Source organism: Embleya sp. NPDC020630, from assembly GCF_044334985.1.
Classification (GTDB): Bacteria; Actinomycetota; Actinomycetes; order Streptomycetales; family Streptomycetaceae; genus Embleya.
Genome location: NZ_JBIRUB010000013.1, coordinates 112,829 through 170,499, shown reverse-complemented (window position 1 = coordinate 170,499; position 57,671 = coordinate 112,829). Strand labels below are relative to the sequence as shown.

Annotated in this window: 44 protein-coding genes and 1 riboswitch (2 of these 45 running past the window's edge); of the genes, 24 read left to right on the top strand and 20 right to left on the bottom strand. The window is 72.9% G+C overall.

Features of this window, described 5'->3' with window-relative positions:
• The 5 genes from ACH4XV_RS34335 to ACH4XV_RS34315 all read left to right on the top strand — a co-directional run.
• Window positions 1-1,161: the 3' portion of a globin domain-containing protein gene (locus ACH4XV_RS34335; RefSeq protein WP_395796238.1), read on the top strand. 36 nt of this gene lie to the left of the window's left edge; only the last 1,161 of its 1,197 coding nucleotides appear in the window; its start codon lies beyond the left edge, outside the window; the stop codon is at window positions 1,159-1,161.
• A gap of 311 nt (window positions 1,162-1,472) precedes the next feature.
• Window positions 1,473-2,615 (top strand): nitric oxide synthase oxygenase, encoded by a 1,143-nt coding sequence (locus ACH4XV_RS34330; protein ID WP_395796290.1) that lies wholly within the window; start codon window positions 1,473-1,475, stop codon window positions 2,613-2,615.
• Window positions 2,616-2,672: 57 nt separating this feature from the next.
• Window positions 2,673-3,353, top strand: a complete 681-nt coding sequence (locus ACH4XV_RS34325) for a TetR/AcrR family transcriptional regulator (RefSeq protein WP_395796237.1) — start codon at window positions 2,673-2,675, stop codon at window positions 3,351-3,353.
• Complete coding sequence (locus ACH4XV_RS34320) at window positions 3,350-4,123, top strand: SDR family NAD(P)-dependent oxidoreductase (protein ID WP_395796236.1); 774 nt, start codon at window positions 3,350-3,352, stop codon at window positions 4,121-4,123. Before ACH4XV_RS34325 ends, ACH4XV_RS34320 begins: the two co-directional genes overlap by 4 nt.
• Window positions 4,124-4,260: 137 nt before the next feature.
• Window positions 4,261-4,467 carry a cold-shock protein gene (locus ACH4XV_RS34315; RefSeq protein WP_395796235.1) on the top strand — a complete coding sequence of 69 codons (207 nt, stop codon included), beginning with the start codon at window positions 4,261-4,263 and terminating at the stop codon, window positions 4,465-4,467.
• Window positions 4,468-4,568: 101 nt separating this feature from the next.
• Here ACH4XV_RS34315 and ACH4XV_RS34310 read toward each other — a convergent pair whose 3' ends face one another.
• Entirely contained in the window at window positions 4,569-5,063 is a 495-nt protein-coding gene (locus ACH4XV_RS34310; protein ID WP_395796234.1) for a PaaI family thioesterase, read from the bottom strand.
• A gap of 224 nt (window positions 5,064-5,287) precedes the next feature.
• Between ACH4XV_RS34310 and ACH4XV_RS34305 the strand changes: the two genes are divergently transcribed.
• From ACH4XV_RS34305 to ACH4XV_RS34290, 4 genes are all read left to right on the top strand, one after another.
• Window positions 5,288-7,276, top strand: coding sequence for an ABC1 kinase family protein (locus ACH4XV_RS34305; RefSeq protein ID WP_395796233.1), 1,989 nt, complete (start codon window positions 5,288-5,290; stop codon window positions 7,274-7,276).
• Between the two features lie 178 nt (window positions 7,277-7,454).
• Window positions 7,455-8,159, top strand: coding sequence for a hypothetical protein (locus tag ACH4XV_RS34300; protein ID WP_395796232.1), 705 nt, complete (start codon window positions 7,455-7,457; stop codon window positions 8,157-8,159).
• 336 nt (window positions 8,160-8,495) lie between these two features.
• Complete coding sequence (locus ACH4XV_RS34295; RefSeq protein ID WP_395796231.1) at window positions 8,496-9,254, top strand: class I SAM-dependent methyltransferase; 759 nt, start codon at window positions 8,496-8,498, stop codon at window positions 9,252-9,254.
• A gap of 127 nt (window positions 9,255-9,381) precedes the next feature.
• Window positions 9,382-9,588 (top strand): hypothetical protein, encoded by a 207-nt coding sequence (locus ACH4XV_RS34290; protein WP_395796230.1) that lies wholly within the window; start codon window positions 9,382-9,384, stop codon window positions 9,586-9,588.
• 147 nt (window positions 9,589-9,735) lie between these two features.
• Here ACH4XV_RS34290 and ACH4XV_RS34285 read toward each other — a convergent pair whose 3' ends face one another.
• The gene (locus tag ACH4XV_RS34285) at window positions 9,736-10,392 is read right to left on the bottom strand and encodes a hypothetical protein (protein ID WP_395796229.1); all 657 of its coding nucleotides are present in this window, start codon (window positions 10,390-10,392) and stop codon (window positions 9,736-9,738) included.
• Window positions 10,393-10,732: 340 nt separating this feature from the next.
• Here ACH4XV_RS34285 and ACH4XV_RS34280 point away from each other — a divergent pair, with 340 nt between their 5' ends.
• Window positions 10,733-12,775: a prolyl oligopeptidase family serine peptidase gene (locus tag ACH4XV_RS34280; RefSeq protein WP_395796228.1), complete on the top strand. Its 2,043-nt coding sequence runs from the start codon at window positions 10,733-10,735 to the stop codon at window positions 12,773-12,775.
• Between the two features lie 42 nt (window positions 12,776-12,817).
• Here the strand turns inward: ACH4XV_RS34280 and ACH4XV_RS34275 are convergent, their stop codons facing one another.
• The 3 genes from ACH4XV_RS34275 to ACH4XV_RS34265 form a co-directional block, all read right to left on the bottom strand.
• Window positions 12,818-13,627 carry a DUF3152 domain-containing protein gene (locus ACH4XV_RS34275; protein WP_395796227.1) on the bottom strand — a complete coding sequence of 270 codons (810 nt, stop codon included), beginning with the start codon at window positions 13,625-13,627 and terminating at the stop codon, window positions 12,818-12,820.
• 98 nt (window positions 13,628-13,725) lie between these two features.
• Complete coding sequence (locus tag ACH4XV_RS34270; protein WP_395796226.1) at window positions 13,726-14,643, bottom strand: hypothetical protein; 918 nt, start codon at window positions 14,641-14,643, stop codon at window positions 13,726-13,728.
• A gap of 101 nt (window positions 14,644-14,744) precedes the next feature.
• The gene (locus ACH4XV_RS34265) at window positions 14,745-15,257 is read right to left on the bottom strand and encodes a SigE family RNA polymerase sigma factor (RefSeq protein WP_395796225.1); all 513 of its coding nucleotides are present in this window, start codon (window positions 15,255-15,257) and stop codon (window positions 14,745-14,747) included.
• A 271-nt stretch (window positions 15,258-15,528) separates the two neighbouring features.
• On the opposite strand from ACH4XV_RS34265, the gene ACH4XV_RS34260 reads away from it, so the two are divergent.
• Together ACH4XV_RS34260 and ACH4XV_RS34255 are read left to right on the top strand one after the other, a co-directional pair.
• Window positions 15,529-16,095 (top strand): NADPH-dependent FMN reductase, encoded by a 567-nt coding sequence (locus ACH4XV_RS34260; RefSeq protein ID WP_395796224.1) that lies wholly within the window; start codon window positions 15,529-15,531, stop codon window positions 16,093-16,095.
• A 288-nt stretch (window positions 16,096-16,383) separates the two neighbouring features.
• Window positions 16,384-16,890: a cupin domain-containing protein gene (locus ACH4XV_RS34255; RefSeq protein ID WP_395796223.1), complete on the top strand. Its 507-nt coding sequence runs from the start codon at window positions 16,384-16,386 to the stop codon at window positions 16,888-16,890.
• A 73-nt stretch (window positions 16,891-16,963) separates the two neighbouring features.
• Here the strand turns inward: ACH4XV_RS34255 and ACH4XV_RS34250 are convergent, their stop codons facing one another.
• The gene (locus ACH4XV_RS34250) at window positions 16,964-17,404 is read right to left on the bottom strand and encodes a DUF2000 family protein (RefSeq protein ID WP_395796222.1); all 441 of its coding nucleotides are present in this window, start codon (window positions 17,402-17,404) and stop codon (window positions 16,964-16,966) included.
• A gap of 50 nt (window positions 17,405-17,454) precedes the next feature.
• On the opposite strand from ACH4XV_RS34250, the gene ACH4XV_RS34245 reads away from it, so the two are divergent.
• Both ACH4XV_RS34245 and ACH4XV_RS34240 read left to right on the top strand, forming a co-directional pair.
• A complete protein-coding gene (locus ACH4XV_RS34245; RefSeq protein WP_395796221.1) occupies window positions 17,455-18,357 on the top strand; it encodes an AraC family transcriptional regulator in 903 nt (300 codons plus the stop codon).
• A gap of 125 nt (window positions 18,358-18,482) precedes the next feature.
• The gene (locus ACH4XV_RS34240) at window positions 18,483-22,973 is read left to right on the top strand and encodes a hypothetical protein (protein ID WP_395796220.1); all 4,491 of its coding nucleotides are present in this window, start codon (window positions 18,483-18,485) and stop codon (window positions 22,971-22,973) included.
• Window positions 22,974-23,008: 35 nt separating this feature from the next.
• Here ACH4XV_RS34240 and ACH4XV_RS34235 read toward each other — a convergent pair whose 3' ends face one another.
• Window positions 23,009-24,031 carry an ABC transporter substrate-binding protein gene (locus ACH4XV_RS34235; protein WP_395796219.1) on the bottom strand — a complete coding sequence of 341 codons (1,023 nt, stop codon included), beginning with the start codon at window positions 24,029-24,031 and terminating at the stop codon, window positions 23,009-23,011.
• A 224-nt stretch (window positions 24,032-24,255) separates the two neighbouring features.
• Here ACH4XV_RS34235 and ACH4XV_RS34230 point away from each other — a divergent pair, with 224 nt between their 5' ends.
• Window positions 24,256-25,656, top strand: coding sequence for an aminotransferase class V-fold PLP-dependent enzyme (locus ACH4XV_RS34230; RefSeq protein ID WP_395796218.1), 1,401 nt, complete (start codon window positions 24,256-24,258; stop codon window positions 25,654-25,656).
• Window positions 25,657-25,672: 16 nt separating this feature from the next.
• On the opposite strand, the gene ACH4XV_RS34225 is transcribed toward ACH4XV_RS34230, so the two are convergent.
• The 3 genes from ACH4XV_RS34225 to ACH4XV_RS34215 all read right to left on the bottom strand — a co-directional run bounded on the left by ACH4XV_RS34225 (window position 25,673) and on the right by ACH4XV_RS34215 (window position 31,392).
• Complete coding sequence (locus tag ACH4XV_RS34225) at window positions 25,673-27,439, bottom strand: ATP-binding cassette domain-containing protein (protein WP_395796217.1); 1,767 nt, start codon at window positions 27,437-27,439, stop codon at window positions 25,673-25,675.
• A gap of 121 nt (window positions 27,440-27,560) precedes the next feature.
• Window positions 27,561-30,497: an AAA family ATPase gene (locus tag ACH4XV_RS34220; RefSeq protein ID WP_395796289.1), complete on the bottom strand. Its 2,937-nt coding sequence runs from the start codon at window positions 30,495-30,497 to the stop codon at window positions 27,561-27,563.
• Window positions 30,498-30,819: 322 nt separating this feature from the next.
• Window positions 30,820-31,392, bottom strand: a complete 573-nt coding sequence (locus ACH4XV_RS34215; RefSeq protein ID WP_395796216.1) for a GNAT family N-acetyltransferase — start codon at window positions 31,390-31,392, stop codon at window positions 30,820-30,822.
• Window positions 31,393-31,629: 237 nt separating this feature from the next.
• Between ACH4XV_RS34215 and ACH4XV_RS34210 the strand changes: the two genes are divergently transcribed.
• Window positions 31,630-33,363 carry a glycosyl transferase gene (locus ACH4XV_RS34210; protein ID WP_395796215.1) on the top strand — a complete coding sequence of 578 codons (1,734 nt, stop codon included), beginning with the start codon at window positions 31,630-31,632 and terminating at the stop codon, window positions 33,361-33,363.
• 36 nt (window positions 33,364-33,399) lie between these two features.
• On the opposite strand, the gene ACH4XV_RS34205 is transcribed toward ACH4XV_RS34210, so the two are convergent.
• On the bottom strand, window positions 33,400-33,732 hold the full coding sequence (locus ACH4XV_RS34205) for a hypothetical protein (RefSeq protein ID WP_395796214.1): 333 nt from the start codon (window positions 33,730-33,732) through the stop codon (window positions 33,400-33,402).
• Between the two features lie 27 nt (window positions 33,733-33,759).
• Between ACH4XV_RS34205 and ACH4XV_RS34200 the strand changes: the two genes are divergently transcribed.
• Window positions 33,760-34,419, top strand: a complete 660-nt coding sequence (locus ACH4XV_RS34200; RefSeq protein ID WP_395796213.1) for a histone deacetylase — start codon at window positions 33,760-33,762, stop codon at window positions 34,417-34,419.
• Between the two features lie 7 nt (window positions 34,420-34,426).
• On the opposite strand, the gene ACH4XV_RS34195 is transcribed toward ACH4XV_RS34200, so the two are convergent.
• Window positions 34,427-35,152, bottom strand: a complete 726-nt coding sequence (locus tag ACH4XV_RS34195) for a flavodoxin family protein (protein WP_395796212.1) — start codon at window positions 35,150-35,152, stop codon at window positions 34,427-34,429.
• A gap of 340 nt (window positions 35,153-35,492) precedes the next feature.
• Between ACH4XV_RS34195 and ACH4XV_RS34190 the strand changes: the two genes are divergently transcribed.
• Both ACH4XV_RS34190 and ACH4XV_RS34185 read left to right on the top strand, forming a co-directional pair.
• A complete protein-coding gene (locus ACH4XV_RS34190) occupies window positions 35,493-35,900 on the top strand; it encodes a WXG100 family type VII secretion target (protein ID WP_395796211.1) in 408 nt (135 codons plus the stop codon).
• A gap of 1 nt (window position 35,901) precedes the next feature.
• Window positions 35,902-38,022: a hypothetical protein gene (locus ACH4XV_RS34185; protein WP_395796210.1), complete on the top strand. Its 2,121-nt coding sequence runs from the start codon at window positions 35,902-35,904 to the stop codon at window positions 38,020-38,022.
• Between the two features lie 49 nt (window positions 38,023-38,071).
• Here ACH4XV_RS34185 and ACH4XV_RS34180 read toward each other — a convergent pair whose 3' ends face one another.
• The gene (locus tag ACH4XV_RS34180) at window positions 38,072-38,704 is read right to left on the bottom strand and encodes a uridine kinase (RefSeq protein ID WP_395796209.1); all 633 of its coding nucleotides are present in this window, start codon (window positions 38,702-38,704) and stop codon (window positions 38,072-38,074) included.
• 110 nt (window positions 38,705-38,814) lie between these two features.
• Between ACH4XV_RS34180 and ACH4XV_RS34175 the strand changes: the two genes are divergently transcribed.
• From ACH4XV_RS34175 to ACH4XV_RS34165, 3 genes are all read left to right on the top strand, one after another.
• Complete coding sequence (locus ACH4XV_RS34175; RefSeq protein ID WP_380014501.1) at window positions 38,815-39,135, top strand: DMT family transporter; 321 nt, start codon at window positions 38,815-38,817, stop codon at window positions 39,133-39,135.
• 29 nt (window positions 39,136-39,164) lie between these two features.
• Window positions 39,165-39,671, top strand: coding sequence for a TetR/AcrR family transcriptional regulator (locus ACH4XV_RS34170; protein WP_395796208.1), 507 nt, complete (start codon window positions 39,165-39,167; stop codon window positions 39,669-39,671).
• Between the two features lie 288 nt (window positions 39,672-39,959).
• Complete coding sequence (locus ACH4XV_RS34165) at window positions 39,960-40,544, top strand: TMEM165/GDT1 family protein (RefSeq protein WP_126642227.1); 585 nt, start codon at window positions 39,960-39,962, stop codon at window positions 40,542-40,544.
• 33 nt (window positions 40,545-40,577) lie between these two features.
• On the opposite strand, the gene ACH4XV_RS34160 is transcribed toward ACH4XV_RS34165, so the two are convergent.
• Complete coding sequence (locus ACH4XV_RS34160) at window positions 40,578-41,054, bottom strand: DNA-binding protein (RefSeq protein ID WP_395796207.1); 477 nt, start codon at window positions 41,052-41,054, stop codon at window positions 40,578-40,580.
• Between the two features lie 632 nt (window positions 41,055-41,686).
• Window positions 41,687-41,843, top strand: a riboswitch (cyclic di-AMP (ydaO/yuaA leader).
• Between the two features lie 6 nt (window positions 41,844-41,849).
• Here ACH4XV_RS34160 and ACH4XV_RS34155 point away from each other — a divergent pair.
• Window positions 41,850-42,812 carry an NlpC/P60 family protein gene (locus ACH4XV_RS34155; protein ID WP_395796206.1) on the top strand — a complete coding sequence of 321 codons (963 nt, stop codon included), beginning with the start codon at window positions 41,850-41,852 and terminating at the stop codon, window positions 42,810-42,812.
• 134 nt (window positions 42,813-42,946) lie between these two features.
• Here the strand turns inward: ACH4XV_RS34155 and ACH4XV_RS34150 are convergent, their stop codons facing one another.
• The 5 genes from ACH4XV_RS34150 to ACH4XV_RS34130 form a co-directional block, all read right to left on the bottom strand.
• Window positions 42,947-44,731, bottom strand: coding sequence for a methyltransferase (locus ACH4XV_RS34150; protein ID WP_395796205.1), 1,785 nt, complete (start codon window positions 44,729-44,731; stop codon window positions 42,947-42,949).
• Between the two features lie 151 nt (window positions 44,732-44,882).
• Entirely contained in the window at window positions 44,883-46,712 is a 1,830-nt protein-coding gene (locus ACH4XV_RS34145) for an acyl-CoA dehydrogenase (protein WP_395796204.1), read from the bottom strand.
• Between the two features lie 92 nt (window positions 46,713-46,804).
• Window positions 46,805-52,795, bottom strand: a complete 5,991-nt coding sequence (locus tag ACH4XV_RS34140; RefSeq protein WP_395796203.1) for a beta-ketoacyl synthase N-terminal-like domain-containing protein — start codon at window positions 52,793-52,795, stop codon at window positions 46,805-46,807.
• Between the two features lie 507 nt (window positions 52,796-53,302).
• The gene (locus ACH4XV_RS34135) at window positions 53,303-54,466 is read right to left on the bottom strand and encodes an ROK family protein (protein ID WP_395796202.1); all 1,164 of its coding nucleotides are present in this window, start codon (window positions 54,464-54,466) and stop codon (window positions 53,303-53,305) included.
• Window positions 54,463-55,998, bottom strand: coding sequence for an APC family permease (locus tag ACH4XV_RS34130; RefSeq protein WP_395796201.1), 1,536 nt, complete (start codon window positions 55,996-55,998; stop codon window positions 54,463-54,465). Before ACH4XV_RS34130 ends, ACH4XV_RS34135 begins: the two co-directional genes overlap by 4 nt.
• A 227-nt stretch (window positions 55,999-56,225) precedes the next feature.
• Here ACH4XV_RS34130 and ACH4XV_RS34125 point away from each other — a divergent pair, with 227 nt between their 5' ends.
• Entirely contained in the window at window positions 56,226-57,467 is a 1,242-nt protein-coding gene (locus ACH4XV_RS34125; RefSeq protein ID WP_395796200.1) for an ROK family protein, read from the top strand.
• A 13-nt stretch (window positions 57,468-57,480) separates the two neighbouring features.
• Here ACH4XV_RS34125 and ACH4XV_RS34120 read toward each other — a convergent pair whose 3' ends face one another.
• Window positions 57,481-57,671, bottom strand: partial view of a transposase gene (locus ACH4XV_RS34120; protein ID WP_395796288.1) — the 3' portion only. The gene runs 172 nt beyond the window's last position; 191 of the gene's 363 nt are visible here — the last part of the coding sequence; the start codon falls outside the window, past its right edge — the gene reads right to left on this strand; the stop codon is at window positions 57,481-57,483.

Genomic DNA, 57,671 nt, shown 5'->3' with positions numbered 1-57,671 from the left:
GACGCCGACTTCATCCGGTACAACCTCGCGGTCGTCGCTCCTCGGGCCGCCGACGTCACGTCCCACTTCTACGCGCTGCTGTTCCTGCGGCAGCCCGAACTCCGCGACCTTTTCCCCCCGGCGATGGACGTCCAGCGCGATCGCCTGCTGCACGCACTGATCCGCATCGTCGGCGATCTGGACGACGCTCCCGCGCTGCACGGCTACTTAGGCCAACTCGGCCGCGACCATCGCAAGTTCGACGTGATCGCCGAACACTACGACCTGGTCGGGGAATGCCTGGTCGCCGCACTCGCCCGCTACAGCGGCGAAACCTGGAACGACGCGGTACAGGCCGCCTGGGTACGCGCGTACGGCGCGGCGGCCAAAATCATGACCGGCGCCGCCGACGAGGACGCCCGGACCAACCCCCCGCACTGGGCGGCCGAAATCGTCTCGCACCACAAGGCCGCCGACGACATCGCGGTGGTCACCGTCCGCCCCGATATCCCGTTCCCGTACCGCGCCGGCCAGTACACGTTCCTGGAAACCCCGTGGTGGCCACGGGTATGGCGGGCCTACTCGATCGCCAACGCGCCCGACCCCCAGGGCCTGCTCACCTTCCACGTGCGCTCGGTACCGGCCGGTTGGGTCAGCAACGCCCTGGTCCACAAGGCCAAGCCGGGCGACCGGATCAAACTCGGTGCCGCCATGGGCGAGATGGTCGTCGACCACCTGGCACCCAACCCGATGTTGTGCGTCGCGGGCGGTACCGGACTCGCACCGCTGAAGGCGATGGTGGAGGAACTGGCCTACTACGGCACCGATCGGTTCGTCGACCTCTTCTACGGCGCCAGCGCGCACAGCGGCCTGTACGGCTTGGAGGACCTGCTGCGCCTGTCCCAGAAGGTGTCCTGGCTGCGGGTCAGACCCGCGCTCGACGACCTGACCCTGGCCGGGATCAGCGGAGGGATATCGGAGGTGGTCGGCGAGTACGGGCCGCGCTTCGACTGCGACGCGTATCTCAGCGGACCTCCCGCAATGGTGCTCGACAGCGCCCGGGTACTGCGCCGACTGGGCCTGAACAGAAGCCAGATCCACCACGATCCGGTCGTCGGCGCGTACGCCGACGAGGCCGAGGTCGAGATCCCGACCCCCGTCGCCGCGGAGGCACCCGGCTGAACCCTCGGACCACCCTCGCCGTCTCGTACCCCGCCCAGACCCGAAACAGGCTCCCGCGACCCGGTCGTCGCGCCGCCGAGCCGGTTCCCAGGAGAACGTTGACCGAACACGGCAGCACCCGAATCCGCGAGGATCAGCCGTCACCCGTCGGGTCCCATCCCGGAGTTCCGTCACCGCCCGACGAAGTCGCCTGTCCCACGGGCCGATTCCCCGCCCCACCGGGCCACCCTCCCGCGGCGGCGGTCGAAGCGGGCGCGATACCGGCCCAACTCGCCGCACCGGCGGCATCCCTGCCCGCCCCGCCACCGCTGATCCACTCCCCACGCCCCCGCGGTGCCGTCGATCCCGAACTCGCCCGCTCCTTCCTGGAGCGTTTCCTCCGTGAGACCAAGTCGCCCGTGGATCCCGCGAGTCGATGGCGTGAGATCGCCGAGCAGATCCGGGACACCGGCACCTACACCCACACCTCCGCCGAACTCACCTGGGGCGCCCGGGTCGCCTGGCGCAACTCGGCCCGCTGCATCGGCCGGCTGTACTGGAACAGCCTGGCCGTGCGCGACCGCCGACACGTGAGCCGGCCCGACGAAGTCGCCGCGCAGTGCGCCGGGCACCTGCGCGAGACCTGGCGCGGCGGCCGGATCCGCCCGACGCTGACGGTGTTCGCCCCCGACACCCCCACCGGTCCGCAGGTACGGATCTGGAACGAGCAGCTGATCCGCTACGCCGGCTACCGTCGCGCGGACGGCACCCCGGTGGGCGACGGCCGCAATCTCGGCATCACCGATCTCGCACACGAACTCGGCTGGCGCGGCGAGGGCACCGAGTTCGACCCGCTGCCGCTGATCATCGAGGGCCGGGACGGCCGGCTGCGGCCGTACGCACTGCCCCCGGACGCGATCCGCGAGATCGCGCTGACCCACCCCGAGCACCCGGACTTCGCCGACCTGGGGCTGCGCTGGCACGCGGTCCCGGCGATCTCCAACATGCGCCTGGAGATCGGCGGCGTCTCGTACAGCGCGGCGCCGTTCAACGGCTGGTACATGGGCACCGAGATCGGCGCCCGCAACCTGGTCGACGCGGATCGCTACGACGCGCTGCCGGCGATCGCCGAGTTGTTCGCGCTGGACACCTCCAGCGAGCGCACGTTGTGGCGCGATCGGGCCCTGATCGAGCTCAACCGGGCCGTACTGCACTCCTTCGACACGGCCGGCGCGACCATCACCGACCACCACACCGAGTCCACCCGCTTCCTGCGCCACGTCGAGCGCGAGGCCGAGGCGGGTCGCAGGTGTCCGGCGGACTGGAGTTGGATCGTGCCACCCGTCTCGGGCGGGCTGACCCCGGTGTACCACCGCTACTACGACGACCACGACGAACACACCCTGACCCCGGCGTACATCCTCGACGAGGCGGCGACCCGACGGGCGGCGGGCGAGGTCGGAGGGCTGAGGTAGCCCGAGACCCGAGGCGGGTTATGTCCCATCGGGACAATAGGGTGTTACGGTGCTGATATGAGCATCGACGACCCCGAGTCCGACGGCCGTCGGCAACGCACCCGGCGCAGTCGGGAGGCGATGTCCGACGCCGCCGTCGAGCTGCTGCTCGCGCACGGTCTCGACGGAGTCACCGTCGAGGCCGTCGCCGAGCGGGCCGGGGTCACGCGCCGCACGTTCAGTCGGCACTTCGCCGGCAAGGAGGACGCGATCCTCGCCGAGTTCCGGGAGAACACCGCCCGGATCAACGACGCGCTGCGCGCCCGTCCCGAGGCCGAATCGCCGCTGCTCGCCTACCGCGCCGCGGTGGCCGACTGGCTGGCGATCGAGTACACCGCGGCCGACGCCCGGCTCGCCCGACACCTGGAACTGTTCCGCCGGGTCGACGGTGAGCCGGCGCTGTTCGGCGCCTACCAGCGGATCCGGGTCGAGGCCGAGGCCGAATCGGTGCGGGTGATCGCGGCCCGTCTGGGCGTCGACCCCGACCACGATCCGCGCCCCGCGGTGGTCGTCGGGGCCGGCGCCGGCACCCTGGTCGCCGCGTTGCGGGCCTGGGCCCGGACCGGCGATCCGGGGGCGCTGCCGGCGCTCGCCGAGCGGTTCTTCGATGCCCTGGTCGGCATGCTCGCCGACCCGACGGGGGACGTCCATCCCACATCAGGCAACACCCGTTCCACAAAGGTCGTGAACCACCCATGAGCACCACCACCCCCGAGTACGCCGTCGAGTTCGCCGGCAAGGTCGCCCTCGTCACCGGCGCGGCATCCGGCATCGGCCTGGCCATCGCCCACCGACTCGCCGCGGGCGGCGCCGCGGTCGTCCTCGCCGACTTCAACGAGGCCGGCGCCCGGGAGGCCGCCGACGCCCTGTCAGCCACCGGCGCGCGGGCCGCGGCGGTCGCGGTGGACGTGACCGATCCGGACTCGGTCGAGGCCGCCGTACGCTTCACCGTCGAGACCTTCGGCGCGCTGCACCTGGCGGTCAACAACGCGGGCATCGCCGGGCCCAGCGGGCCCACCGGCGAGTACGACGTCGCGGCCTGGGACCGGGTGATCGCCACCGACCTGTCCGGGGTCTTCTACTCGATGCGCCACGAACTGCCCGCGATCCTGGCCGCCGGCGGTGGGGCCGTGGTCAACATGTCGTCGATCCTGGGCACCAACGGCTTCGCCGGTCAGGCCGCCTACGTCGCCGCCAAGCACGGGGTGATCGGCCTGACCAAGACCGCCGCCGTCGAATACGCCGAACACGGCGTGCGGGTCAACGCGGTGGGCCCCGGGTTCATCGAGACCCCGCTGCTGCGGGACAGCGACGAGGAGCAGCACGCGCTCCTGGTGTCGCTGCACCCGCAGGGCCGCCTGGGCACCGCCGAGGAGGTCGCCGAACTGACCGCGTTCCTCCTGTCCGACCGGGCCTCGTTCGTCCAGGGCAGCTACCACCTGGTGGACGGCGGCTACTCGGCCCGCTGAGCCGATCCGGGGCCGCCGCCCGCGTCCACCGCGTGTTTCGCCGCCGGCCGGGCGGGAAATCTCGGGGGCCGCAGTCGCGACGAGGCTCCGGCGGACGCGCCCGTCGCGCGTCGTGGCATCAGATGAAGGAATGAACGATGGCAACAGGCAAGGTGAAGTGGTTCAACGCGGACAAGGGCTTCGGCTTCATCGAGCAGGATGACAAGGGTCCGGACGTCTTCGTCCACTTCTCCGCCATCCAGGGCACCGGCTTCAAGCAGTTGGAGGAGAACGACGAGGTCGAGTACGACGTCACTCAGGGTCCCAAGGGTCCGCAAGCGGAGAACGTCGTCGTCCGCAGGTAGGCCGCGGTCGCACGTTCGACCGCCACCGGGGCATCGCCGGGACCGCGGTCCCGCCGGTGCCCCGGCCGCGTTTCGCCCGAGCGCCGGGACGACCGCTCGGGTCAGGGTGTCGGCAGGTCGAACAGCATGCACGTGCTGGTGGCGTGGGCCAGCAGCCGGTCGTTCGCGTCGTACAGGCCGGCCTCGGCGAGGGCGGTGCGCCGGCCCCGGGTGAGCACGGTGCCGATCGCCCGGACCTTGCCCGTATCCACCGTCATCGGCCGCAGGAACCGGGTGGACAGGTCGAGCGAGGTGTAGCCGACGCCTTTGGCGAGGGTGGTGTGCACGGCGCAGCCGGCCGCCGAGTCGAGCAGGGTGGCGTAGAGCCCGCCGTGCACACTGCCGATCGGGTTGTAGTGCTCCTCGCCCGGGACGACGGCGAACACCGCCCGGCCCTCCTCGACCTCCTCCAGGGTGAAGTCGAGATTGGCCGCGATCGGCGGTCCGGGCAGCCGTCCGGCCACGATCTCGCGCAGGAAGTCCAGCCCCGACATGGTGCCCACGGCGACGGCGGAGAGCTTCGGGTCCTGCCAGGTGAACGTGCGCGACCGAGTCATGTGCCTTCCGACCTTCTTCCCGACGACGAGGGCGAGGGCGGCGACGCCCTACGACGATGATGATCCAAGCCCTCGACGGCGCTTCGCCCGGCCCCGGGTGGGGGGTCGGGCGGTAGGTTCTCCTCCGCACGTGCAAGATCACTCGGGGAAGGTCTCATCAGCATGTCGCATGGATTCTCGGCGCCCGCCGACGGACACGTCATATTCGCGGCCGGCTCCCGGGGGTGCCCGTGCTGAGCGCGGGTGAGGCCGGCGTGGATCGGGGCGTGTTGTGGGTGGCGACCACGCTCACCGCGCTGGCCCTCGTCGTCGGACTGGCCTGGGGCGCCCGGCGGTTGCTGGGGTTGCCGGTGGGGACGAGGCGTACGCTCGCGGCGGGGCTGCTCGGCATGGTCGTGTCGTGGGCCGTCGGCGGCAACATCCAGCGGCACAACCCCGGCGTCTTCATGACGGTGACGCTCGGCGTCGCGCTGCTCGCCTCGATGACGTTCATCGTGGTGATCGAGGCACTCGTGCCGAGCGGGTCGTGGCCCGGCACGGTCGAGTTCGTCCGCGGACTGCGTCGGCGCGCCGCGCGGGGGCGGCGCTACTCGCAGATCAGCCGGATTGCCGCCCGGCACGGACTGGGCCCGTACCTGCGCGGTCGGCGCCGGGCCGACGCGGGCGGCCGGCGCGCGGTCCTGGCCCGCTCGTTGCAACAGGCGCTCCAGGAGGGCGGGGTCACCTTCGTCAAGCTGGGCCAGGTGTTGTCCACCCGCCGCGACCTGCTGCCGGTCGAGTTCGTGGACGCGCTTGCGCTGCTCCAACACCGGGTCGCGCCCGCGCCGTGGGCCGAGGTCGAGGCTCTGCTGACCGCCGAGTTGGGCGCGCCGGTGTCCGACGTCTTCGCCGAATTCGACCCGGAGCCGCTGGCGGCCGCGTCGATCGCCCAGGTGCATGGGGCCCGGTTGCGCTCGGGCGGCGAGGTCGTGGTGAAGATACAGCGCCCCGGGATCGGGCCGATCGTCGAGCGGGACCTGGACATCCTGGCCCGGCTCGCGGCGAGTCTGGATCGGCGCACCGCGTGGGGACACGCGCTCGGTCTGGTCGAGTTGGCCGACGGCTTCGCGGTCGCGTTGCGCGAGGAACTGGACTTCCGGATCGAGGCGCGCAACACCGCCGCCGTGCTGGCCGCCGGGTCCGGGCGGCGGGATCCGCAGCTGATCCTGCCCCGGCCGCACCCCGAGTTGAGCACCGCGCGGGTGCTGGTCCTGGACCGGTTGGACGGGATACCGCTGGGGACCGCCGTGCAGACGCTCGACGAACGCGGGCTCGACCGTGGCGGGTTGGCCCGTACGCTGCTCGGCGAGTTGTTGCGGCAGATCATGTTCGACGGGGTGTTCCACGCCGACCCGCATCCGGGGAACATCATGCTGCTGACCGACGGCCGGTTGGCGCTGCTCGACTTCGGCTCGGTGGGCCGGATCGACGCACAACTGCGGGGCGGATTGCAGGATCTGCTGCTCGCGCTCGGCCGGGCCGATCCCGCCGCGATGTCCGACGCGCTGCTGCGGGTGGTGACCCGCCCGGCGGAGTTGGACGAGCAGCGGCTGCAACGTGCGCTCGGCCGGTTCATGGCCCGCCATCTCAGCGCGGGACTGGCGCCGGACATGGCCATGTTCACCGACCTGTTCCGGCTCGTGTCCGCGTTCGAGCTGACCGTGGCGCCGGAGATCGCGGCGGTGTTCCGGGCACTGGCCACGGTCGAGGGCACGCTCACCGGGATCGAACCGGGCTTCGACATCTTCGCCGAGGCACGCGGCTATGCGACCGCGCACGTCACCGAACAGTTCGAACCGGGCAGCCTGCGCGACGCGGCCACGAGCGAACTGCTGCACCTGCTCCCGGTGTTGCGCCGGCTTCCGCGCCGCTTCGAGCGGCTGACGGGGGCACTGGAGGAGGGACGACTGGGCGTCAACGTACGATTGTTGGCCGACGAGCGCGATCGCCGGGTGGTCACCTCGCTGCTGCATCGGACGCTGCTGACCGTGCTGGGGGCGACCGCCGGGATCATGGCGGTCCTGCTCCTGGGCACCGAGGGCGGGCCGCGTGTGGGCGAAAGTGTGGGGCTGTACCAGGTGTTCGGCTACAACCTGCTCGTGGTCAGCTGCGTACTGGTGTTGCGGGTGTTGTTCACCATCTTCCGTGCGGAGCGGTTCGAGAGGTGGCGTTGACGGACTGCCGTGCTCCGTACCGAAATTGGTGATGCCTCGCACGAGTCGGTGACGCTGTGCACGGTCACGGCAACTCTCCGGTATCTTCTGCTTCATGATCATTTCGATGATCGTGCGCCACACCCGTCCCATCATTCGTCCGTCCCATGACGACCCATGCATCCAGGGGGAATCCCACATGAAGCGTTGGCCTGCCGCCCTTGTCCTCGCGTTCGGCATCACCATCGGCGCCGGCGGCGCCCAGAGCGCGGTCGCCGCGTCCACGCACACCCCCGCCTGCGTGGCCGACGCCTCGCCCGGCCATACGCGCCGGCATCTGCCGGTGGCGGAGATCTTCGTGACCGACAACACCGCCGTGATCAGCGATCCGAACGATCCCCGACTGCGGACGGAACTGAACCGCTTCGCCTGCCAGGTGCGTGCGACGATCCGCGCGCACGGTGCCGACCCCGACAAGTCCTCGTTGCTGGACGGGGTGTTCTGGTCCGGCGAGTCGCAGAGCGTCACCTACGAGCGCTCGCGCGAGTTCGACGTCGACGGCCTGGACGCGGCGGAGCTCAACCACATCGCCGACGTGCTGCGCAAGCGCTACGACCAGGAGTCGGTGCTCACCTTCGAGTACCTGCGCGCCGACTCCCCGCGCGCGGACGCGATCGAGGTCGAGGTGCCGAACGTGGGCGTGCAGCGCCTGCACGACGGGCTCGCCGCCGACCCGGAGGCGCGCGAACGTCTCTTCGGCGGCTCGGTCACGGTGCGCGGTGGCAAGTTGATCCTGGTCGCCGACCGCGCGGACGCGGCCCTGGTCGAGCGCTTCGTCGGCACCCTGGGCGGCGACTGGTCGTCGGCCACGGTCCACTACGGGGACCGGGAGTTCGTCGGCTAGGTCCTGTCCGGCGGATCTTGGTGGATCGGGCCGCGTCGTCCGGTGCCGTGCATCGGCGTGCCGGAGAAGCAGCCGCATAGTGGTTCTCTTCGGCTGTTTCTCCGGTGCGGCGAGGCGAGCGCAGCGAGGAGCCCGAAGGGCGGATGCCAGGCGGCGCGGACCCGCCAAGATCCGCCGGACAGGGCCTGGCACGACGACCGTGCGGGGCGGGATGTGCGGCGACGGTGGCGTGCGTCGCCGCACATCCCGCCCCGGCCGCGCTCGGCCGGTTTCGCGGCGATGGGCCGGGGCGGAAAACGTTTGCCGGATGGGTGGCGGCGCGGTATTGATGCGGATATGTCACGCACCTTTGCAGATCTGACCGCCGAGGCCGAGTCGGTGTCCGTGGCCGGCTGGGACTTCTCCTGGCTGGCCGGACGGGCCACCGAGGCCCGCCCCTCGTGGGGATACCAGCGGCTGATGGGCGAGCGCCTGGCCGGCGTGTCCGCCGCCCTCGACATCCAGACCGGTGGCGGGGAGGTGTTGGCCGGCGTACCGAAGTTGCCGCCCACCATGGTCGCCACCGAGTCGTGGCCGCCGAACGTGGCCAAGGCCACGGAGTTGTTGCACCCGCTCGGCGCGGTGGTGGTCGCCGACCCCGACGAACCGCCGCTGCCGTTCGCCGACGCCGCCTTCGACCTGGTCACCAGCCGCCATCCGGCGACGGTTTGGTGGTCGGAGATCGCCCGCGTGTTGCGGCCCGGCGGCACCTATCTGGCCCAGCATGTCGGCCCGGCCTCGGTGTTCGAGCTGATCGAATACTTCCTGGGCCCGCAGCCCGAGGCGCGCAAGGGTCGACACCCGGACACCGAGAGCGCCGACGCGCGGGCCGCCGGTCTGGAGATCGTCGATCTGCGGACGGAACAGCTGCGGATGGAGTTCTTCGACGTCGGCGCGGTCGTGTACTTCCTGCGCAAGGTGATCTGGCTGGTGCCCGGCTTCACCGTGGACGCCTACCGGGACCGACTCCACGACCTGCACGAACTCATCGAACGGGACGGACCGTTCCTCGCGCACTCGACCCGGGTACTGTTCGAGGCGCGGCGACCCGACTGAGCCGGCCGGGGCGCGCGGGCTCCGCGCCGGTGACGAGCGCCGGGGTACGCCGGGGCGGACCGCCCCCGCGCAGGCCCGGGCGGGTGACATGGCGTAGCCCCCGGCCGATCCCGGCGTTGAGCACGGTATGACCCAGACTCGACGCATCATCGCCGCCGTGGTCCTGGCGACGGGCGCCGCCGCACTCGCCACCCCCGTCGCGAACGCGGGTACCCCGCCCCCGGACATCGCCCTCACCACCCCGGACAGCACGGCCTCGGCCACCGACGGCATCACCCCGCAGCAGGCCCTGGGCACCGCCATGAGCTCCCTCGTCGGCGGCCTCGCCCATTGACCCACCCGAAGCCCGCGGCGGCCCCGTCCGCCGCCGGCCGGACCGACCGCCGCCGCCCCTGCCTCCGGAGCGCGGCGGTTTCCCGTTACCGGGGCCGGAAATAACCGACCTCGCCCGGTTCGGTGCGAAATGCCGACGCTCCGGGGATCACCGGTGGCTTGTGGTCACCGCCGCCACACCGGGAGCGCGAGGCTCGATGCCCGGTTCGGGGAACAACGCGTGCAGGCGGGCGACCAGCGCGGCGTCCGGGAGGACCGCGCGGCGCGCGTCGGCGGCGATCGGGCAGGACGACATCACCCGCACGCCGTGGCGCAGGCCGTCGTCGTACCCGAACATCACGACGTAGTCCGCCTGGCGACCCGCCCCGGAGCAGGCGAGGCCGCCGGCGGGCAACGCGGGTTGGGTCCGCAGCGCCCGGGCGTACTCGGTCGGATCCGGGAGGGCGCGCGTGCCGGCCAGGTCCGTGCGGTGCCGCGCCGGTCGGTCGTCGCGTGGATAGCGGCACACCACGGCGGAGCGCGGCGTGCCCGGGACGAACGGGTCCGCCGGGGCGGCATGGTTCGGCAACCGCCAGTCGGGGGTGGTCGGGTCGACCCACCGGGGGCAGCCCTCCGCGTCCACGGGAGCGGGCGGCGGCGCGGGGTCGGCGGTCGCCGAATACCGCGCGGGCGCCTCCCCGGCGGCATTGAGCAGCGCGGTCCCGCCGAGGCCGACCGCGATCACGGCGACCACCGGCGCGGCCCACCGGCGACGTCGGTGATCGCGCGGCGGACTCGGCTGATCGGCACGCGGCTTCTCGCCCATGACAGCACCCTGACACACGGCCCCGCCCGCGTGCGCGGCGGGCCAACCGGCTTTCGGCCTGGGAAGGTTGCCCCCGACGCCCCGGATACGGCGTGCGCCGAGAGCGCTACGGCCCGACCGGGCCGATGTGGCCGGGGTGGGCGGCGGGCGTGCTCGGCACAACGCCGGCCACGTGCGTCCGAAGGGCCGCAAGCGGTGCGAAGCCGACAGGAAAGCCCGGACGCGCGCCGGTCCGCGCCGCCGCCGGCGCGACGCGCGCCCGTCAACCGGCCGGCCCGGGTTGTTTCGCCGGGTGGCGAAACATTCGGCGGGGCCGGGCCCGGCGGCCAGTCTGTAGCGCATGTCGATGATCGGTTTGCCCCGGCAGTTCGTGCGCACTCGGCGGTTCACCTCGGGTCTGCCCACCGCGTTCACCGTGTCCGGCGACGGTGCGTCGGTGCTGTTCCTGCGCAGTCGTTCCGGGGAGGATCCGGTGGGCTGCCTGTGGTGTCTGGACCTCGACACCGGCGCCGAGCGGCTGCTCCTGGATCCCGCACGCTCGGCGCGGGCGGCCGGCCGGGCCGGGATCGCCGCGTACGCCACCGACGACGCGGCTCGTCTCGCCGCGTTCGTGCTGCCGGACGGGTTGTGGGTGGTCGACGTGCCGACCGGGCGTGCGCGTCGGTTGCCCGTCGAGGGGCCGGTCGCCGACCCCCGCCCCGACCCGGCCGGGCGGCGGATCGCCTATCTGGCCGACGGTGCGCTGCGGGTGGTCGAGGCGGACGGCACCGGGGACCGGGCGGTCGCCGAAGCCGACGGCACCCACGTGCGTTTCGGGGTCGCCGAGTATGTCGCGACCGCGTCGATCGGCCGGGACCGCGGCTACTGGTGGTCCCCGGACGGTACGCGGCTCCTGGTCGCCCGCGTGGACGAGAGCGAGGTGCCGATCCGCTGGCTCGCCGACCCGACGGATCCGGGCGTCGCGCCGCGCGCCCTGCGCTACCCGGCGGCGGGCGACCCCAACGCCGAGGTCACCCTGTGGCTCGTCACCCTCGCCGGTGAACGCGTCGAAGTGCGCTGGGACCGAGCCGGGTTCGAATACCTGACGGCCGCCGGCTGGGACGCCCACGGCCCGTTCGCCGAGGTGCAGAGCCGCGACCAGCGCACCGTCCGCGTATTGGCCGCCGACGAGGGGGACGGCCGTACCCGCCTGCTCGCGGAACGGCAGGACCCGCACTGGGTGCACCTGCTGCGCGGCACCCCGGTACGGACCGCGTCCGGCGCCCTGGTCGGGCACTCCGACGCCGACGGCACCCGCCGACTCACCCTGGACGGAGTACCGGTCACCCCGGCGGGCTTGCACGTGCGCGAAGTGTTCGGGGTGGACGGCGACGACGTGTTGTTCGGCGCCGCCGACGACCCCACCGAGGCCGGGATCTGGACGTACCGACCGGGTGCCGGCGCCGAACGGCTCGACGGGGAGGCGGGCGTACATGCCGGCGTGCGCCGCGCGGGCACGCTCGTACACACGGCCCGGACCCCCGATCGTCCGGGCGCCCGCACGCACGTGCTGCGTGCGGATCGCCCCGCCGTGCCGATCCGCTCGTATCCGGCCGAGCCGGTCCTGCGGCTGCGCGCCACCCGGATCATCACCACCGAACGCGGCCTGCACAGCCAGGTGTTGCTGCCGTCGTGGCATCGCGCGGGCGACCCGCCGCTGCCCGTGCTCGTCGACCCGTACGGAGGTCCGGCCCTCCAGCGGGTCACCGCTCAGCAGGCGCCGATGACCTTCGTTTCCCAGTGGTTCGCCGAACAGGGCTTCGCCGTGCTGATCACCGACGGCAGCGGGACGCCGGGGCGCGGTCCGGCCTGGGAGCGCGAGCCGGCCGGCGACATCCTCGGCCCGGTGCTCGCCGACCAGGTCGCCGCGCTGGCCGAAGTGGTGCGCCAGCGGCCCGAGTTGGACGCCTCGACGGTCGCCGTGCGGGGTTGGTCGTTCGGCGCGACACTGGCCCTGACCGCCATCCTGCGCCGCCCGGACGTCTTCCACGCCGCGATCGCCGGCGGCGCCGTCACCGACCAGCGCCTGTACGACACGCATTGGCGCGAACGTTTCCTCGGCCGTCCCGACGAGCACCCCGAACGTTACGCCGCCTGCTCACCGCTGTCCTCGGCCGCCGAGTTGCGCCGACCCCTGTTGCTGATCCACGGGCTGGCCGACGACAACGTCTGGCCGGCCAACACATTGCGCCTGTCCGGCGAACTGCTCGCCGCCGGAAGGCCGCACGAGGTGCTGCCGCTGGTCCGCACCGGCCACACGCCCACGGACGAGAACCTCTTCGAGAAGTTGCTGGCCCATCAACTCGACTTCCTGCGGCGCCATTTGCGCCTCCCACCACGCTGAGCGGTCCGCCGGGCGGCGGCGGGGCAACGGGCGGGCGGGTCGTCAGCCGCCGGCGCTCGGGTATGGCCAGGGGTTGGCCTCGCACAGTTCCCCGTTGTCCGCCACCCGGGACTTGGTCTGCTGCATCATCACCGGAGCCAGGCCGCCGGCTGCGCATCCGGTGCTGTGTTGGTGGCCCATCCGGTGGCCCACCTCGTGGTTGATCAGCATGCGGCGGTAACCGAGGAGGTCGTCCCCGTACGCGGTCGAACCCTGGGCCCAGCGGCTGCCGTTGATCATCACCCAGGGTGTGCCGGTGGCATTGCACGACACGTTGGACCTGCTGGTGTCGCCCACGATCGGCGAGCAGATCCGATGCAGGGTGCCGGGGCTGGACAAGCGCACCACGAACGACGCGGCGCCGTCGGTGCGGGCGAAGGCGAGCCCGTCCCGGGACCAGCTGCGCGGATCGTTGAGGGTGCGCTGCACCATGTCGGCGAACAGCGCGCCGTCCAGGGGCAGTCCCTGCTCGATCTCCACCCGATAGGCGACTCGCCGCCCCGGACGCGGCGCCGCCGCCTCCCCGGGCACGGTGACGAACGTTCCGCCGAGCCGCAGTTCGGCGTCCAGGGCGAACGGCACGCTCGCCTGCGCCTCGGGGTCCGGCGAGGCGGATGTCCGTACCGGCAGGTCCCGTTGCGCCGACGGCCCGTCCGGGCTCGGGGAGGCCTCGGGCAGCCGTCCGGTCGGTGCCTCGGGCCGGGCGGCGCCGATGTCGGCGGTCGGTGAGCCGCCGCCGGAGCCGTGCGGTATCAGTGCGATCAGGAGCACCACGGCGGTCACCACCCCGGCGACGACCCACGCGCCGGTCACCAGTCGCCGGCGGGCGTGCGAGCGGGCCCTCGCCCTGGCTCACGCGCGGCTCCCGGCCGGGGTGCGTGATCTCGATCGTCGGCCCATGGCGCGCCCGCTCACCCCGTCCCCGGTTCGGCTGCCCGCAACTGCCGGGAGATGTCCGACCAGCGCGCGTCCCGCACGATCGCCCGCGCCTGGTCGTCGGTCAACGGCATCCGTCGTTTCTCGTCCGGGATCTCCACCCGGTCGAGCGGCCCGATGGCCCAGAACAGCCGGAACACGGTCGGCCCCGACGGAATCTGGATGCCCTGCCCCCAGACCAGGCCGGCCTCGGTCCTGCGCACGGACTCCGACGCGAAGCGGTCGGCCTCCCCGAGCGGGCCGACGCACTTGAGGTGGTGTCTGCGCCCGTACTCGTCGATCCGGCTGGGCTCGGTGGCGGCATCCGGGGCGCACGCGGCCAGTTCGCCCGAGCGCAGCGACATCGACACCCCGGCCGGTCCCTGGCCGTTGTCCCACGTCAGCTCGGCCGAGATGCCGTACTCCGGCGAATATCCGGTCCGTACCGCCGACTTCGTGCCCTCCGCCGGCAGCAGGGCGACGAGCAGGTCACCCAGCTGCCGTGCGATCACCTCCCGCGCCTCGGCGATTCGGGCCTCGGCCGCCTCCGACCGAGGTCGCGCCTCGGGTACACCGCTCGACGCGGGTGACATCGCTTGCTGCGACTCGGGCTCGCCCGCGTCCAGGGCGACCGTGGCCGAGAGCACCCCGATCGTCACCACCGCGGCCATCGAGGCCACGACGGCGCCCGCGCGGATCCATACCCGCCGCCGGCCCCGGGCGGCGGCACGGGCCACCACATCGGCCATCGGGCGGGCGTCCTGGCTCCCCAACTCGGCGTGCAGTTGCCGTCTGAAGGCCACTTCGAGGTCGTGGTCGACGTCGATCACGACGTCGAGGTCGGTGTCCGCTCCGCCGGGGGACCCGCGCCCCGGCTCGGTCCCGGATCGTGGGGTCACCCGATCCGCCGCCATTGCCGCCTCCCGTTCCGGTCGACATCGGTCGCCGTATCGGTTTTCGTATCTGCTTCGGTTTCGCCGTCGTGCTCGGTCTCGCTGGTCACTGCTCTCCTCGCTCAGCCGATCAGGGGGTTGACCTCGAGCGTTCCGCGCAACCGGGCCAGTGCGCGGGGGCCGGCGCTCTTGACCGCGGAGGTGGACATGCCGAGCATCTCGGCGACCGCCTCCACGCTGTGGTCCTCCCAATACCGCAGCACCACCACCGCCCGGTCCCTCGGCGCCAACCGCATCAGCGCGTCGATCAGGGTCAGCCGTACGTCCGGGAGATCGGCGTCGGCCGCCGCGTCGGGGCGGCGCTCCAGGCCCGCCGTGTCGATGCCGGGCAGCTCGGTGGAACTGCGTCGGCGCCTGCGGTCGAGGTAGGCGTTCAGGAGCACCCGCTTCGCGTACGCGTGCGGCTGGTCGGTGTGCTCGATGCGGCGCCAGGCCACGTACAGCTTCTCCAGGGCGATCTGGGTCAGGTCCTCGGCGAGATGCCAGTCGCCGCACAGCAGATACGCCGTCCGGCACAGGCGTTGCGCCGAGGACTCGGCGTACTCGGTGAACCCGTCGCGGCCCTGCCGTCCCATCCCGACCTCCCCTCCTGTCGCGTCCGTCCCTGATCCATACGCATCCGGAGGAGGGGCCGGATGCACGTGTCCTGCGTCACAGCGCGGCCGGGGCGGGCGGGGTCACCCGCGCGGGCTCGTACGCGTGTCGCAATCGGTCCCCCAATTGGCATGTCGGGCCGGTCATACCGACATCGAACGGGCCATACGTTGGTTCGGCGCCCGAGAACGCGCGCACCGTCGACCGACTCGGTCGCCGAACCCGGCCACATCCACCCGAAGGAGCCATCGCGTGCGCGACGTCAAGATCCTGGCCGTCTCCGGCAGCCTGCGCGCCGAGTCGCACAACACCCGACTGCTGCACGCCGCACGCAAGTTCGCCCCGGGTGGCGTGGACATCGAGATCTACGAGGGCCTGCGCGACATTCCCCCGTACGACATGGACCAGGACACGCCGGACAATCGGCCCGCCGCGGCCGCGGACCTGCGCCGGCGGATCACCGAGGCGGACGGGCTGCTGATCGCCACGCCCGAGTTCAACTACTCGATCCCGGGCGTCCTGAAGAACGCGATCGACTGGGCGAGCACCGACTGGAGCGGCACGGAGGGGCTGCCGCTGCTGCACAAGCCGACCGCGATCATGGGCGCCGCACCCACCAACTTCGGCTCCGTACGGGCCCAGCTGGCGCTGCGTCAGGTATTCGTCTGGACGCACACCGACGTGGTGGTCAAGCCCGAGGTGATCGCGTTCCGGTCGCACGAGCGCTTCGACGAGGCGGGCAACCTCACCGACGAGACGACCATCGGCCTGCTCCGCGATCTGCTGGTCGCGCTGCGGGACAAGATCGACGCCGAGTAGGCGTCCGGGACTCCTTCGGGGGCGCGGGAGGGGTTTCGCCGTCACGGGGCGGCGAAACCCCTCCCTTGTTTGGGCGGGGTTGACCGAGGGCGGAAAATTGACCCATCATTTCGTCCTCGAAATGCACCATTGCGGGGGTCGAAAGCGGCCGTAGATTGGTGTCAACGAACGGCGGGGCCGGGCGCCGAGGAAGCAGCGAGGCGCCCCCACCGTCCGTACGCATCACCTCGATCGGCACCGGTCGACCGGTTCACCGCTTTCCCGCACGTCCGTACGCAAGGAGCCACCATGTCCGCGAACACCTCGAACACCGCCGCCACCACCGGCGAGGTCCCCGTCCTGGTCCGTACCCGGGACGCCGAGATCATCCAGGACGGTCCGACCAGCCTGATCACGCTGCTGGCCGACACCCCCGGGCTGACCGCGAACCTGGCCACGTTCCGCAAGGGCTCGCCGGGCGCGCCGGCGCACTTCCACACCCGGGCGAGCGAGATGTTCCACGTCACCGAGGGCACCATGCGCATCCTGCTCGGCGAGGAGATCGTGACCCTGGAGACGGGCGACTTCCTCCTCGTGCCGCCGAACACCACGCACGCCTTCGCCCCTGCCCCGGACACCGAGGCCAAGATGCTGGTGGTCTTCACGCCCGGCATGGACCGCTTCGACTACTACCGCCTGCTGGAGCGGGTGCACCGCGGCGAGGCCGACTTCGCCGAACTGCGCGCGACGTCCGAGCGGTTCGACAACCACTACGTCGACAGCCCCGTGTGGCGCGAGGCCATCGCCGGGAAGTGAACCCACGCACCATGACGCAGGGCCCGGACCACCTCACGTGGTCCGGGCCCTGCGTGTTTCACGCGGACACGCCCTACGGGTGCATCGCCGCGCCCTTGCAGACCTTGTCCACCGCGTTGCGCGGCCCGTACACGGCGATGCCGACCAGGTCCAGATCCGCACGCGGCACCGCCCGCACCGCCGCGCGGTTGTCCCGGTCGTTGCCGGTGGCGAACAGGTCCGAGGTGAACACCGCCACCGACAGGTCCCGGCCGAGGGCGCGGGTGTGCGCCGTGGTCAGCAGTTCCTTCCCGGCCTCGAAGATCAGTACCGGCTGGCGGAACATCGGCAGGTACGCGGTGTCGTCGGCGTCCGTGTACGGCTCGCCGATCACCTCCGGTACCCGGGTGCCCAGGCCACTGACCAGGAACGCCGTCACGTTCAGTCGTTGCCAGGCGGCCAGGTCCTCGCGCAGCAGGACGGCGATCTTGGTGTCGAAACGGATGGGCGCGTTCTCGGCGTGCTCGGATTCCATGCCCGGAAGTCTTCCGGGGCCCGCATCGGCCCGTCTTGTACGATCCTGACATGGTTGCCGGTGCGGAACTCGTGGCGTGGCGGCCACCGGTGGCCGGCGTCACCGAGGTGCTGCACGCACACATGACCGACCACGCCTACCCGATGCACACACACGCCGCGTGGACGTTGCTGATCGTCGACGACGGCATGATCCGCTACGACCTGGACCGGCACGAACACGGTGTGTTGCGACAGACTGTGAGCCTGCTGCCGCCACATGTGCCGCACAACGGCGCCGCGGCCACCGCGACCGGGTTCCACAAGCGGGTGTTGTATCTGGACTCCTCGCACCTGCCCCACTCCCTGATCGGCCCGGCCGTGGACCGACCGGTGTTCGACGATCCGGAATTGCGCCTCCGGCTGGACCGGCTGCACCTGTCGCTGGCCCGTGCCGGCGAGGAGTTGGAGACCGAGAGCAGGCTCGCGTTCATCGCCGAGCGGCTGCGCACCCACCTGCGGGGCCGGGTCGGCGCACCGCCGGAGGTGCGCGATCCGGGCCTGGCCCGCCGGTTGCGAGACCTGCTGGACGAGCGTTACGTCGAAGGTGTCACGCTGCGCGAGGCGGCCGAGGTGCTGTACGCGCATCCCACCCATCTGATCCGGGCCTTCGGCCGGGAGTTCGGAATCGGCCCGCACCAGTATCTGACCGGCCGTCGCGTCGACCTGGCCCGCACGCTCCTGCTCGACGGCATGCCGGCGCACACCGTCGCCACCGCCGCGGGATTTTATGATCAGTCGCATCTGAACCGGCACTTCAGGCGTGTATTGGGTACCAGCCCGGGCCGGTTCGCGCGGATCGGGGCCGGTGCGGTCGCGATGCGCGGGCGCTCGTCGGCGATCCCGTCGACCGCCCCGGGCGATCGCCGCCGACCTCGGCCCGCGCCCCTGTCCGGCACCCCTGTCGGCCCCTGACCGGTCCGTGCTCGACGGCCGATCGTCGGTGAGCTGTGGTGGGGTGGTCCTCGCGATGCCGCCCGGAACCCGGGCGGGAACACGGCGGACGGCCGGTGGGTCCGACAGCCAAGGGGAGGCGAACAGTGACGCAGGGAGCCGCGCGGCGACCCGACCCGGCCGCGGAGGTGCTGCTCGGACTCGCGGTGGCGAGCGGCGAGCCGGGCGACGCGGGCCGGCTGCGGCATCGACTCGGCGTGCGCGAGCCGGCCTGGTTGGCCGATGCGGCGCTGCCGATCACCGCACGTCGTCGGGCGGTGCGCGATCCGGACGTGCCGGTGCGCCGCGCGGTGGCGCGCAACCCCCGGGCCACCCCGGCCGATCTGGCCGCGCTCCTGGAACGGCCCGACCCGGTCGTCGATCGCCTGGTCTACCGGCACGCCACCGCGCTGCCGTGGATGCGCCGGGAGATCCTCGCCCCGGGCCGGCACCCGGATGCGAGTGCCCTCGCGGTGTTGTGGGAGGAGATCCGCGCCTGTGCCGAAGACCCGCCGGACCATCCGCACTTCGTCGGCGCGGCGGTGGTCTCCGGCATCCCCGCGCTGATCGAGCACGCACTGCGCACCCAGGGCGCGCGGCTGACCCGCGCCGAGCAACTGCGCGGTCTGCTCGGCATGTTCGCCGAGCCGGAGCGGCTGGGCGCGCTGCTCGGCCAGGTGCGGTTTCGGCCCGGCGTGCCGCCCGAGCCCGGCAGCGCACCCGGGCCCGGTGTCGCCGACCTCGCCGCCGCCGCGCTCGCGTCCGGGGACGACGGGCAGCTGCGGGCCGCGGTGCTCGCCGCGGAGGGCTCGGCCGGGCTGATCGCGGGGCTGCGGGCCGGCGAGCCGGAGCCGACCTGGCGCCGGCACGTCGACTGGACCCGGCTGCCGGCCGCGCACCGCACCGAGCCGCTGCCCGAGTCGGCCGCCGTCGCGCTGGCCGCCCGGCCGGACTGTCCCGAGGTGCTGCTCGCCGAGTTGTATCGGGCCCACCCGGCCGCGGTGGCGCAGGTCGCCCGCCCCTCGGTCGCCCTCCTGGAGGCCGCGGCGCACCTGCCGGGCCATGTCGAGGCGACTCGGATCGCCGCCGCTGCCGCCGCGTCCGGACTGGCCGACGAACGACACGCCGCGCTCATACCGAGCCGCGTGGCCCCCGCCCGCGTCGGGGTGGCCATGCTCGCCGAACTCCCGCCCGGCCGCCCGCTCGCCGAGCTGATCCACCGTCACCTGGGTTGCTCGGCCGACCGCTGGGCCGCCCTGCGCGGCGCGCTGTCCCGCTACCGGGGCACCCTGGCCGACCTGCTGACGGGCATCGCCGACGGCACCGTGCCCGGCTCCGGAAACGCCCCTCCTCCGGCGCTGTCCCGGTCCTACCGCTTCCTGCTCCACGCCGCCCCGGCCGAGGATCTACGCGCCCTGCTGCCGCACCTGCCCGACGAGTTGCTGCGCGACCTGCTCGGCCGCGGCCCGCTCCCCGAGCACGTCTTCGAGGCCGCCCTCGCCGGCCGCGACCCGAGAGTCTGCGCGGCGTCGGCGGCCAACTCGGGCCTGGATCCGCGCCGGCTGGGCCGACTCGTCGGGCTGGACGAACCCCGCGTGAACGCCGCGGTGTACCGCAACCACCACTGCCCGCTCACCCTGCGCCGCCGCATCGCCTCGGGCACGCCGCGCACCGCGGGTCGGACCGAACCGGTGCCACTGGACCCGGCGTTGCGCGCCGAACTGCTCGACTGCGCGGACCGGCGCCGACTCACCCCGCTGGTGGTCAGCGGCGACCCGGAGCTGGTGCACGCCGCGCTGTACGCGTTGCCCTCCGCCGACGCGCGGGCGTTCGCGTTCCTGAAGGTGTGGCAACGCGGCGGCCCCGACGCGGCGCGGCGCCTGGTGGAACTGATCGGCGGACTCGGGCCGCACCGGGCCGACGCCCTCCCGGACCACCTCGAATCCGCGGACGGGCCGGGCCGGTTGGGCGCGGTGCGCATCCCGTACGAGGACCCCGACGCCCTGCCGAACGTGCTGGCCGGCGCGCGCGGGCGCAACGCCACCCGCCGGCTCCTGGCCACGCTGGTGCACGAGCCGTACACGTACGACCTGCCGCGCCTGGTCGCCCGGCATCGGGAAACACCCTACGCGCCCGAATCGATCGACGAACTCCTGCGCCACGAGGACGCCGTCGGCGAACCGGCCCGCCTGCTGCGCCTCGCGGTGGTCAACCGGGCCGGCGGGACCACCGCCCAGGACCTGAACCGTGAGCCGATCGACCGGCTGCGTGAGGTCGCCTTCCACCGCACCGACGCCGGCTGGGTGAACGCCTGCGTCGAGCACGAACTCCTGGATCCGATCCGCCTGGTGGACACCGCCCGCCCGGCCGGCGAGGTGTTGCGCGCGCTGCCCAAGCTGACCCGGGACACCGTCGCCGCACCGGTCCGGGCCCGGATCGGCGCGCTGGTGCGGACCCGGCTCGCCGGGCACGTCGAGGCGACCGTGATCGCGCTGGGCCTGCTCGACTCGTTCGCCGGCACCGTCGGCGAGCTGATCGATGTCGCCGCACAGGCCGCCGGACCGCCGCCCGGTCCCGGGCAACGCGCCGCCGCCGACGCCGAGATCGCCGAATCGGCCCGCGAACCGGCCGCGTCCACGCCGACGTCGCGCACCCCCGAGCGGGTCGGGCCGATGTTGCCGACCCGGTGCGGGCGACGCGGCGCCCCGGACCGCAGTTGTGCGCTGGCCGCCGCGCATCTGCTGCGCTCGATGGTGCCGGGCGCACCGATCCCCACCGATCCGGCCGTGCTCACGGTCTTCGCGGAGACCCCGGAGGCGGATGTACCAGGGCTGGCCCATCCGGACTGGCTGCGCGCGGCCTGCGCGGCGGCTCCCGTGGACCTGCCGCGCGAGCGGTTGGCCGGGCGCGATCCGGTCGGCTTCCGCGCCGGCGCCTCGGCCTCGGTGCGCTACCGCGCCGGGCTGGTCGGCCCCGCCGAGTTGATCGCCGCCACCCCCGCCCGCGCGTTGAGCACCGCGCGGCCGGGCGAGTTCTCCCAGCTCGCCCGGGAACCGCTGACCCGGGCGGTGCGCGCGCTGCTCGCCGAACACCTCGGCCACGACCCGCGCCGCTGGCTCGCCGCACTGGCGGTGATGGACAGCGACGGCGGCGAACTGCCGCTGCCCAAGCTCCTCGAGCGGGTCAACGCCGGCGCGCCGGAGCCGCCGGAGGACGGGCCGCCCCCGGTGCTCTCCGACGCCGGGTCGGCGCTGCTCGTCTACGCCGGCGTGCGGGTGCTGCGCGCCGTCCTGCCGTTGCTTGCGCCCGGCGCGCCGAGCATCCTGGCCCGCGACGCCGAGCGGGCTCGGCATGTCAGCGCCGACCTGGTCGAGTACGTGCTCGGCCTGACCGACGTCGAGCCCGCGCTGATCCTGGCCGAGGGCGACGCCCGCCCGCCGCACACCCGACACGTGCGCGAACGCCTGCTGGCCCGGCGCGATCCGGCGCTGGACGACCGGCTGTACGGCGATGTGAAGCGGCGCGGCGACGTGGCCGAGCGGCGGCGGATCCTGGCCCGCGCGGCGGACGACCCCCGGCCGCTGTCCGCCGCGCTGCGGGCCCGGCTGCTCGAACCCGGCGTGTTCTCGGCGTATTGGGTGGACGCGCTGCGGGTCACCGTCGAGGCGGCCGACGCGGACGTGGTCGAATCGGCGCTGGCCGCGATGTCCGGGAAGTTGTCCCTGCTCGACCAACTGCTCGCGGCCCGGAACGTGTTGCGCTTCGGCGGCGCGCACCGGCTACGCGCGGTGATCGATCGTGGCCTCCTGGGCAGCGGCGCGGCCAGGATCGCCGGCAAGGCCCTGGAGGCGCACGATCGGGCGCTCGACGCCGGAGGGCGGGCCGGGCTCGACGTGTCCCCGCCGGCGCGCGCCGCGCTCGACGCCGGGTCGGCGGTGCTGAGCGAGCGAGTCGAGCGGGAGTCGTCGCCGGCCCGGCTGGTGGCCCGGCTGCGCGGGTGCCGGCGGCTGCCGGACGCGGAGCGGGTCCTGGATCGGCCGTACCGGCGCGACTGGGTGCTGCTGGCGCGGGAGCACGCGCGCGAGCCGTGGCCGGCGGGCGTGCGGCACGCGCTCGCGACCCGGCCGGACGCGCCCGACGAGATCGTGCTGTCGATGCTGGCCGACCTGCACCCGGCGGAGGCGTTCGCCGCGGCCCGGCGCGGTCCGCGCGCCGCCCGCGCCGTCACCGCCCTGGTGGTGCCCGACGGCGGCACCGCCGAGTGGCACGCGGAGGTGGAACGCCTGGTCGAGGCGGGCCTGTTGACCGGCCGTGACCTGGTGCACGAGGTCGGCCACGCGGAACGGGCGCTGCGCTACCTCGCCGACGCCCGGGCCCGGGTCGACCTGGCCGGTCCGGTGCGCGCGGCGGTCGACGCGGCATACGTGGAGGTCGCCGTACTGGCCGTCGACCTGCTGGGCACCGAGGACCGCTCGTGGCAACGCCTGTTCGCGGCACTGACCGAACAGGACGAACACTGGCGCCGCGCACACGGCCCGGCCGCCGGCATCGCCGGCCTGCTGACATACGCGGCCCGCGAACCGCTGGGACCGGCCTGACACGGGCCGGTCCCGCCGGCGCGGTGGGAGCGGCCTCAGCCGGCCAGGTTCTTCTCCAGGTCGCCCAGGATCGAGTTCGCCGCGACCACGCCGAGGCCGAGGTACCAGGTCTCGTCGGGGACGGTGACGGCCTTGCCCTTCTCCACCGCGCCGAGCTTCTTCCACAGCGGGTTGTCGGTGACCCTGCCCTGCGCGGTCTTGTCCGCCGGGCCGTAGGTGCCGACGAAGATCCGGTCGGCGTCCGCCTCGGTGATCCGCTCCTCGGACAGCTCCACGGCCAGGTCGTCGATGTTCTGGTTGGCCGGGCGCGGCAGGCCGACGTCCTGGAGCACCGTGCCGATCAGCGACTTGTTCGCGTACAGGCGGATCTTGCCCGGCATGAACCGCACCATCGAGATGGTCGGCTTGTTCGGACCGAGCTTCTCGCCGAGCGCCTTGGCCCGGGCCTGGTAGGCGTCCAGCTGCTGCTTCGCCTCGGCGGTCTTGTCCAGCGCCGCGGCGTTGAGCAGGAAGTTCTCCTTCCAGGTGTAGCCGGGGCGCACGGAGAACACGGTCGGTGCGATCTTGGCCAGCGTGGCGTACTGCTGTTCGGCGCGCAGCTTGCTGCCCAGGATCAGGTCGGGCTTCAGGTTCTCGATCGCCTCGAGGTTGAGGCTGTTGATCGTGCCGACCTTGGCCGGCTTGCCGGCCTTGCCCTCCAGGTAGGCGGGCAGTTCCTGGGAGCCGTCGGTGAACGCGACGCCGACCGGCTGCACACCGAGCGCGGCGACGTTGTCCAACTCGCCGGTGTCCAGCACGACGACCCGCTTCGGCCGCTCCTTCAGGACCACGTCGCCCATCGCGGTACGGATGGTGCGCGGGTACTGCCCCGGCGCCGCGTCGGTGCCCAGGCCCGTGGTGACCTGACCGGCGTTGCCGAACTCCTTGCCGCCGGCGGCGACGGCGGGCTTGCCGCCCTTGTTCCCGTCGGACGAGTCCGAGCTGCCGCAGGCCCCGGTGAGCAGGGCGGCGGACAGGGTCACGGCGACGGCGGCGATTCGGCGGCGGGGTATCGGCATGGGTGCTGGTTCCTTGGCGCGTGGGGGACGCGGGCCGAACGCCGTGGTATGGCGGCGATCGACCCACCTGTGTTCAGGTAAGGCTTACCTTGCCTCACCCTAGAGGATGGTTGGCGCGGAACCGCCATCAGGGGTGAGAACGGGCATCCGGAACACGCGGTCGCATCCGTTGACGTGCGCTTAGCGAGGGCGCGAGACTCGGACATTCGGGGGAGGTGGGGACCGTGGGAATCGCCGAGCCGGCCGGACCGCCGGACTTCGAGGCGATCCGCCGCACGGAATACGGCTACCTCGACGACCAGGGCCTGGTCTACCTCGACCACACCGGCGCCGGCCTGGCCGCACGCCGCCAGTGGCGGGCGCACGCCGCACGCATGGCGGGCCGTACCTACGGCAATCCACACTCCGAACACCCGGCGTCGGTCGCCTCCACGGACCTGGTCGAGCACACCCGCCGGGCGATCCTGGCGCACTTCAACGCCGATCCGGACCGCTACGCGGCGGTGTTCACCGCGAACGCCACCGGCGCCTGCCGACTGGTCGGCGAGGCCTACCCGTTCCGGCGCGGCACCCGGTTCGTCCTGCCGATCGACAACCACAACTCGGTGAACGGGATCCGCGAGTACGCCCGCGCCCGCGGCGCGCGCACCGAGTACATCGGCCTGGCCGGTCCCGAACTGCGCCTGGACGGGGAACGATTACGCGCCACACTGGCCCGCCGCCGGGGTCTGTTCGCGTTCCCCGCGCAGAGCAACTTCACCGGCGTACGCCACCCCCTGGAGTGGATCGACGTCGCCCACGAGCACGGCTGGGACGTACTGCTCGACGCGGCCGCCTACGCCCCCACCAACGTGCTCGATCTGGCCGTCGTACAACCGGAGTTCGTCGCCGTCAGCTGGTACAAGGTGTTCGGCTACCCGACCGGCGTGGGCGCGCTGATCGCGCGTCGGGACGCGCTGGCCCGGCTGCGTCGGCCGTGGTTCGCCGGCGGCACGATCGAGGCGGTCAGCGCGCAGGGCGGCTGGCATCGCATGGCCGACGACGAGTCCGCGTACGAGGACGGCACGCTCAACTTCCTGGCCGTTCCCGACGTGGCGCAGGGCCTGGCCTGGGTCGAGGAGGTGGGGATGACGGCGATCCACGAGCGCGTCGCCGCGTTGACCGCGCATCTGCTGGCCGGATTGGCCGAGTTGCACCATCACGGCGGCGAGCCGCTGGTGCGGGTGTACGGGCCGGGCACGACGGACGAGCGGGGTGCGACGGTGGCGCTCAACGTCCTGGACGCCGCCGGGCACGTGGTGGACGAGCGGGTCGTGGCGCGTGACACCGCCGCCGCCCGGATCTGCGTGCGCACCGGCTGCTTCTGCAATCCCGGCGCGGGCGAGGCGGCGTTCGCGATCGGCCGACGCACGCTGCGCGGCGCGGTGTTGCGCACCGCCGCGTCCGGCGGCACCCTCGACGACTACCTGACCCGACTCGGTCTGCCCTCGGGCGGCGCGGTCCGGGTCTCGCTCGGCCTGCCGTCCACCCGCGCCGACGTGGACGCCTTCCTGGACTTCCTGGACCGCACCTACCGCGACCGACCGGTCGACCCGAACGGACTGGCCCCGCGCCTGCGCTGTTGACCACGCCCGCGCCCGCTCACCGCCCGGCCCGGGGGCAGCGGCGGGCCAGCACGACGCAGGTCGCGGCGACGAACAGCGCGGCGCAGCCCGCGAGTACCGCCCAGCCGAGCAGTGGCGAGTGGTCGAAGCTGTCCCCGTACGAGGCGAGCAGCGGCGGTCCGAGCGGGGAACGGCTGTGCGCCCAGCGGCCGGACAGGTCCAGGTCGCTGCCCAAAGCCTCGAACGCCCACCGGTTGGTCATCGCGTAGCTGAGGGTGTGTCCGATCGCGGGCATCCGGGGCACCGGGACGAACGCGCCGGAGAAGAGCACCTGGGGAAAACACAGCAGCGGCAACATCAGCGTGGCCTGGCCCACTTCGGTCACCGCGGCGGAGGTGAGCAGCCCGAGCGCGAGCGCCGCGGCCGAGGCGAGCAGCAGCGTCACCAGGAGGGATCCGTACACGCTCCAGGACGCGGCGGGCAACCGGTTCATCCCGCGCAGCACGGCGAGCAGCAGTACGTCGGCCAGTACCAGGATCGGCAACAGCACGGTGAACTTGGCCGCGAGGTACGGCCCGATCCGCAGCACGGTCAGCCGTTCGCGGCGCACGATCGGCAGTTCCACGCAGATCTGCAACAGCCCGTAGGTCAGCCCGAAGAAAAAGCCGCCGAACGCGATCCAGAACAGGATCATCGCCGCTCCGGACGGGCTCGGCGCGAGCGGGTCGAAGGCGCCGGGGCGAAAGAGCATCGCGAACATGGCCACGATCACCAGCGGCGAGCCGATCAGCATCGCGGCGGTCAGCCGGTCGCGGGTGATCAGTTCGAAATCGCGGCGGGCCAGGATCGACCATTGGCGCAGCGGGTGATCGGCCTTTCCGGCGCCACAAGCCGGGCCCGGCCTGCGGACCGCCGGGGGTTTCGGGGCGGCGGGACGTGGCTCGGCCGGGTGATCGGGTGTGGGCACCGACCCGGCGATCGGGCCCGACCTGCCTCCCGGTCCGGCTGTCTGCTCCAACTCCCGTTCCAAAGCGCCCAGTTCGGGTTCGAGCAGCAGTTCCGGCTCACGGCCCGCGTCCACGCTCGCCCCTCGGGACGCCACCGCGGCGTACACGTCGGCCTCGGTCGCCACGCCGAAGTGCGCGCACATCGCCCGGGGATCGCCGACGTAGGCGGGGCGTCCGTCGGGCGCCAGGAACGCCACCCGGTCGCAGCGGGCCAGGTCGGCCGGGGCGTGTGTGGTGAGCACGACGGTGGTGCCCGCGCGGGCCAACTCGTGCAGCAGGTCCATCAGTTCGGCCGCGGCGGCCGGATCCAGGCCGGACGTCGGCTCGTCCAGGAACAACACCCTGGGCCGGGTCAGCAACTCCACCGCGATGCTGGCCCGCTTGCGCTCGCCGCCGCTGAGCGTGCCCACCCGCTGACCCGCGCGCGCGGTCAGCCCGAGCGCGGCCAGGGTGCGCTCGACGGCGTCGGCCGGCCCCTCGTCGGCCGGTGCGCGCAGCGCCGCCGCGTAGCGCAGGCTGTGCGCCAACGGCAGCGCGCGGTGCAGGATGTCGTCCTGCGGGACATAGCCCAGGCCGCGCGCGTCGGGCCGCCCACCGTCGTGCCGCACCTCGCCCGCACTCGGCGCCCGGATCCCGGCCAGGGTGTCCAGGAGCGTGGTCTTGCCGGACCCGCTGCCGCCCGCGATCGCCGACACCTCACCGGCCTCGGCGACCAGCGAGACGCCGCGAAGCACGGTCCGCCCGCCGACCGTTCGCTCCACGTCGCACGCCGCGACCCGGATCCCGTGCCCTGCCATGAGCGCCCCCCGACGACTGCCCCCGAACCATCGACGGGTCATGTATAGCCCGTGCACCCGGCCCCGGACACCCCGCTCGGTGTGATCGGTATCGGGTTCGTCGAGGTTCGGCGGCGCCGGGTCAGTCGTCCAGCAGCCGCATCCGGTGGGCCAGCGCGGCGGCCTCGCCGCGGGTGGCCACCTCCAACTTGGCCAGGATGTTGGACACGTGCACGCTCGCCGTCTTGACGCTGATGAACAACGTCTCGGCGATCTGTCGGTTGCTCCGCCCGTCGACGAGCAGGCCCAGCACCTCTTGCTCACGGGGCGTCAGATCGCCCGTCTGGTGCGCCGACCGGGCCGCGGCCGGGCTCGCGCCGGCGCGGCCGAACGGTTCGAGTCGGGCCCGTCGGGCGAGCAGTTCGATACGTTCGCGCAGCGGCACGGCCCCCAGGCGCACCGCCGTCTCGTGGGCCCGGCCGAGCACCTCGGCGGCGGCCGCCCGCTCGCCGGCGGCGACAAGCGCGGCGCCGAGGTCGGCCTGTGCCTGCGCGGTGGGATAGGGCTGCGTGGTCGCCTCCCAGCCCGCCACCACCTCGCGCCATCGGTCCACGGTGTCGGTGCCCTCGACGCGGTCCAGGCACGCGGTCAGGGTGCGTGCCTGGGTGCGGTCCAGCGCGCAGTCCTGGGCCAGCGCCGCGCCGGCCGCCCGGATCCGGGCGAGGTCGGCGCGGATCGCCTCGGTCGGCTCGTCGTCGCCGTACGCGCGGGCCGCCTCGATCAGCAGCGGGAAGGCGAACCGCTGGTTGCCGACGCCGAAGCCGGCCCGCAGTTCCGCGTCCAGGATCTCGACCACCTCGGCGCGCCGGCCCTGCGCGCGGGCCAGCGCGATCGCGGCGCCGGACTGCGGGATGCGGTGTTGCGCCTCCTGGTGCCTGCCGCGTGCGCTCTCGCGCGCGTGGGTCAGCGGGGCCGCCGCCTCGGCGATGTCGCCGCGGACCAGGTGGGTCATGGCCAGCATGCGTTCGGCGTGGCCGGTGGCGCAGCCGTCGGCGTTGTGCTCGCGGATGTCGTCCACCGTCCGGGCCACCTCGTCCCAGCGGCCGAGCGAGAACAGGCTCTCCGCGAGGTTGCCCAGGAGGAACGCGCCGGTGTTGCGGACCACGCCACGTTCCCGGGACAGGTCGAGCGCGCGGTGGAGCGCGGCGACCGACTCCTCGTGCCGGCCGACGCCCTCCAGGACGGAGGCCCAGTTGCCGAGCACGTAGATCAGCGTGTCCGGCTTGCCGCCCGTCGCCGCCTCCGCGACGCGGACCGCCTCGATGCCGTACGCGAGTGCCTGCGTCTCGTCCGGCTCGCCGGACCCGGTCAGGAACCAGGACAGCGCCTGGAGCGTGCCGGCGATCATGTCCTGGTCGTCGAGCCGGCGGGCGATCTCCAGGACCTGCCGGGCGATCTGCAGGGCCTCCTGGACGTGCCCCTCCAGGAAGTGGGCGCGGGCGCTGCGCAGGGCCACGCCCGCGTACTCGATCGAGTCGGGTCGGTCCTGCAACAGGCTTTCGGCGTGCTCCAGTTCGACCATGCCGGAGCCGCGGCCCAGCCGGTTCAGCGACTTCGCCCGCTGGGTCCACAGCAGCGCCGCCCGGAGCGGGTCGCGCTCCTCGTCGACGAGGTCCAACGCGTGGCGCAACAGGGCGAGTTCACGATCGCCGGAGTTGTCGTAGCGGGCCGCGACGATGGCGCCGTCCAGGACCTGTGCGAGCGTGGTGCCGGTGGACTCCTCCGGGTCGGGGACCATGTCCCACATCGCGATCGCCCGCTCGTACAGCTCCCGCGCCTCGCCGAAGGCGTACCGGTCGGCGGCGGCGACAGCCGCGGTCAGGCTCGCGGGCAGCGCCTCGGCGGGGCGACCGGCGGCGGTCCAGTAGCGGGCCCGGCGCTCCACGTGGTCGCGGTGCGGGGACAGTTCGCCGCGCTCCACCAGGGTGTCGTGGGCCCGGGCGAACGCCGCGTACATCCGGGTGCGCTCGCCGGGCAGCAGGTCGCCGAGCGCCGCCTCGCCGACGAGCGCGTGCCGGAAGGTGTAGCCCTCGCCGTCCGCGTCGGAGACCAGGACGTGCCCCGACACGGCCGCGCGCAGCGCCGTCTCCAGGGTGTCCGGGTCGAGACCGGCCACCTCGGCGAGCAGCCGGTGCTCCACGCCGATGCCGCCGACGGCGGCCAGCCGAACCACGCGGCGAGCCTGTTCGGGCAGTTGTTCGATGCGGATCAGGAGCAGGTCGCGGAGCGTGTCGGACAGGTCGGTGAGCCGCCCGTCGCGGATGCCGGCGGCCAGTTCCTCGACGAAGAACGCGTTGCCCTCGGAGCGTTCGAACACCTGCCGGGTGAGGGCGCGCGAGGGGGTCTCGCCGAGCAGGCCGGTGAGGTGCTTCTCCACCTGCGGCAGGGTGAGCCGGCCCAGCTCCACCCGGGCCACCGAGCGGATGCGTTCCAGCTCGGCGACCAGGCGGCGCATCGGGTGGCTGCGGTCCATCGCGTCCGCGCGCAGCGTGCCGACCAGCAGGATCCGTCCCCGGCGCAGCGAGCGGACCAGGAACGCGAGCAGTTCGCGGGTGGCCGAGTCGGCCCAGTGCAGGTCCTCGAAGGCGATCACGAGGGTGCGGTCCTCGCCGGCGCGCTCCAGCAGGCGCAGCGCGGACTCGTACAGCCCGGCCCGCTCCGGGGCGGGGCCCACCACGGGTTCGGCGGCGAGCGTCGGCGAGATCCAGGCCAGCTCGCGGCGGCGGTCGCCGACCACGGCGTCGAAGTCGTCGCCGAGCGTGGTCGCCAACGCCCGCAAGATGGCCGAGAACGGCGCGAACGGCAGCCCCTCGGCACCCAGTTCGAGACAGGCCCCGACCGCGACCACGGTCGGCTGCGAGCGATCGGCGGCACCGGCCAAAAACTCGTCCAACAACCGGGTCTTCCCGACCCCGGCCTCCCCGGTGAGCAACACGACCCGGGGCTCCCCGCCATCGGCCTCGCCAAGCGCCTCGACGAGCCGCCCCATCTCGGACTCACGACCAACAAACAGCGGCATCCCGGCAAGAACAGTCACACAACGCAGCTTCCCACGCCCCCCGACCAAACGAACGGCACGGGTAACAACAACCCACCCCTCCGGCAGCCCGTCGGTCGGGCGGTCGGGGCGAGCAGGCGGGCAAGCCGAGCAGGCCGCCGCACGGAAGCGAGGAGCCAGGCAAGCGGGCCGGCGAGTAGGCGAGCGGGCGGGCAGTCGGTTCGGTCGGGCGACCCGGCGGCGGGCGGGCAGCCGGATGGGTGGGCCGGTGGTCGGGTGGGTGGGCTCTCGGGGCGGCGGATCCGGGCTGGGCCGAGTGCGACGGGGGCGGTGTTGCGCCGGGTCAGGCGGTGGGTCGGGTCCGGTGGAGCCATTCGGTGCGGGTGATCGTGTATTCGACCTCGCCGTGTTCGGAGCCCTCGATCGGCTCGGGCCAGGTGTCGAAGTATGTGCGTCGCAGGGTCAGGCCCAGCTTTTCCATCACCCGTCGCGAGGCCCGGTTCACGGACATCGTGTTCGCGGTCACCTCGTGCAGTCCCGGCTCGGCGAAGCCTCGGTCGAGCAGCGCCCCCGCACCCTCGGTCGCGTAGCCCAGCCCCCACGCGTCACGACGCAGGCGATATCCCAGCTCGACCACGTCGACACCGTCCTCGGCGAGCGGACGCAGCTCGAACCACCCCACGAACCGCCCGCCGTCCCGCTCCCGCGCGGCCCAAAAACCCGGCCGGCCCCACACCGGGTACACGTGCCGCAACCGAGGCAGGACCCGCTCCCGAACGGCCTCGACCGACGTCGGCCGCCCGCCGTCGATGAAGCGCATGACCTCCGGGTCACCGTCCAGCTCGACCAGATGCGTCAGGTCCGACTCGACGAACGCCCGCAACTCCAGCCGCGGCGTCTCCAGAAAGATCGACATCCCGCCATCCTGGCCGACGCCCCGGCGCCGAGCCGGCGAATTTATCCGGCCGGCCACCCCGGTACCCACTCGGCCGCCCGGCCCTCGTAGCATGGCCGGCGAACCTCTCGCCGCTGGGCGCTCATGGCGGGCAATCTCCCCGGAAGGACCCGATCCATGGCCGCCGTCGCGACCCGGCTCCGCATATCGTCTCGCATCGCGCGCGCCGGTGGCATACGCGGTGGCCGCATACCCGGCGTGCGTGCCGGCGACCGGTGGGTCGCCGTCGGGTTCCTCCTGTTCGCCATCTGGCTCTACCACGACCTCTGGGCCGATCTCGATCACGCCTACCTGGCCTCCGCCGGCCAGGACCAGAACATGTGGGAGTGGTTCTTCGACGCCACCGCCGACGCGGTGCGCGACCTGCGCGATCCGCTGATCTCGGACCTGCAGAACCACCCGCTGGGCGTCAACATGATGGCCAACACGGCCATGCTCGGCCTAGGCGTACCGCTGACCCCGGTGACCCTGCTGTTCGGCCCGACCAGCACGTGGGCCCTGGTGCTCACCGGCGGCCTGGCCGCAAGCGCGTTCGCCTGGTATCGCCTGTTCATCCGCCACCTCGTGCGACATCGCGCGGCGGCGGTGATCGCCGGCGGGTTCTGCGGGTTCGCCCCGCCGATCGTCGCGCACGGCAACGCACATCCGAACTTCGTCGTGCTCTTCGTGATCCCGCCGATCATCGGCGCGGTGATCCGGCTGTGGCGCGACGAACGGCCGGTGCGCAACGGCATCGTGCTCGGGCTGCTGATCGCGTTCCAGATCTTCATCGGCGAGGAACCCCTGGTGTTCGCCGCCACCGGCCTGGTGGTGTTCGGGTTCGCCTACGCACTGGCCCGCCCCGAGGCGGCCCGGGCGGCGGCCCGACCGCTGGGCACGGGACTGCTGATCGCCGCCGCCGTGTCGTTCGCACTGGTGGCGTATCCGCTCTGGGTGCAGTTCTTCGGGCCGCAGCACTACTCCTCGCTCGAACACGAGTCCGGCAACGACCTGGCCGCGTTCACCGCGTACGCGAGCGATTCCCTCGCCGGCGACCGGAGCGGCGCGGCGGCGCTGTCCGAGGGCCCGACCGAGGAGAACGCGTTCTTCGGCTGGCCGCTGATGATCCTCACCGGATTCCTCGTCGTCTGGCTGCGCCGCGAGGTGGTCGCGCGAGCGGCGACGATCACCGCCCTGGTCGCGGCACTGCTCTCGCTCGGGCTGCGGATCGTGGTCGACCACGAGAAGACCGGCATCCCGGGACCGTGGCAGCTGGTGAACAAGCTGCCGCTGTTCGAATCGATCCTGGAATCCCGGTACGCGATGGTCTGCGTCCCCGCGATCGCGGTCCTGCTGGCGATGGCCACCGACCGGGTACTGGCCTCGGTCCGGGATCGACCCGTCACCGAGCGCGAGTTGCCGGTACGGCTGATCTGGGCCGGCGTGCTGACCATGGCCCTGCTGCCGATCGCGCCCACCCCGCTGGACGTCGTCGACCGCCGCCCGGTGCCGGCCTTCTTCGCCGACGGACGGTGGCGCCCGTACGTGGACCACGGGTCGGTGGTCGTGGTGCCGCTGCCGAGCGTGGTCGAGGCGTCCGCGTTGCACTGGCAGAGCGTGGCCGACCTGGGCTTCCCGCTCGCGGAGGGCTACTTCGTCGGCCCGTGGGGTCCCGACCGGGTGGGCGTGTACGGCGCCGACTACAGCCCGACCTCGGCGCTGCTCGGTCGGGTCGCCTCCGAGGGCAAGGTCCCCGAGATCACCGACGACCAGCGCCGCGAGGCCCGCGAGGACCTGGCCCGCTGGCGCGCCGACGTGGTCGTACTGCCCCGGCACCCGCACGGCGCGGAGCTGGCCGGCACCCTGACCGCGCTGCTCGGTCCGGGTCAACGGGTCGCCGACGTGCAGGTATGGGACGTACGACCGCTGGTGGCGGCGGCCCGGGCCGGATAGGCCGGGGCCCGAACCGGCCCGAAACCGCACACCGGATCAGCGGTATCTGGCCTCGATCTCGGCGAAGTACGCCTTGGCGAGCCGCAGAAACTGCGCTTCGCACAGCGCGATCTCATCGCCGAGCCGATATCCCAGGACGGACCGCGCGGGATCCAGCCGGATCTGCGTGTCGCCGACCAGCCGACCGGCATGCGCCGTCAACGATCTGGCCGGCACCCGGACCTCGTTGACGGGGTTGCCGTCCTTCTTCTCCAGACTGCGGCTGCGATTCGCGAAGAAATGGTCCAGGGCCAAAACCAGGTTGTTGAAGAACTCCGGCTCGAACGCCTCCAGCGCCGTCTCGAACCGTGTCGCGGTCGCACCGGACAACCGCGCACTCGCGCTACGCTGCCGGGCGTGTGTTCCGATCTGGTGTGGTATGTCGCGTACGGGTCCAACATGCACGCCGCCCGGCTCGACTGTTACCTGCGCGGCGGCCGGCCCCCCGGCGGCGTCCGGAACTATCCGGGATGCCGGGATCCGGCCGCACCGCGCGCGACGCGGCCGGTGGTGATACCGGGCCGGATGTACTTCGCCCTCGAGTCGAAGGTCTGGACCGGCGGAATGGCCCTGTACGACCCGCTGGACCCGGGTCGCACACCCGGCCGGGCATACCTGCTGACCCTCGAGCAGTTCGCCGACCTCGCCGCACAGGAGATGCACCGCGCCCCCGGGCGCGACCTCGACTTCGACCTCGGCGACATGGCGACCACCGGCCGGGCGACTCTCGGCCCGGGCCGCTACGAGACGGTGGTCCGCGTCGGTACGGCCGACGGCCTACCGATACTCACCCTGACCACGCCTTCCCGCAGCGCCGACGTGCCGTGGAACGCCCCCGCCGCCGCGTATCTGCACCACCTGAGCGCCGGTCTCGGCGAGGCGCACGGCTGGTCCCGCCGGCGCGCCGCCCGCTACCTCGCCGGCTGCCCGGGCGCGGCCGGCACCTGGACCGAGGACACGATCGCCGTACTGCCGAGCCCACCGGACCCGCCGTGCCCGTCCGGCCCGCCGAGTTGACCGTCCCTCAGCGATAGTCCGGATTCTCGAAGTCGTACCGACACCCTGCGTCCCACCCCGCCCGCTGGTTGCCGTACGCCGGAATCCCACCCGCGTCCTTGAGCAGCCGGGCCAGGTGCAGCAGATTCCAGGTCATGAAGGTGGTGTTGCGGTTGGTGAAGTCGTTGTCCGGACCCCCCGACCCGGGATCCAGATACGACGGCCCCGGCCCGGCCTCGCCCATCCACCCCGCGTCCGCCTGCGGCGGGATGGTGTAGCCGAGGTGCTGAAGGCTGTACAGCACGTTCATCGCGCAGTGTTTGACGCCGTCCTCGTTCCCGGTGATCAGGCAACCGCCGACCCGCCCGTAATAGGCGTACTGCCCGGCCTCGTTGAGCAGACTGGAACACGCGTACAGCCGCTCCACCACCCGCTTGAGCACCGAGCTGTTGTCGCCGAGCCAGATCGGCCCGGCCAGGACCAGGACGTCCGCGTCCATCACCCGCTCGTACAACTCCGGCCACTCGTCGCTCGGCCACCCGCGCTCGCGCATGTTCGGCCAGACCCCGGTGGCGATCTCGTGGTCCACCGCCCGGAACTCGTCGACCGCGACCCCGTGTCGGGTCATGATGGCGCGGCTGATGTCCACCAGGCCCTGGGGGTTGCTGACCTCCGGGGAACGTTTGAGGGTGCAGTTCACGAACAGTGCCCGCAGGTCGTCGTAGCGCGCGGGCGGTGGTCCGAAGTCGGGCATCGAAGGCTCCTCGTGTCTCGTGTCTCTTGTCTCGACGGCGGCGAACGGGGGTGACGCGGGACCGGCGCGGTGGACGATCGAGGACGTCCCGGCGCCGGCCTCTCGCATCCGATCACCCCGGGACGGCATATCCCCCCGCACCTCGCCCACCACCCCGCCCCGGCCCACCCGCTCGGCGCAACATCGGCGCCCATCGGCCGACTCCCCGCCCGCGGTCCCGATCCGGCATCACCCCCCGCGATGTCCACGGATCGGTTGATCACGGCGAGCCGGTGGTCTTGGATGGCCGTGTATCGCGCATGTATGGCGCGTATCTCATCGGTGACTCGGGGGTTACGGCATGACAACCGATTTCGACTCGATACTCAATCCGGGGCTGCCCCGGGTGAAGGTGGACGGCAGCACGTTCGCCGCCACGAACAGGCCCGACCCGCGCCCGGGTTGCGCACCGCAGGGACCCGACGTACATGTCGAGCCCGGCACATTGGACACCGCCGCCGGCCGACTGCGGGAGATCGCGGGGGACTTCCGCACCACCGGCCTCAAGGGCGTCACCGCACTCGAACCGGCGACCAAGGCACTCGACGGTTTCGACCTGGCCAAGGCGGTGGACGCCGCGCACACCGCGTGGCACGACCGCACCATCGCGGTCGCCGACACCCTCGCCGGCCGGGCCGGGAACCTGAACACCGCGGCAACCGCATGGCGCAACACCGAGGGATCCGTCTGCACGACCTTCGGAGACTGACGTGGTCGATTTCATCCACCTGCGTGACGTCGACCTGGGCACGCTCGTCACCGCGGCCGAGGTGTGGGCCACACTGCCCGACCGCATGCACACCCAGCACGGCGACGTGGACCGCGACGTGGTCGCCCCGCTCGCCGGCGGCGCCTGGAAGGGCGCCGAGGCCACCGCCGCGATCGGCGAACTCCGGGCCATGTCCGGCCAGATGGAGGACGCGCACACCGAGGCGGCGGCGCTGCGCACGGTGCTGCTCGACGCGGCGAGCGACCTGAAGACCGCCAAGGAGCACCTGACCAAGGCGATCACCGACGCGGCCGACCAGAAGTTGACCGTGGACGACAGCGGCGGCGTGCACTGGACCGCGCCGTCGTACGCGCACAACCTGCCCCCGGACGACTACGACGCGGTGACCAAACCGCTCAAGGAGGCGGCGCAGGGCATCGCGGACCGGATCGGCAGGGCGCTGACCGAGGCCACCGCCGCCGACCAACGCGCCGCCTTCGCGCTGAACGCGGACACGCGCGGCGACGACCCGAAGAAGTTCAACGGCAAGGCGGTCGGCGCGGGCCCGGCCCAGGACGCGCGCCGCGCGACCGACCTGGCCAATCGGCTGATGATGCTCAGCCCGGCCGAGCGCGGCGAACTGCGCAACCTCCTCGCCGCCAACGCCGACGACCCGGCGTTCGGTACCCCGTTCCTGAACCAACAGGGTCCGCGCGGCACGCTCTGGCTGGCAGGGATGATCGCCAAGCTCGGCGGCGGCGACGCACCCAAGGGCTTACAGGAGGACCTGAAGGCGATCCAGGCCGACCTCGGTCGAGTGCTGGCCGCCGGTACCGGAAAGGGCCCCGGGCCGCACGTCGATCGGGCGTGGGTGGACGAACTCATGCGGGCCGGCCGGGAGAAGACCGACATCGGGCTGTATTCGTTTCGGCCCTACGGATATCAACTCCTGGGCACCCTGCTCGACACCGGGCATCAGGACACCGATTTCCTGCGCCTGGTCGGCCAGGACATGCGCGCCATGGAGCGGGACGATCCCGCCGTATGGATGAAGAACACGCCGTCGGGCGCGATGTACAACGGGTTCCGACTCGACATCGCCGACGGACACGGGGCGGGGCTGGACCCGATGACCGGCCTGATGGCCGCCTTCGGCAACAACCCCGAGGCGTCGAAGGATTTCTTCGACCCCGCCAAGCACCCCGGCGAGGTCGGCTACATGCTCAAGCGGCACTGGTTGCCGGACTGGGCCGGCGCGGGCCCGATCCCCGAGGGGTACAACGCGCCCGGACTCGACCAGTTGGGCCGGGCGTTGGAGGCCGCCTCGACCGGACAGACGCCCGGCGGTGGCTACGGACCGCCCGGCGGCCCGCATCCCCCGCACGACGAGACGATGCGGCAGATCATGCGGGACACGGCCGCCACGCTCGGCGGCGACGACGGCCTGCGCGGCAAGTTCGCGGCCAACCTGCGGGACAGCGTGGGCAACATGGTCGCGTCCTATATGGGCGACGGCGTGTACGACCAACTGGTCGCCAGGGACGGGCAGAACGGGGCGATGTTCCACGACCGGGACCTGATGCGGGTGATCACCGGCGCGGGCAACGACCCCGAGGCGTTCGCGGTGATGCACGGCGCCACCGTCGAACACGCCGCCGGCGTGCTGGCCGCACACCCGGTGGTCAAGGCGCCGGGGGCGCTGCCGGCGATGGACGTCGAGGCCCGGCAGGCGTTCAACGCGCTGGGCACGATGGACGGTCTGCGCGACGAGTCGATCGTGGCGGCGCGCGAGGCGGGGGTCACCGAGGCGACCTGGAACCGCAAGTACCAGACCCTCGCGAGTGCGCAGATCCTGAGCTACATCCCGCACGTCGGCGTTCCCGCCGGCCGGATGATGGACATCTACACGGCCCACGCCCTGGCCGCCGACACCGCCGCCCTCGAACACGGCTCCGGGCTCAGCCGGACCGAGAACTACTGGCGCGGCTGGTCGAGTTCGCAGGCGATGGCGGAGGAGTACGCGCGGGCGAACACCACCAGCCCGGAGGAGATCACCGACCTGGCCGAGGACCGCCGGGCCCAGGCGATGGACACCGCCGCCCGCCGACTGGCCCGCAAGTAGCCCGATCGAGCCCGCCGCCCACTCCCCCGGGGCGGCGGGCTCACCCGGATCAGGCGACGGCCTCGGCTGCTGAGGCGGGCGATCCGGGCGGCACGAGCCGGCCACTCGTGCCGTCGACGCGCACATGGGGGCGCTCCCACGGACGGTCGGCGGCCAGGTGCGCGGCCTCGGCGGTGCGCCACAACCGCCAGAACCAGGCGAGCCCGGGCCCGTCGCGCTCCAGCGTGCGGGCGGCGGCAACCTCGGCCGGGGTGTCGACCAGGACGCGCAGCGCGGTGACCGTTTCGAGTTCCCGGCGGGCCGCGCCGACGCCCTCCAGGATCACCACCGGGGCGGCCGGTATCTCGCGGTAGCCGCCGATCCGATAGGCGGGCCAGTCGTAGATGCCGCACCGCGCCGGCTCGTGCCGGGCCAGCGGCGCCAGCAACTGCTCGCGCAACCGCGGCAGCCAGCCGAAGAAGTCGCCGGGCCGGGCGAAGTCGTCCAACCGCACCACGGGCGCGCCGGGCAGGTGCGCGGCGAGCCTGTCGGCGAACGTGGTCTTGCCCGAGCCGCCGATCCCGTCCACCACGATCAACCGGGTCCGGCCGACGGACGGGGGGAGCGCCACGGCACACCCGGCCAACCGGGCAGCCGTCGCACACCGGCGCGGATCGAGCCGTTCGGGCCGTTCGGTGGGCATCGGCGCAGCCTACCCACCACCACGACCAGGCCCGCCGGGGGCCGGCGACCGCACACCCCGCTCCAGTACATTTGTACTTGTACATCTGTACAACTCGGTGGGGAGGGCACATGGCCTGGTTGTTCCTGGGGTTGGCGATCTCGTGTGAGGTGATCGCGACCAGTCTGCTCAAGAGCACCGACGGCTTCACCCGGCTGTGGCCGACGCTGGCCTGCCTGGGCGGCTATGCCGGCGCCTTCTACCTCCTGACGCTCTCGCTGCGCCAGTTGCAGGTGGGCACGGCGTACGCGATCTGGTCGGGGCTCGGGACGGTGGCGATCGCCCTGGTCGGCGCGGTGTTCCTGAACGAGCCGATGACGCTGCTCAAGGCGTTCGGGATGGCCCTGGTGATCGCGGGCGTGGTGGTGCTGAACCTGGGTGGTGCGCATTGACCGCGAGCCGGGATCCGGAGGGTCGCCGGTTGCGGATCGTACGCGGCGCCGTCCAGGCCATCGCCGAGGTGGGCGTCGGCAACACCACGCACCGCCTGGTCGCGGCGCGGGCCGAGGTCCCGCTGGGGGCGACCACGTACTACTTCGCGTCGCTCGACGACCTGGTCGCCGCGGCGCTGGAGTACGCGTCGGCGGAGACGGTGCGGATGGTGGACGACTGGGCGGCGCGGATCCGGGGCAGCGACGACGTGCCCGGCGTGCTCACCACGCTGACCGCCGAATACCTCGCGGACCGCCCTCGGGCGCTGGTCGAGTACGAGTTGTATCTGGCCGCGGCGCGCAGTCCCGAGCTGCGCGGTTTCGCGCGGGCGTGGGTCGAGGGGATCGGCGGCTTCCTGGCCGATCGGTTCGGATCACCCGCCGCGGCGGCGGCGGTCACGCTCCTGGACGGCACGATGTTGCAGGTGTTGACCCTGGGCACGCCGCTGGACGAGGAGCAACTGCGCTGGTCGCTGGCCCGCTGCCTGGCATCGTGAGCCGGACCCGGGCCCGCGCGGCGATGCTCGGGCGGGTCGTACGCATGCGGTAGGGTCGCAGCCAGCGAAGGGGAGTAGCCCCGCAAACCGGTCGTCGACATGCTGGAGCCCTCGGGCTCCCGGTGGCCGGGCCCGATCATCACGGGTGGGCGAGACCTTCGGCCAGGCAACGACGCGTCCGCGAATCTCGCGGACGCACCCCGTCGTGCCGGGCCGAGTGGTCCTCCAATCCGCCGAGCGGCGCTTCGTGAAGACCCGGGGCCCGGCTCTCGCAGAAAGCCACCCGGAATGCACCTCGACCTTTTGGCGATCCTGACCGCCTTCGGGCTGATCTTCCTCGCCGAGCTCCCGGACAAAACCATGTTCGCGTCGCTCGCCATGGGCACCCGCATGCGCCCGCTCTACGTCTGGTTCGGTACCTCGACCGCGTTCGCCGTGCATGTCGCGCTCGCCGTGGGCGCGGGTGGCCTGCTCGGCCTGCTGCCCGGTTGGATCGTCAAGCTCGTCTCCGCAGCGCTGTTCGGCTTCGGCGCGTTCATGCTGCTGCGCGGTGGTGCCGACGATGAGGACGCGGACGGCGGCGGGGCGCGGATCACCGGATTCCGGGCGGTGTTCTCGACCGCCTTCATGGCCGTGTTCATCAGCGAGTGGGGCGACCTGACCCAGATCACCACCGCCAACCTGGCCGCCACCAACGGCACCTGGTCCACCGCGATCGGCTCGGTCGCGGCGCTGATGTCGGTGTCCGCGCTGGCGCTGCTCGCCGGGCGGTTCATCGCCAAGCGCATGCCGCTGCAGACCGTGCAGCGGATCGGCGGGGTGTGCATGCTCGGCCTGGCGATCTGGTCCCTGGTCGAGGTCTTCGCGGGCTGACCCGGTGGGTGTTGCGAGCCGACCCGCGCGCGTTCAGGCCCGAGCGGCCGGGTCGTCCTCCGGCTCGGGGGTGGTGCGGCCGAGCAGGCGTTCGTAGCGCTGGCGGGCCGCCTGCGGGGTGCCCAGGCCCAGACCGAAGGCGATCTCCTGCCAGGTCATCTCGCGCCCCCGGGCCATTCGGAGGAGCCCCGCCTCCAGGTCGTCCATCTCGCCCCTGGCCATCGGGATCAGGCTCAGCGCGGCGGTGATGTCGGCGTGGTCGACCGCCGGCTCGCCGTCGGCGGGCTGCGCGATACCGCTGAGCAGGAACGACACCAGCCGGATCGCCTCGTGCGGGCCGAGCATGTACGGGTTCACCTGCCGCGCGCGCTGCTCGTCGGTGGCCGCGTGCCGCTCAGCGATCCGGAACAGGGAGGCGTGTACGCGCCGGGCCCGCGCCTGCTCGGGGTCGGGCGCGGTGAAGGGGTCGTGGGATTCGGGGGTCACGGGCGTGTCCGCAGTCGAAGACATGGTCACAGCATGCCGAGACGCACGGATCGATGTCAATGGATCATGTCGCATGACTCATGTTGAACATCTTGTTCACACGGCTTGATTCCACCCCGCCCCCGCGTCAGCCCGGCGTGGGCTGCGCCGGGGGCGGCATCAGGGCCGTGCGCAGGGCCGGGTCCGGGAGGGCTTCCGGACCGAAGACGGCCAGGCGGATCAGGGCGTCCTCGCGGCGGCGGTACGCACCACAGTGACGGCTCCCCGCACGTTTGTCCGGTGGAAACCCCTCTGCCGGGGTGCGGGTGCGGGGTGCGGGCCGACCCGATGCCCGGAATGTGATGTAGCCCGCATGGATAAAACGGACATAAATTATATAGCCGACTTCGGGTTGCAATTCATTTTCGGTGGCCGGCGACGGATCTCGACTATTTTCCGTTACCGCTCCGTCACGCCACTCTCCGAGATATGCCCTCGTCATCGCGGGTGCTTCCGACCGAAGCCGGCCGAGATGTCACCTTTATTCCGCCTTTACGCTCCGCGCAAAGTCTGCGATTCGGTTGTGATCTCCCCATCGCATTGCCTACCTTTCTCGCCGATTCACCTTTCGGGTGAACCCTGCCGCCGGTACGCCGAATCCCGTCGCCGGCAGCGGGATGTCTACAGCGAAGAATCCGACGGGAGCGGGGGAACCAGGTGAATCGCCGTGGCCGGGATCGTTCCGGTGACGGCTAGGGGTGAAGTCGCGTGAAGCGACCGGGCTGCTCCAGTCCGAATCCGACAGCTCACCTCGTAGGCGACAGGAGAGGACCCCATTTCATGCTGTCCGCAAACGCTCGCCACCGAGCCGCCCGCCCCGCCAACGTCCGCCGCTTCGTCGCGGCGGTGGGCATCGCCGGCATGGGAGCCGTCATCCCGGTCGCCGGCGCCGGTGCGGCCCACGCACAGGTCCCCACCACCGACCAGGCCCCCACCGGCGCCTCCGCCGTGCTGTCGGCCACGCCGACCGCCGCGGTCGACAGTGCCCCGGTCCAGGCCGAGGTCGCCGCGCCCGCGGCCACCACCGCCGCGGACAAGGCCCGCTACCTGGTCCAGGCCGGTGACACGCTGTCCCAGCTCGCGCTGACCAACAAGGTCTCCGGCGGCTGGCAGAGCCTGTACCAGCTCAACCGCGACGTGCTCCCGTCCGGCCCGGACCTGATCGAGATCGGCCAGACCCTGCGGCTGACCGGCTCGGCGCCCGCGCAGCCCAAGGCGGAGGCCCCGGCCAAGCCGAGCATCCAGGTCCAGCCGAAGACCACGGTCACGGGCAAGACCGCGCCGAAGCCGACGAGCAAGCCGTCGGTCGACGTCGCGGCCAAGCCCGCCGCCAAGCCCGCCACCGGCGGCTCGAAGGGCAACCAGGCGCCCACCGGCGGTTCCTCGAACGCGTCGAGCAAGGCCCTCCAGGCCGTCGCCTTCGCCAAGGCGCAGGTCGGCAAGCCGTACGTGTACGGCGCCACCGGCCCGAACGCGTACGACTGCTCGGGTCTGGTCCAGGCCGCGTACAAGGCGGCGGGCATCTCGCTGCCGCGCGTGACCAACGACCAGTTCGCCGCCGACCCGCACGTGTCGATCGCCAACCTGCAGCCCGGCGACCTGGTGTTCTTCTACTCGGGCATCAGCCACGTCGGCATCTACATCGGCGACGGCAAGATGGTGCACGCCGCCAACTCGCGCAAGCCGGTGGAGATCGCCTCGATCAACACCATGCCGATCGCCGGCGCGACCCGCCCGAACTGATCGCGCGACCCGGCCGCGGCGGCGCCCGGGTGAGCATCGCACAGCAGTGACAGCAGTGGCCGGTGCCGTGCTCCCGACCGTGGTCGGGAGCACGGCACCGTTGCACGCCCGCTTCCTGCACGTGCGCCGGGTGCCTACTCCTGCGTAAGACGCGGTCGGGCGGTGAGTACCGCCATGTCCAGCGGCAGCGGTCGCAGGTCGAGCAGTTCGAAGCCGCCCTCGGCCAGCAACGCGCGATACTCCGCCACCGTGCGCTCGCGGCCCCGGGCGTTGGTCATCATCTGGATGTCGAAGCGCAGCGGCAACACCGACCCGCCCGCCTCGACGATCGGCCGTTCGACGATCGCCAGGCGTGCGTCGACCGGCATCGCCCGGGCCAGCGCCCGCAACACGACCAGGCACTCGGCGTCCGCCCAGTCGTGCAGGATCCGGGCCAGCAGGTACACGTCTCCGCCGCCGGGCAGCGGATCGGTGAAGAAGTCGCCGACCACCAGATCGCACCGGTCCTCGGCGACCGATGCGGCGAGCAACTCCCGGGCGGCGTCGACCACATGCCCCCGCTCGAAGAGCACCCCGCACGCGGTCGGGTGCTCGCGCAACACGCGTAGGAGCAACTCCCCGTCGCCGCCCCCGACATCGACCACCGTCGCGGCCGGCGGCAGGTCCAGGGCGGCCGGCACCGCATCGAAGACGATCGTGCCGAACGCCATCGCCTCCCGGAACAGCCGGGCTTCGTCCGGGTGTTCGGCGAAATACTCGAACGACTCCCGGCCGTGCACCCGGGTGAACGCGTCCTCGCCGGTGCGCACCGTGTGTTCCAGGCCGAGATACGACGTGAAGAACAGGCCGCTGTACAGGTCCGCCAGCGCGGCCAATGATCCGTCCCGATCGGTGCGCAGCAGCGCACCGCGCTCGGTGAGCCGGTAGTGTCCGTCCGCCTCGACCCGCAACACCCCGTGCCCGGCCAGCAGGCGCATCAGCCGCCCCAGGCGGTCCGGTTCGGCGCCCGCCGCCTCGGCCAGCTCGGCCACCGACCGTGACCCGTCGCCGAGGCGGTCGGCCAGGCCCAGCCGTGCCGCGACACCGATCGCCTGGGTCACCCAGGCGCCGGTGACCAGGTGCAACATCTCCCGGGTCGGGTCCTCGCGCGGCGGATCCTCGTGCGCCGGCGAACCGGCCCGACCGGACGCAGGGTTCGGAGCCGCGTGGCGCCGCAGCACCTCGGGATACGAACCGGTGGCCAGGATCTCCAGGCGGCGCGGCCAGCGGTCCGAGGCCGGTTCACCGGTGCTGCGGAAGTACAGCACGAAGGTGTCCTCGTGCGGATTGAAGCCGCCGCCGTCCCGCAGTACCTCGTCCCGGGACACGAGCAGGTCGTGCAGATCCAGGAGGGTGACCGGAGTCGGCTCGACCACGCGGAAGGCGAAGTGCGTCTCGCCGTTGCGGACGCGCTCCTCGGCCCGTAGTCGGGCGAAGTCGGCTCCCGGGACCGGTGCCACGGCGAACAGTTCGAGGTTGCGGCCCTCGCAGGCGGCGACCCCGTCGCCGGGCAGCGAGCAGCGCACGATGTGTACGTCGACCGATTCCGCGCGCAGGCCGAGGCGTTCGGCGATGCGGTTGCGAACGACGGTGCTGGGCACGACCTCTGTGGTGCGTAATCCCCAGTGCGGCAGTCGGTCGAGCAGGTCGCCGAGCCGCTCCGGGAAGACGAGCAACGCGGCGTGGTCGAAGCGGCAGTGCCGGGACACCATGTCCACGACCGCGTCGGGAACTCCCGGCGGCAGCGCGGCCCGGAGAATGTCCGCCGCGCCGTGTCCGCACACGTGGTCGATCAACGCGCGGATACGGTCGGCGTCCGGATCGGACAGGTACTCGGGGGCGATCCCGGTCGGGACGGCCGTCGAAGGTGCAGGGTTCATCGAAGCTCCGTTTGTCCGTGGTCCGAGAGGTGGTGCGCGCGCGTCCCGAACGGCCCGGCGGGGGTGCGCGGGTCGGGGCGGGGCGCCCTGTGGAGGGATGGGGAGTCAGGAGGGTGGCGTCCGGGGAGGCGGATCCGGGGGCGGCGGGGCGTCACGTCGTCAGGTCGCCGATCGGGTCGTCCCCGGCCAGGGCGCCCCGGACCAGGTGCGGCGGTACGTCCAGCAGGTCGACCAACGCCCGGGCGTGCGGCGCCAGTCGGGCGCAGGCGGCGTCGATCCGGGCCGACAGGGCGCGGACCTCGTCGGCGCTGAGCAGACCGGCGGCCAGGAACCAGCCGTCGTGCGCGGCGACTTCCTCCAGAACCCGGACCAGGCACAGGTCGTCGAGCACCGGCTCGGGTACGCGGTGCCCGAACGTCGGGCGGGCGTCGTGGATCAGCGCCTCGACGGTGATCCGCGCCGCGTGCGCCTCGCCCAGGCGCTCGGCGGCATCGGCGCAGTCGTTGCGGAGGACGAACGGGTCGATCCCCCGCTTCGCGCCGATCCGCAGCCGCTCGACGAGTTCTTCGTGCAGCAGTCGCTCACGGGCGCGGAACAGGCCGGCCCAGCCGGCGCGTTCGAGGGGCGCGGTGGCGCGGCCCGGGGCGTCGGGAGCGTCGGCGTCGTCGGGGGCTGCCGAGGGCTCGTAGTCGACGCCGGTCGCCATCGACCAGCCCGCGTCGAGGAGGATCAACTGGTTGTCGCCGCCCGCCGCGTTGAAGGCCATCGCCAGGCCCTGGTAGTCGATCAGCCGGTTCTCCGCGAAGAAGCCGAACGCGCCGCTCGCCCGCCGACAGCGCGACACGGCCTGTTCGGCGAGTCGATCGGTGGTCACCTTGAGCAGCGAGGCGGTGCGCATCGTGGCCGGGGGCAGACCCCGATCGGCCCCCCGGTGCACCGGCAACCGCCAGCACAGGTCGGTCGCCCGGCGGGCCAGCACCGTCGCGGTCAAGGCCGCCGCGTGGGCGCCGAACAGTGCGCGCTGCTGGTTGCGGTGGGCCAGCGCCGGGGTTTGCGGATCGAAGGGGCCGACCGTGCGGCGCCGGTGGGCGTGGGCGAGGGCGATCGCGGTCGCGGCGCGCGTGACGGCGGCCATCCCGGTGGCGATCGCTCCCCACGCGAACCTGCTCTGGCCCTGGCTGCGCCGGCTGCGGGCCGCCGGGTCGAGCGGGTCGTGATGGCCGTCCGGCACGGTGATCGTGGCCCCGTCGCGCAACCAGCGGTCGGCGGGCACCCGGACGTGGTCGAAGCGTACGGCCGCGTAGTCCAGCGGCAGCAGACCGGTCGGCGGTCGCGGCGTGATCACCACCCCCGGGCACGGGCCGACCTCGTCCCGCAGCGGCACCAGGAACAGCCCGGTGCCCCGGCCGATGCCGTCCACCACGATCCGCGCGCCGACGACCGCCACTCGGGGCGCACCGGAAAGGCCCACGTTGGGCGGGTACTTGCTCGCCCCGGCGTCCGGGGTGTGCAGGTCGAACGTCTCACCCACCGGGTCCCAGACCGCCTCGGTGCGGATGCCGGCCGAGCTGTTGCCCCGGCCCACCTCGGTCATCAGCGCGGCGCCGATCGTGGGGCCGAGGGCCAGTTCGGCGATGTCCTCGGGGCTCGCCCCGAAGTCCAGCGCGGGGCCGAGGGTCATGCAGTGGTGCAGGAACATCACGTGGAACACGCTCGGGTCGACGATCGCGGCGAGTTCGAGCAGTTCGCGCAGGTACGCCGGATGGTGCAGGAGCGGATCATCGCCGGATATGCGCTCGTGCAGCCACCGCACCCGGCGGTAGGTCAGCGCGTCCCGGACCGGCCCGGCGATCGCCGCGTCGGGCCCCGCCGGCGGATCGAAGAGCACGTCGGCGAACAGCTTGGCGGGGTCGGGGAAGGCGGGCTCGGTGGGCGCAACGGGGGTGTTCCCCATGGCTGTTCGCCGGGCGTGCTCGGTCATCCGGGTGGCTCCTGACACAAGGGGTGGCCGCACGACGCCGGGGGCCGGCGGTGCGGTGGTACGACGGGCGGACGGGGTGCGGACGGGGGTGGTCACCGATCTGCCGCGTCGAGCGGGAGCCGGAGCAGCCAGGATTCGACCGCCGCGACCACCGGTCCGGCGTGCGCGTCGAGCACCGAGAAGTGGTCACCGGGCACGTCCACCCGGGTGTGCGGGAGCGCCCAGTCGGCGGCCCCGGCGAGCGGTCGTTCGGCCCGGAGCAGCAGCGTGGGCGTGCCGATCGGCTCCGGTTGCCGGGCGGTCAGGATGCGGAGGTAGGCGCCGGTCGCGGTGAGCCGGGTCGGGCCGGCGTCGATCGGGTCGGCGACCTCGGGGCGGGCGTCGATCCAGGAGTCGGCGTCCGCCCCGGACCCGGCCCGGGGCGCGGCGAGGATCGTCGGCAGCGCCGTGGCGAGGAGTTCGGGATCCGGTCGGGAGGTGTCGAGCAGGACCACCCCCTCGGCCGGCCGGCCGAGCGCCTCCAGACGACCCGCCACCGCGTGGGCGATCAGGCCGCCGGAGGAGTGGCCGCACACCACGAACGGAGCCGAACCGTCGCGGCGTTCCAGACCCGCGACGTGTGCCGCGACGAGGGCGTCCAGGTCGCGCGGCAGCGGTTCGCCGGCCAGGAAGCCCGGTTGGGACAGGATGTGGACCGTACGCACGCCGGCCCAGTGGGCCACGAGGCGGGCGTACTCGTGCGGCCCGCTCATCGGCAACACCGAGGGCAGCCAGACAAGTTCCGGGCGCGCCTCGCCCCGGGCCCGGGTGCGGCCGATCGAGGCGTGCGCGGGCGCGCCGGCCGCGTCGAAGGCGGGTCGCAGTCGCGACGCGCTCGCGAGGATGTCCAAGGCGACGGCGGCCTGCCCGTCCGCGCAGGCTCGCCGCACCAATCCGGCCAGTGCGTCCGGCAGTTCGGTGGACGCCGCGACGGGCGGAGCGGCGTCCACGACCCGGGTCCAGACGTAGTCGGCGAGTCGGGCCGGGGTGGGGAGGTCGAACACGACTCCGGTGGGCAGCCGGACACCGAGCAGGTCGGTCAGCCGGCGGCGCAGGAGGGTTGCGGCGAGCGAGTCGAACCCGTGTTCCTGGAAGGCGCGATCGGCCGGGATCTCGTCGGCGTCGGGATATCCGATCACGTCGGCGGCGATCCGCCGGACCAGGTCCGACACGGCGATCCGGCCCTCGGCTTCCGGGAGGGCGCGGATACGGTCGGCGGTTCCGGCGGTGTCGGCCTCGGCGGGTGGGTCGGGCGTGCGCGACAAAGGAGCGGCGGGCGTCGACGTGTCGGGCAACCAGTACCGCTCCCGCCGGAACGGGTAGGTGGGCAACTCGACCAGGTCCCGGGCCTGTCCGGGGCAGAGCGACCGCCAATCGACGGACACACCCTGGACGTACGCGTCGGCCATCGACAGCAGGAACCGCCGCATGCCGCCGTCGCCTCGGCGCAGGCTGCCCACGGCCACCGCGTCCCGCCCGGCCGCCTCCGCACTCTCGTGCACGGCGTGGGTGAGCAGTGGATGCGGACTGGGTTCGACGAAGCAGCGGTGGCCGTCGGCGAGCAGCTTGCCGACGGTGGTGTCGAACGCGACCGGCAGGCGCAGATTGCGGTACCAGTACTCGGCGTTCATCCTCCGCGTGTCCAACCGGCCGGGGTCGACCGTGGAGTACAGCGGGGTGTGCCCGGCGCGCGGGGTGATCCCGGCGAGTTCGGCGCGCAGGCGGTGTTCGGCTTCGGCCACGTGTGCCGAGTGCGAGGCGTAGTCGACGGGGAGTCGGGCGACCCGGACGTTCTCGGCCCGCAGTTGGGCCAGCAGCGCGTCCACCTCGGGGGCGTCCCCGGCGAGCACCACCGAACGCGGCGCGTTGACGGCGGCGATGCTCACCCGCCCGTCCCGTAGCTCCGCGCGTGCTCGGAGTTCGTCGGCGGACAGCGCGACGGAGGCCATCGCGCCGCCCGCGAGTTCGCGCACCACCCGGGCCCGTACGGCCACCACCCGGGCGGCGTCGGCGAGCGACAACGCTCCGCATATGTACGCGGCGGCCACCTCACCCTGGCTGTGCCCGACCACGGCGGCGGGTCGGACGCCGTACGCGCGCCAGAGTTCGGCCAGCGAGACCTGCGTGGCGAACAACACCGCCTGGATCACCTCGACCCCGTCCGCCGGCGGACCGTCGGCGGCGCCGCGCAGGACGTCGAGCGGGGACCAGTGCAGGTGTTCGGCCAGGGCCGCATCGCAGGCGGCCATGGACCGGGCGAACTCCGGCGACTCGGCGAGCAGTCCGTCGACCATGCCGGCCCACTGCGACCCCTGGCCGGGGAACACGAACACCGCCTCGCCGACGGGCCCGGCGTTCCCGCCGACCAGGTCCGGCGTGTCCTCGCCCGTGGCGAGCGCGCGCAACGCGGCCCGATAGGCGGCCGGTTCGTCGGCGACCACGACGGCGCGGTGCTCGAAGCCCGTCCGGGTGCGGGCAAGGGTGTGGCCGACGGCGGCCGGCGCGAAGTCGGCCCGGACGGTGGGGTGATCGGCCAGCCGTTGGGCGAGTACCCGCAGCGCTGCCGGGGTCTTCGCGGACAGGACCCAGGGCACGGGCCGGCCCGGCGCGGCGGGGCGTGCGTCCGGCGCGTCGTCGGCCGCATCTGCCTCCGCCACCAGTACATGGGCGTTGGTGCCGCTGATCCCGAACGCCGATACACCCGCGATGCGGGGGCGGGAGGCGGACCTCGGCCACGGGGTCGCGGCGGTCAGCAACCGAACCGTCTCGCTCGACCAGTCGACGTGGGGGGTCGGCGCCTCCACGTGGAGCGTGCGGGGCAGCATGCCGTGGCGCAGTGCCAGTACCGTCTTGATCACCCCGGCGATCCCGGCGGCGGCCTGGGTGTGGCCCAGGTTCGACTTGATCGAGCCCAGCCAGAGCGGAGCGGACGCGCGGCGCCGGCTGCCGTAGCCGGCCAGGATCGCGCGGGCCTCGATCGGGTCGCCCAAGGGGGTTCCGGTGCCGTGTGCCTCGACCGCGTCCACCTGGTCGGCGGTCAGCCCGGCGTCGGCCAGGGCCTGGTGGATCACCTGCTCCTGGGCGCCGCCGTGGGGTGCGGTCAGCCCGTTGCTCGCGCCGTCCTGGTTGACCGCTGAGCCGCGCAACTCGGCCAGGATGGCATGGCCGAGGCGCCGGGCGTCCGAGCGCCGTTCCAGGATCAGTACGCCCGCGCCCTCCGCCCAGCCAGCGCCGTCCGCCGCCGCCGCGAACGCCTTGCAGCGGCCGTCGGCGGCCAGCGCGCGCTGCCGGCTGAACTCGACGAACGAGCCGGGGCCGGCCATCACGGTCACCCCGCCCACCACGGCCAGCGTGCACTCGCGGCGGCGCAGCGCCTGGCCGGCCAGGTGCAGGGCGACCAGCGACGACGAGCAGGCGGTGTCCACGGTGAGCGCCGGACCGGTCAGGCCCAGCTGGTAGGCGATCCGGCCGGACGCCACACTCGCGGCGTTGCCGGTGAGCAGCCGACCGTCGAAGCGCTCCGGGGCCTCGCCGACGCGGGGCGCGTAGTCCGGGGCCATCATGCCGACGTAGACGCCGGTGGGTGTACCGCGCAGGGTCGTGGGGTCGATGCCGGCCCGCTCCAGGGCCTCCCACGTGGTTTCCAGGAGCAGCCGCTGCTGCGGATCCATGGCCAGTGCCTCGGCGGGGCCGATGCCGAAGAAGCGGGCGTCGAAGTCGGCGGCGTCGGCGAGGAATCCGCCGTGTCGCACGTACGAGGTGCCCGGGTGGTCGGGGTCGGGGTGGTATAGCCTCGCCGCGTCCCAGCCGCGATCGGTGGGGAATTCGGTGATCGTGTCGCGGCCCTCGTCGAGCACGCGCCACAGGTCGGCCGGGGAGACGATCCCACCGGGGAAGCGGCAGCCCATCCCGACGATCACCAGGGGTTCGTCGTCGTCTCCGGCGGCCGGCTGCGGCACGACGGTGTCCTCGGGTTGCGCCTCGCCGCCGAGGGCGGCCAGGTGTCGGGCCAGCGCGCGCGGGGTCGGGTGGTCGTAGACCACAGTGCTGGGAAGCGGAATCCCGGCGGCGTCCGACAGGCGCAGGGCCAGCCGCACCGCGGCCGCCGACTGAAGGCCGAGCGAGCCGAACGAGGCGTCGGGCGCGACGGGTTCGACCGGGTCGGCACCGACCGCGCCCGTGGTGAGGTCGAGGACCAAGGCGAGCGCGGCGGCTAATCGCGGCGCCGGGGTCGCGGGGCCGACCGGGTCGGCCGAGTCGGCTGGGTCGGCTGGGTGGGCAGGGTCTGTCGGGTCGACCAGGTCACCTGAGTCGCCTGAGTCCGCTGGGCGGTCCGAGTCGGCCACCGCCGAGATCGCCCGGTCCAGGTCGGTCGCCCCCGTCCCGCCCGCCCCCGTCGGGCCCCCCGCATCCCCAGCCCGGCCGCCGCCCCCCGCGCCGGTCCGGCTCGCCAGCAGCTCCGCCAGCCGGCCGCGCGCGATCTTGCCGGTCGGGGTGACCGGCACCTCGTCGACCACGATCAGCGCCAACGGCCACTTGTACTCGGCGACTTCCCGGCGGGCCAGGTGCGCCCGGATCCCGTCCAGGTCGATCCTGGCACCCGGGCGCAACGCGGCGACTGCGCACGGATATTCGCCCAGCCGGGCGTCCGGGCGGGCGCCGATCGCGACGGTGGCGAACTGCGGCAGCTCGTCGAGCACCGCCTCGACCTCGGCGGCGCCGAACTTCAGCCCGCCGACGTTGATCGACTCGGCGTGCCGGCCGTGGAAGACCACGGTGCCGTCCTCGGCGAGCGCGGCCCGGTCCCCGGTACGCAACCAGCCGTCGGCGGTCATCGCCGCGCGGGTGAGTTCCGGGTCGCCGAGGTAGCCCCGGAACACATGCGGCCCCCGGTACTGGAGTTCGCCCACCTCGCCGGGCGCGCACGGCGCACCGCTCTCGTCCAGCACCCGAACGCGGGCGTCCCGTATCGGGCGACCGATGCTGCGAGCGGCGACCTCGGGTGGATCGTCCGGGAGGGTGTACGTGCCGGCGCCGAGTTCGGACATGCCCCACTGAACGATCGTGCGGGCCCCGGCGACGCGACGCAGTTCCGCGACCAGCCGGCCCGGCACGGCGGCGCCGCCGGTGCGGACCTCGCGCAGCCGGATCGGCGGGTGGCTCCCGGTTCGGCCCACCACGTCGCGCAGTTGCGCCGGGACGGCGAACAGCACGGTGGCGTCGACCCGGGCGGCCAGATCGGCGAAGGTCTCGACGTCCCAGGCGGGGAGCAGCGCCTGACGATGGCCGACCAGCACCGACAGGTGGACCGACAACAGGCCGAACAGGTGGGTGAACGCGCTTGCGCTGACGATCGTGTCGTCCGCCCGGACCCGCCCCTCCCGGGCCACGGTCGCGGCGTTCGCGAGCAGCCCGGCATGGCTGTGCAGGCAGAGTTTGGGCCGGGTGGAGGTGGTTCCGGAGGAGGGCAGCAGCACGAACGGCTGCTCCGGGCGTACCGGAACCGGGCGCGGCCGGCGGCCGGCGTATGCGCGCAGCAGCGCCGCGAACGAGCGCACGTCGGGCGTCTCGGTGACCTCACCGGTCACCAACAGGCGGGTGGGGACGGCCAGTCCCGCCGATATTCGACGCGCGTCACCTGGTTCGTCCCGACCGCGCCACGCGGCCGGCAGCACGAGGACCCGGGGCGTCACCCGTTCCAGCAACGACCGCAGTTCGCGCGGGCCCAGGGCCAGATGCAGCGGCACCATCACCGCGCCCAGGTCGGCGATCGCGACATGCGCGAGCAGGAACTCCCAGGAGTTGGCCAGCCGCACCGCCACGGGGTCGCCGGGGCGCACGCCGAGGTCCTGGAGTCCGGCGGCCAACGCGTGCGACTCGGCCCGCCATTCGCGCCAGGTCCGGGTGTGTTCCCCGTCGGACACGGCGGGTGCGTCGGCCCACGCGGCGGCGGCCTCGGCGAACAGGTCGGGCAGCGTACGCGGGTCCTCGACCCGGTCGTGCATCGTTTCGTCGATCAGGTAGTCGCCCACCGTGATGGCCATCCGCACCTACCCCCGCACACCGAATGGGCCGCCACACGCCGACCGTTGCGCACACAGGCGGTGACCATGGCGCGCGTATGCGTGTGCATGGTGCGGGTGGGGCGCACATCTTGTCAAGACGAAAGGGTCTTATCGGTCGATCATTTCGATCGGGATGCGAGGGCCCACGTGCGGCGGGCGTTGTCGGGAGCCGGCGGAAGTCGCCCGGCATCGGCCGCAATCGCACACCGGGCGGGGCGAATTCGGAGCGGTCGTTGTCCGGGTGGGGGCGAATTCCGACGCGCATATCGCTGTACCGCGCCCGAATTCGGCACCGGTGGCGAATTGGGGCCGAGCCCGGTACACGTTCCGAATGCGGTCCGGGCGCATTCGGAACGTGTACCGGGCGGATTGCGAGCGCACTCGGTACGCTCCCGGCCCGCGTGCCGGACCGATCCGGTCCGCAATTCCCGCGTCATTCGAGCGGATTCCGGGCACGTCGAGCACGTATCGACCCGAGGCGACCCCTTACGGTCGCCCGGCTTTGGAGGTCGCCCCGGCGGTGGCCGTCGGCAGGCCGGCCAATTCGGTGGCGAGCGAGAGGGCGCCTCGCAGGGACGCGTCCTGGAGGAAGCGGGCCGGGACGACCACCGGCGGGAAGGGCACGGCGGTGCGGATCCGGGCACGCAGCGCGGCCAGCACACGCGGCGCGGAACGCATCAGGCCGCCGGTGATCGCGATGCGTTCCGCGTCGATCGTGATCGCCAGATTCGCGATGTGGACCGCGAGTTCGTCCAACGCCTCGTCGACCAGGGCCCGTACGCGCGGATCCGGGTCGGTGAACAGTGTGGCGGCGTCCACCTCGTGGCCGAGCAGTTCGCCGCCGCGCCTGCCCAGGCCGCTGCCGGCGGTGTACTCCTCCAACGGCGCGCGCCCGGCGCCGAATCCGACGTCCGCGCGGTCCCGGAGCAGGTAACCGATCTCGCCCGCCGCGCCGTTCGCCCCGGCGAGGACCCGCCCGCCGAGCACGATCGCCGCGGCGATCCCGGTGCCGAGGGTGAGCAGGATCGCCGGATCCGCGCCGCGCAGCGCACCCCAGCGGGACTCGGCCAGCGCCGCCGCCTTGCCGTCGTTGCCGACCGCGACCCGCTCGGGGTCCAGGTCGAATCCCTCGGCCAGGGTGGCCGCGAGCGCCAGATCCTGCCAGCCGGGCACGTTGGGCGCGAGCAACACCCGGTCGGGCAGCACGATTCCGGGGCTGACCGCGCCCACCGCCGAGCAGTGCCCGCCGGTATCGGCCGCGGTCCGCGCGACCAGGTCGCGCGCCGCGTGCATCGCACGCCGCACCGCCTGCTCGGCGCCCTCGCGGGCGTCGGTCTCCAGCCGTTCGCCGGCCAGCACCGTGCCGTCCGGCCGCGCGGTCGCCACCGCGATCTTGGTGCCACCGAAGTCGATGCCACACACGAACGACTCCCCCACCCCCGCGCCGGAGCGGGCGAACACCCGCTCCGGCGCGGGAAGGGTGCCGGGTGCGCCCGGGGTACGGAGCGCGCCGGCGGCGTCGGTGCCGCCATACACCCCGTTCGCGCCGACCACACCGGAGGCATCGGCCGCTCCGGAAGCGCCGGGTGCATCCGGAGCGCCGAATCCCTCGGCGGCGGCGGGATTACGATCACCGCCGACCGCCCTCATGCGGGCTCCGCGAGGCCGCCGCCGGTCGCACCGGCTCCACCCGGCCCGACCTCGCTCGCCGCCGCCCCGGCCGGTGCCGGCTCCCCATCGACCTTGCCGTCCACATCCGCCTCGTTCCGGTTCAAGTACACCTCGTCGATCTCCCTCGGCCCGAACGGCCAGGTCCGCTCCACCTTCGCCCAGATCAGGAACGCCAGACACCCCAGCGCCACCCACGCCAGCGACCACTCGATCGGATGCCGGTCGGGCGAATTCTTGTCCGCGTAGCAGAAGATCGCTATCCAACCGACCAAGGAGACCACGGCCGGAACCGGATAGAGCCACATCCGGTAGGGCCGGCGCAGCCCGGGTTGCCGGCGGCGCAGCACGATCAGCGCGGCGACCTGGGACACCGCCTGCACGATCACCATCACCGCGGTCAGCAGCACGATGATCGTGTTGAAGTCGGTGTGGTTGCCGATCAGGAAGCCGGCCGCGGTCACCACGCCCATGGTGACCAGGCCCACGGTCGGGAACCGATGGCGCGGGTGCAGCCGGGCGAACTGCTTGAAGAACACCCGGTCGCGGGCCGCGTCGAAGGGCACCCGGGAGCCGCCGAGCAGGCCGGCGAACACCGACGCGAAGGCGGTGATCAGGATCAGCACGGTCACCGTCTGCGCCGCGCCCTTGCCCCACGCCTTCTCCAGGACCAGCGAACCGATCGACGAGGAACCGGAGATGGTGTCGGTGTCGGTCACCCCCAGTACGCCGATCTGCATGATCAGGTAGATCCCCATGATGCCCACGATCGAGTAGACGATCGAACGCGGTAGCACCCGACCGGGGTTCTTGATCTCGGCGCCCAGGTAGGCGGTGGTGTTGTACCCGAGGTAGTCGTAGATGCCGATGTTCAGGCCGCCGACGAACGCCAGCCAGAAGGCGGTGGTGCCCATGTCGAACGCGCCGTCGGGGTAGGTGAAGGCCAGGTCGGCGTCGAAGTTGGTGTAGCACGCGATGATCACCGCGCCGACGCTGATCAGCATCACCACCCACATGATGGTGCTGAGCAGCCCGATCGATTCGATCCGCCGCCACAACAGCAGCACCACGAGCACCACCACGCCGACGCCGACGACGTCGCCCTCGGTCTGCGACATCGAGGGCCACAGGTATTGCAGGTACTGCACCATGCCCAACACGCCGGTGGACATGATCAGCGGGATGAACAGGATGGCCGTCCAGACGAACAGGAACGGCATCAGCCGACCCGTGCGGTACTGGAATGCCTCGCGCAGATAGATGTACGTGCCGCCCGCGCCCGGCATCGCGGCGCCGAGTTCGGCCCAGATCAGGCCGTCGGCGAGGGCGAGCAGCGCGCCGGCGAGGAAGCCGAGGATGGCCTGCGGACCGCCGAAGGTGCCGACCATCAGCGGGATTGTGACGAACGGCCCGATGCCGCACATCTGGCTCATGTTGATCGCGGTCGCCTGGAACAGGCCGATCCGGCGGACGAATCCGCCCTCCGGCGTGGTCGTTCTCGGGCCGGCGCTCATCGTGGACCTCCTGCAGAGGGGTACCCCCGGGGGACCGCCGGGGGTCGGAACGATGGTGCGGAGAAAGGGACTTCGGACAGCGGCCGAGTGCTCGGGTCCGTCGGTTTGTTAAGTAAAATTCCTTAACTAATCTCCGTCAAGAGCGCCCGGGGATCGAGGCCACATCTTTGCCCTTCCGTGGCGGTTACAGTGGCGCGACTACCTTCGATGCCGCTGACGGAGAGCCGATGACCCCAGGAGGTATCCCGCCGGAACCCGACGCGCCCGCCGTGGCGCACTGGAACCGGGGCGTGCTGCGCAGTCACAACGAGCGGGTACTCCTGGATCGGGTCCGCGCCGCCGCGCCCATCTCGCGCGCCCAACTCGCCCGCGACACCGGCCTGTCCAAACCGACGGTGTCCACCGCGCTGGACGCGTTGGAACGCGCGGGGCTGGTACGACCGGTGGGCCTGGAGACCGGCGCGCGGGGTCGGGCCGCACTGCTGTACGAGCCCGATCCGACGGCGGGCTACGTGGTGGGGATCGATGTGGGGCGGTCCTGGATCCGGGTCGCGGTCGCCGATCTGGACGGCCGGCTGCTGGCCCGGCAGGACCGGCACAACCGGGCCCGTACCTCGGCCACCATGCTGGCCACCGCCACCGACCTGGCGCGGACCGTGGTCGCCGACGCCGGTCTGGAGCCGACCGCCGTGGTGCACACCGTGATCGGCTGCCCGGGTGTGTACGACCGCGCGGCCGACCGGATCCGGTACGCGGTCAACCTGCCCGGATGGGGCCGCCCGGGCCTGCGCGGCCGGATGGAGGCGGCGCTCGGCACCACCGTGGACATCGTCAACGACGCGAACCTGGCCGCGCTCGGCGAGTACCACGGCGGCGCGGGGGCGGGCTGCCCGCTGTTCGTGTACGTCACCGTCGGCACCGGACTGGGCATGGGCATCGTCGCCGACGGGCGGCTGTTCCCGGGCGCGGGCGGCGCGGCGGGCGAGATCGGCTTCCTGCCGCTGTCCCCGCGCCCGTCGGACCGGGTCGGGCACGGCGCGAGCGGCCCGGTGCCGCGACGCGGCATGCTGGAGGACGCGGTGTCCGCCGACGCGGTCGTGCGCGGCGCGCGGGCGCTGGGGATGACCGGGCCGCTCACCGCGAAGGCCGTCTTCGACGCCGCCCGCCGCGCGGAGGAGCCGGCCGCGAGCGCGGTCCGACACGAGGCGCAGCGGCTCGCCCACGTGGTGGCTTCGGTCGCCGCCGTGCTCGATCCGGAACTGGTGGTCCTCGGCGGCGGGATCGGCGCCAACGCGGACCTGCTGCTCGGCCCGATGACCGCCGAACTGCACGAGTTGACCCCACTGCGCCCTCGGGTGGCCGCGAGCGGCCTCGGCGAGGAGGCGGTCCTGCTCGGCGCGGTGGCCACGGCCGTCGCGACCGCCCGGGACCGCGTCTTCACCCACCACACGATGGGCCAGCAGGGCTGACCGGAGGCCGGCCTCAGCTCCGGCCGACGGCCGGCGGTCGCGGTTGGCGGGCCACCTCGCCCAGCCGACCGATCAGGCCGCGCAGCACCTCCGCGTCGTCCCCGCCGGCCGCCTGAAGGCGGTCCTGCAACACCCGGACGACCGCCGCCCACGTGCCGTCGGCGACCCAGCGGCGCCGGCACGCGGCGACCGTCCGCCACGGCC

Bases quoted from the DNA above. Each gene is read 5' to 3' on its own strand.
- ACH4XV_RS34310 (WP_395796234.1), bottom strand. From the start codon at position 5,063: ATGACTCGGTCGCGCACGTTCACCTGGCAGGACCCGAAGCTCTCCGCC.
- ACH4XV_RS34295 (WP_395796231.1), top strand. From the start codon at position 8,496: ATGTCACGCACCTTTGCAGATCTGACCGCCGAGGCCGAGTCGGTGTCC.
- ACH4XV_RS34135 (WP_395796202.1), bottom strand. From the start codon at position 54,466: ATGAGGGCGGTCGGCGGTGATCGTAATCCCGCCGCCGCCGAGGGATTC.
- ACH4XV_RS34235 (WP_395796219.1), bottom strand. From the start codon at position 24,031: ATGCCGATACCCCGCCGCCGAATCGCCGCCGTCGCCGTGACCCTGTCC.
- ACH4XV_RS34280 (WP_395796228.1), top strand. From the start codon at position 10,733: ATGTCGATGATCGGTTTGCCCCGGCAGTTCGTGCGCACTCGGCGGTTC.
- ACH4XV_RS34315 (WP_395796235.1), top strand. From the start codon at position 4,261: ATGGCAACAGGCAAGGTGAAGTGGTTCAACGCGGACAAGGGCTTCGGC.
- ACH4XV_RS34225 (WP_395796217.1), bottom strand. From the start codon at position 27,439: ATGGCAGGGCACGGGATCCGGGTCGCGGCGTGCGACGTGGAGCGAACG.
- ACH4XV_RS34125 (WP_395796200.1), top strand. From the start codon at position 56,226: ATGACCCCAGGAGGTATCCCGCCGGAACCCGACGCGCCCGCCGTGGCG.
- ACH4XV_RS34190 (WP_395796211.1), top strand. From the start codon at position 35,493: ATGACAACCGATTTCGACTCGATACTCAATCCGGGGCTGCCCCGGGTG.
- ACH4XV_RS34255 (WP_395796223.1), top strand. From the start codon at position 16,384: ATGTCCGCGAACACCTCGAACACCGCCGCCACCACCGGCGAGGTCCCC.
- ACH4XV_RS34300 (WP_395796232.1), top strand. From the start codon at position 7,455: ATGAAGCGTTGGCCTGCCGCCCTTGTCCTCGCGTTCGGCATCACCATC.
- ACH4XV_RS34175 (WP_380014501.1), top strand. From the start codon at position 38,815: ATGGCCTGGTTGTTCCTGGGGTTGGCGATCTCGTGTGAGGTGATCGCG.
- ACH4XV_RS34155 (WP_395796206.1), top strand. From the start codon at position 41,850: ATGCTGTCCGCAAACGCTCGCCACCGAGCCGCCCGCCCCGCCAACGTC.
- ACH4XV_RS34325 (WP_395796237.1), top strand. From the start codon at position 2,673: ATGAGCATCGACGACCCCGAGTCCGACGGCCGTCGGCAACGCACCCGG.
- ACH4XV_RS34180 (WP_395796209.1), bottom strand. From the start codon at position 38,704: ATGCCCACCGAACGGCCCGAACGGCTCGATCCGCGCCGGTGTGCGACG.
- ACH4XV_RS34160 (WP_395796207.1), bottom strand. From the start codon at position 41,054: ATGTCTTCGACTGCGGACACGCCCGTGACCCCCGAATCCCACGACCCC.
- ACH4XV_RS34195 (WP_395796212.1), bottom strand. From the start codon at position 35,152: ATGCCCGACTTCGGACCACCGCCCGCGCGCTACGACGACCTGCGGGCA.
- ACH4XV_RS34150 (WP_395796205.1), bottom strand. From the start codon at position 44,731: ATGAACCCTGCACCTTCGACGGCCGTCCCGACCGGGATCGCCCCCGAG.
- ACH4XV_RS34250 (WP_395796222.1), bottom strand. From the start codon at position 17,404: ATGGAATCCGAGCACGCCGAGAACGCGCCCATCCGTTTCGACACCAAG.
- ACH4XV_RS34145 (WP_395796204.1), bottom strand. From the start codon at position 46,712: ATGACCGAGCACGCCCGGCGAACAGCCATGGGGAACACCCCCGTTGCG.
- ACH4XV_RS34285 (WP_395796229.1), bottom strand. From the start codon at position 10,392: ATGGGCGAGAAGCCGCGTGCCGATCAGCCGAGTCCGCCGCGCGATCAC.
- ACH4XV_RS34320 (WP_395796236.1), top strand. From the start codon at position 3,350: ATGAGCACCACCACCCCCGAGTACGCCGTCGAGTTCGCCGGCAAGGTC.
- ACH4XV_RS34165 (WP_126642227.1), top strand. From the start codon at position 39,960: ATGCACCTCGACCTTTTGGCGATCCTGACCGCCTTCGGGCTGATCTTC.
- ACH4XV_RS34130 (WP_395796201.1), bottom strand. From the start codon at position 55,998: ATGAGCGCCGGCCCGAGAACGACCACGCCGGAGGGCGGATTCGTCCGC.
- ACH4XV_RS34140 (WP_395796203.1), bottom strand. From the start codon at position 52,795: ATGGCCATCACGGTGGGCGACTACCTGATCGACGAAACGATGCACGAC.
- ACH4XV_RS34245 (WP_395796221.1), top strand. From the start codon at position 17,455: ATGGTTGCCGGTGCGGAACTCGTGGCGTGGCGGCCACCGGTGGCCGGC.
- ACH4XV_RS34270 (WP_395796226.1), bottom strand. From the start codon at position 14,643: ATGGCGGCGGATCGGGTGACCCCACGATCCGGGACCGAGCCGGGGCGC.
- ACH4XV_RS34265 (WP_395796225.1), bottom strand. From the start codon at position 15,257: ATGGGACGGCAGGGCCGCGACGGGTTCACCGAGTACGCCGAGTCCTCG.
- ACH4XV_RS34215 (WP_395796216.1), bottom strand. From the start codon at position 31,392: ATGTCGATCTTTCTGGAGACGCCGCGGCTGGAGTTGCGGGCGTTCGTC.
- ACH4XV_RS34220 (WP_395796289.1), bottom strand. From the start codon at position 30,497: ATGCCGCTGTTTGTTGGTCGTGAGTCCGAGATGGGGCGGCTCGTCGAG.
- ACH4XV_RS34290 (WP_395796230.1), top strand. From the start codon at position 9,382: ATGACCCAGACTCGACGCATCATCGCCGCCGTGGTCCTGGCGACGGGC.